56 protein-coding genes and 2 tRNA genes (2 of these 58 running past the window's edge) are annotated in these 56805 nt (G+C 52.8%); 21 read left to right on the forward strand and 37 right to left on the reverse strand.

The features are described 5' to 3' along the window. The 13 genes from AC2FNV_RS01545 to AC2FNV_RS01605 form a co-directional block, all read left to right on the forward strand. Window positions 1–857, forward strand: the 3' portion of a protein-coding gene (locus AC2FNV_RS01545; protein WP_170603918.1) for a tripartite tricarboxylate transporter permease. Its footprint begins 748 nt before the window's first position; only the last 857 of its 1605 coding nucleotides appear in the window; its start codon lies beyond the left edge, outside the window; the stop codon is at window positions 855–857. Further along, a complete protein-coding gene (locus AC2FNV_RS01550) occupies window positions 838–2094 on the forward strand; it encodes a cytochrome P450 (protein WP_170603917.1) in 1257 nt (418 codons plus the stop codon). The genes AC2FNV_RS01545 and AC2FNV_RS01550 overlap by 20 nt, the downstream gene beginning before the upstream one ends. A 7-nt stretch (window positions 2095–2101) precedes the next feature. Next, complete coding sequence (locus AC2FNV_RS01555; protein WP_170603916.1) at window positions 2102–3394, forward strand: type I glutamate--ammonia ligase; 1293 nt, start codon at window positions 2102–2104, stop codon at window positions 3392–3394. A 1-nt stretch (window position 3395) separates the two neighbouring features. Beyond that, window positions 3396–4106, forward strand: coding sequence for a type 1 glutamine amidotransferase (locus AC2FNV_RS01560; RefSeq protein ID WP_170603915.1), 711 nt, complete (start codon window positions 3396–3398; stop codon window positions 4104–4106). Further along, window positions 4107–4922 (forward strand): IclR family transcriptional regulator, encoded by an 816-nt coding sequence (locus AC2FNV_RS01565; protein WP_170476089.1) that lies wholly within the window; start codon window positions 4107–4109, stop codon window positions 4920–4922. Beyond that, window positions 4919–6271: an aminotransferase class III-fold pyridoxal phosphate-dependent enzyme gene (locus tag AC2FNV_RS01570; protein WP_170603914.1), complete on the forward strand. Its 1353-nt coding sequence runs from the start codon at window positions 4919–4921 to the stop codon at window positions 6269–6271. Before AC2FNV_RS01565 ends, AC2FNV_RS01570 begins: the two co-directional genes overlap by 4 nt. Before the next feature lie 179 nt (window positions 6272–6450). Further along, window positions 6451–6840 (forward strand): 5-carboxymethyl-2-hydroxymuconate isomerase, encoded by a 390-nt coding sequence (locus tag AC2FNV_RS01575; RefSeq protein ID WP_170603913.1) that lies wholly within the window; start codon window positions 6451–6453, stop codon window positions 6838–6840. Continuing rightward, window positions 6837–8345 (forward strand): 5-carboxymethyl-2-hydroxymuconate semialdehyde dehydrogenase, encoded by a 1509-nt coding sequence (gene hpaE, locus AC2FNV_RS01580; RefSeq protein WP_170603912.1) that lies wholly within the window; start codon window positions 6837–6839, stop codon window positions 8343–8345. Before AC2FNV_RS01575 ends, hpaE begins: the two co-directional genes overlap by 4 nt. Before the next feature lie 81 nt (window positions 8346–8426). After that, a complete protein-coding gene (gene hpaD, locus AC2FNV_RS01585) occupies window positions 8427–9410 on the forward strand; it encodes a 3,4-dihydroxyphenylacetate 2,3-dioxygenase (protein ID WP_170603911.1) in 984 nt (327 codons plus the stop codon). A 20-nt stretch (window positions 9411–9430) separates the two neighbouring features. Beyond that, window positions 9431–10828, forward strand: coding sequence for a pyridoxal phosphate-dependent decarboxylase family protein (locus AC2FNV_RS01590; protein WP_170603910.1), 1398 nt, complete (start codon window positions 9431–9433; stop codon window positions 10826–10828). Next, the gene (locus AC2FNV_RS01595) at window positions 10825–11679 is read left to right on the forward strand and encodes a fumarylacetoacetate hydrolase family protein (RefSeq protein ID WP_170603909.1); all 855 of its coding nucleotides are present in this window, start codon (window positions 10825–10827) and stop codon (window positions 11677–11679) included. The genes AC2FNV_RS01590 and AC2FNV_RS01595 overlap by 4 nt, the downstream gene beginning before the upstream one ends. Beyond that, entirely contained in the window at window positions 11676–12476 is an 801-nt protein-coding gene (hpaH, locus tag AC2FNV_RS01600) for a 2-oxo-hept-4-ene-1,7-dioate hydratase (protein ID WP_170476075.1), read from the forward strand. The genes AC2FNV_RS01595 and hpaH overlap by 4 nt, the downstream gene beginning before the upstream one ends. Before the next feature lie 11 nt (window positions 12477–12487). After that, complete coding sequence (locus tag AC2FNV_RS01605; RefSeq protein WP_170476073.1) at window positions 12488–13282, forward strand: aldolase/citrate lyase family protein; 795 nt, start codon at window positions 12488–12490, stop codon at window positions 13280–13282. Between the two features lie 124 nt (window positions 13283–13406). On the opposite strand, the gene AC2FNV_RS01610 is transcribed toward AC2FNV_RS01605, so the two are convergent. From AC2FNV_RS01610 to AC2FNV_RS01660, 11 genes are all read right to left on the reverse strand, one after another. Beyond that, complete coding sequence (locus AC2FNV_RS01610; RefSeq protein WP_170603908.1) at window positions 13407–14504, reverse strand: M56 family metallopeptidase; 1098 nt, start codon at window positions 14502–14504, stop codon at window positions 13407–13409. Continuing rightward, window positions 14491–14886, reverse strand: a complete 396-nt coding sequence (locus tag AC2FNV_RS01615; protein ID WP_170476068.1) for a BlaI/MecI/CopY family transcriptional regulator — start codon at window positions 14884–14886, stop codon at window positions 14491–14493. Before AC2FNV_RS01615 ends, AC2FNV_RS01610 begins: the two co-directional genes overlap by 14 nt. Before the next feature lie 68 nt (window positions 14887–14954). Beyond that, on the reverse strand, window positions 14955–15362 hold the full coding sequence (locus AC2FNV_RS01620) for a DUF2160 domain-containing protein (protein WP_170476066.1): 408 nt from the start codon (window positions 15360–15362) through the stop codon (window positions 14955–14957). 8 nt (window positions 15363–15370) lie between these two features. After that, window positions 15371–16168, reverse strand: coding sequence for a carbohydrate ABC transporter permease (locus tag AC2FNV_RS01625; RefSeq protein WP_170476065.1), 798 nt, complete (start codon window positions 16166–16168; stop codon window positions 15371–15373). Continuing rightward, window positions 16165–17028, reverse strand: coding sequence for a carbohydrate ABC transporter permease (locus tag AC2FNV_RS01630; RefSeq protein WP_170476063.1), 864 nt, complete (start codon window positions 17026–17028; stop codon window positions 16165–16167). The genes AC2FNV_RS01625 and AC2FNV_RS01630 overlap by 4 nt, the downstream gene beginning before the upstream one ends. Next, window positions 17025–18101: an ABC transporter ATP-binding protein gene (locus AC2FNV_RS01635; protein WP_170603907.1), complete on the reverse strand. Its 1077-nt coding sequence runs from the start codon at window positions 18099–18101 to the stop codon at window positions 17025–17027. Before AC2FNV_RS01635 ends, AC2FNV_RS01630 begins: the two co-directional genes overlap by 4 nt. Window position 18102: 1 nt before the next feature. Further along, complete coding sequence (locus tag AC2FNV_RS01640; protein WP_496772218.1) at window positions 18103–19152, reverse strand: ABC transporter ATP-binding protein; 1050 nt, start codon at window positions 19150–19152, stop codon at window positions 18103–18105. A gap of 86 nt (window positions 19153–19238) precedes the next feature. After that, entirely contained in the window at window positions 19239–20978 is a 1740-nt protein-coding gene (locus AC2FNV_RS01645) for an ABC transporter substrate-binding protein (protein WP_170603905.1), read from the reverse strand. Between the two features lie 271 nt (window positions 20979–21249). Beyond that, on the reverse strand, window positions 21250–21918 hold the full coding sequence (gene trhA / locus AC2FNV_RS01650) for a PAQR family membrane homeostasis protein TrhA (RefSeq protein WP_170476055.1): 669 nt from the start codon (window positions 21916–21918) through the stop codon (window positions 21250–21252). Window positions 21919–22015: 97 nt separating this feature from the next. After that, the gene (locus tag AC2FNV_RS01655; RefSeq protein WP_170603904.1) at window positions 22016–24394 is read right to left on the reverse strand and encodes a fatty acid cis/trans isomerase; all 2379 of its coding nucleotides are present in this window, start codon (window positions 24392–24394) and stop codon (window positions 22016–22018) included. 120 nt (window positions 24395–24514) lie between these two features. Continuing rightward, on the reverse strand, window positions 24515–25396 hold the full coding sequence (locus AC2FNV_RS01660; RefSeq protein WP_170603903.1) for a LysR family transcriptional regulator: 882 nt from the start codon (window positions 25394–25396) through the stop codon (window positions 24515–24517). Window positions 25397–25498: 102 nt separating this feature from the next. Here AC2FNV_RS01660 and AC2FNV_RS01665 point away from each other — a divergent pair, with 102 nt between their 5' ends. From AC2FNV_RS01665 to AC2FNV_RS01685, 5 genes are read left to right on the forward strand one after another with little or no spacing between them, the layout of a single operon-like run. Beyond that, the gene (locus AC2FNV_RS01665) at window positions 25499–26944 is read left to right on the forward strand and encodes an aldehyde dehydrogenase family protein (protein WP_170603902.1); all 1446 of its coding nucleotides are present in this window, start codon (window positions 25499–25501) and stop codon (window positions 26942–26944) included. Continuing rightward, window positions 26944–27921, forward strand: coding sequence for a membrane dipeptidase (locus AC2FNV_RS01670; RefSeq protein WP_170603901.1), 978 nt, complete (start codon window positions 26944–26946; stop codon window positions 27919–27921). Before AC2FNV_RS01665 ends, AC2FNV_RS01670 begins: the two co-directional genes overlap by 1 nt. Beyond that, the gene (locus AC2FNV_RS01675) at window positions 27918–29603 is read left to right on the forward strand and encodes a hypothetical protein (protein ID WP_496772222.1); all 1686 of its coding nucleotides are present in this window, start codon (window positions 27918–27920) and stop codon (window positions 29601–29603) included. The genes AC2FNV_RS01670 and AC2FNV_RS01675 overlap by 4 nt, the downstream gene beginning before the upstream one ends. Continuing rightward, window positions 29600–30229: a DUF3726 domain-containing protein gene (locus AC2FNV_RS01680; RefSeq protein ID WP_170603899.1), complete on the forward strand. Its 630-nt coding sequence runs from the start codon at window positions 29600–29602 to the stop codon at window positions 30227–30229. Before AC2FNV_RS01675 ends, AC2FNV_RS01680 begins: the two co-directional genes overlap by 4 nt. A gap of 12 nt (window positions 30230–30241) precedes the next feature. Next, a complete protein-coding gene (locus tag AC2FNV_RS01685) occupies window positions 30242–31252 on the forward strand; it encodes an Ldh family oxidoreductase (RefSeq protein ID WP_496772224.1) in 1011 nt (336 codons plus the stop codon). Window positions 31253–31296: 44 nt separating this feature from the next. On the opposite strand, the gene AC2FNV_RS01690 is transcribed toward AC2FNV_RS01685, so the two are convergent. From AC2FNV_RS01690 to AC2FNV_RS01740, 11 genes are all read right to left on the reverse strand, one after another. Next, entirely contained in the window at window positions 31297–32418 is a 1122-nt protein-coding gene (locus AC2FNV_RS01690) for an alpha-hydroxy acid oxidase (protein WP_170603897.1), read from the reverse strand. After that, on the reverse strand, window positions 32418–32972 hold the full coding sequence (comE, locus tag AC2FNV_RS01695) for a sulfopyruvate decarboxylase subunit beta (RefSeq protein ID WP_170476038.1): 555 nt from the start codon (window positions 32970–32972) through the stop codon (window positions 32418–32420). Before comE ends, AC2FNV_RS01690 begins: the two co-directional genes overlap by 1 nt. After that, window positions 32969–33475 carry a sulfopyruvate decarboxylase subunit alpha gene (gene comD, locus AC2FNV_RS01700; protein WP_170476036.1) on the reverse strand — a complete coding sequence of 169 codons (507 nt, stop codon included), beginning with the start codon at window positions 33473–33475 and terminating at the stop codon, window positions 32969–32971. The genes comE and comD overlap by 4 nt, the downstream gene beginning before the upstream one ends. A 48-nt stretch (window positions 33476–33523) precedes the next feature. After that, window positions 33524–33934, reverse strand: coding sequence for a universal stress protein (locus AC2FNV_RS01705; RefSeq protein ID WP_170603896.1), 411 nt, complete (start codon window positions 33932–33934; stop codon window positions 33524–33526). A gap of 23 nt (window positions 33935–33957) precedes the next feature. Further along, entirely contained in the window at window positions 33958–34938 is a 981-nt protein-coding gene (locus AC2FNV_RS01710) for an alcohol dehydrogenase catalytic domain-containing protein (protein ID WP_170603895.1), read from the reverse strand. Beyond that, complete coding sequence (locus AC2FNV_RS01715) at window positions 34935–35696, reverse strand: SDR family NAD(P)-dependent oxidoreductase (RefSeq protein ID WP_170476031.1); 762 nt, start codon at window positions 35694–35696, stop codon at window positions 34935–34937. Before AC2FNV_RS01715 ends, AC2FNV_RS01710 begins: the two co-directional genes overlap by 4 nt. Beyond that, entirely contained in the window at window positions 35689–36996 is a 1308-nt protein-coding gene (gene hisD / locus AC2FNV_RS01720) for a histidinol dehydrogenase (RefSeq protein WP_170603894.1), read from the reverse strand. Before hisD ends, AC2FNV_RS01715 begins: the two co-directional genes overlap by 8 nt. Before the next feature lie 12 nt (window positions 36997–37008). Further along, window positions 37009–38337, reverse strand: a complete 1329-nt coding sequence (locus AC2FNV_RS01725; RefSeq protein ID WP_170603893.1) for a TRAP transporter large permease — start codon at window positions 38335–38337, stop codon at window positions 37009–37011. 11 nt (window positions 38338–38348) lie between these two features. Continuing rightward, window positions 38349–38861, reverse strand: a complete 513-nt coding sequence (locus tag AC2FNV_RS01730; RefSeq protein ID WP_170603892.1) for a TRAP transporter small permease — start codon at window positions 38859–38861, stop codon at window positions 38349–38351. Window positions 38862–38972: 111 nt separating this feature from the next. After that, window positions 38973–40118, reverse strand: a complete 1146-nt coding sequence (locus AC2FNV_RS01735; RefSeq protein ID WP_170603891.1) for a TRAP transporter substrate-binding protein — start codon at window positions 40116–40118, stop codon at window positions 38973–38975. A gap of 23 nt (window positions 40119–40141) precedes the next feature. Continuing rightward, window positions 40142–40327: a hypothetical protein gene (locus AC2FNV_RS01740; RefSeq protein ID WP_170476021.1), complete on the reverse strand. Its 186-nt coding sequence runs from the start codon at window positions 40325–40327 to the stop codon at window positions 40142–40144. A 137-nt stretch (window positions 40328–40464) separates the two neighbouring features. Between AC2FNV_RS01740 and AC2FNV_RS01745 the strand changes: the two genes are divergently transcribed. Further along, window positions 40465–41484 carry a LacI family DNA-binding transcriptional regulator gene (locus tag AC2FNV_RS01745; RefSeq protein ID WP_496772233.1) on the forward strand — a complete coding sequence of 340 codons (1020 nt, stop codon included), beginning with the start codon at window positions 40465–40467 and terminating at the stop codon, window positions 41482–41484. Window positions 41485–41495: 11 nt separating this feature from the next. Here AC2FNV_RS01745 and AC2FNV_RS01750 read toward each other — a convergent pair whose 3' ends face one another. From AC2FNV_RS01750 to AC2FNV_RS01810, 13 genes are all read right to left on the reverse strand, one after another. Beyond that, window positions 41496–43337 carry a V-type ATP synthase subunit A gene (locus AC2FNV_RS01750; RefSeq protein ID WP_170603889.1) on the reverse strand — a complete coding sequence of 614 codons (1842 nt, stop codon included), beginning with the start codon at window positions 43335–43337 and terminating at the stop codon, window positions 41496–41498. After that, the gene (locus AC2FNV_RS01755) at window positions 43334–44017 is read right to left on the reverse strand and encodes a hypothetical protein (RefSeq protein ID WP_170603888.1); all 684 of its coding nucleotides are present in this window, start codon (window positions 44015–44017) and stop codon (window positions 43334–43336) included. The genes AC2FNV_RS01750 and AC2FNV_RS01755 overlap by 4 nt, the downstream gene beginning before the upstream one ends. Window position 44018: 1 nt before the next feature. Further along, a complete protein-coding gene (locus AC2FNV_RS01760) occupies window positions 44019–44696 on the reverse strand; it encodes a hypothetical protein (RefSeq protein WP_170476014.1) in 678 nt (225 codons plus the stop codon). After that, window positions 44696–45139, reverse strand: coding sequence for an ATP synthase subunit C (locus AC2FNV_RS01765; protein WP_170476012.1), 444 nt, complete (start codon window positions 45137–45139; stop codon window positions 44696–44698). The genes AC2FNV_RS01760 and AC2FNV_RS01765 overlap by 1 nt, the downstream gene beginning before the upstream one ends. Then, a complete protein-coding gene (locus tag AC2FNV_RS01770; protein ID WP_170603887.1) occupies window positions 45136–46932 on the reverse strand; it encodes a V-type ATP synthase subunit I in 1797 nt (598 codons plus the stop codon). The genes AC2FNV_RS01765 and AC2FNV_RS01770 overlap by 4 nt, the downstream gene beginning before the upstream one ends. After that, window positions 46929–47534, reverse strand: a complete 606-nt coding sequence (locus tag AC2FNV_RS01775) for a V-type ATP synthase subunit D (protein ID WP_170603886.1) — start codon at window positions 47532–47534, stop codon at window positions 46929–46931. The genes AC2FNV_RS01770 and AC2FNV_RS01775 overlap by 4 nt, the downstream gene beginning before the upstream one ends. After that, on the reverse strand, window positions 47512–48873 hold the full coding sequence (locus AC2FNV_RS01780; RefSeq protein ID WP_170603885.1) for a V-type ATP synthase subunit B: 1362 nt from the start codon (window positions 48871–48873) through the stop codon (window positions 47512–47514). The genes AC2FNV_RS01775 and AC2FNV_RS01780 overlap by 23 nt, the downstream gene beginning before the upstream one ends. A gap of 379 nt (window positions 48874–49252) precedes the next feature. After that, window positions 49253–49327 (reverse strand) — tRNA-Glu (locus AC2FNV_RS01785). Between the two features lie 24 nt (window positions 49328–49351). After that, window positions 49352–49426, reverse strand: a tRNA-Glu gene (locus AC2FNV_RS01790). 109 nt (window positions 49427–49535) lie between these two features. Next, entirely contained in the window at window positions 49536–51278 is a 1743-nt protein-coding gene (gene recJ / locus AC2FNV_RS01795) for a single-stranded-DNA-specific exonuclease RecJ (RefSeq protein WP_170603884.1), read from the reverse strand. A gap of 92 nt (window positions 51279–51370) precedes the next feature. Then, a complete protein-coding gene (gene glpX / locus AC2FNV_RS01800) occupies window positions 51371–52354 on the reverse strand; it encodes a class II fructose-bisphosphatase (protein WP_170604315.1) in 984 nt (327 codons plus the stop codon). A 71-nt stretch (window positions 52355–52425) separates the two neighbouring features. Further along, on the reverse strand, window positions 52426–53712 hold the full coding sequence (locus tag AC2FNV_RS01805) for a homoserine dehydrogenase (protein WP_170603883.1): 1287 nt from the start codon (window positions 53710–53712) through the stop codon (window positions 52426–52428). A 130-nt stretch (window positions 53713–53842) separates the two neighbouring features. Continuing rightward, window positions 53843–54091 carry a hypothetical protein gene (locus tag AC2FNV_RS01810; protein WP_170603882.1) on the reverse strand — a complete coding sequence of 83 codons (249 nt, stop codon included), beginning with the start codon at window positions 54089–54091 and terminating at the stop codon, window positions 53843–53845. Between the two features lie 99 nt (window positions 54092–54190). Between AC2FNV_RS01810 and AC2FNV_RS01815 the strand changes: the two genes are divergently transcribed. Further along, the gene (locus AC2FNV_RS01815; protein WP_170603881.1) at window positions 54191–54778 is read left to right on the forward strand and encodes a TetR/AcrR family transcriptional regulator; all 588 of its coding nucleotides are present in this window, start codon (window positions 54191–54193) and stop codon (window positions 54776–54778) included. A gap of 34 nt (window positions 54779–54812) precedes the next feature. On the opposite strand, the gene AC2FNV_RS01820 is transcribed toward AC2FNV_RS01815, so the two are convergent. Then, window positions 54813–55724 (reverse strand): pirin family protein, encoded by a 912-nt coding sequence (locus AC2FNV_RS01820; RefSeq protein ID WP_170603880.1) that lies wholly within the window; start codon window positions 55722–55724, stop codon window positions 54813–54815. 160 nt (window positions 55725–55884) lie between these two features. On the opposite strand from AC2FNV_RS01820, the gene AC2FNV_RS01825 reads away from it, so the two are divergent. Continuing rightward, on the forward strand, window positions 55885–56364 hold the full coding sequence (locus tag AC2FNV_RS01825; RefSeq protein ID WP_170603879.1) for a hypothetical protein: 480 nt from the start codon (window positions 55885–55887) through the stop codon (window positions 56362–56364). Here AC2FNV_RS01825 and AC2FNV_RS01830 read toward each other — a convergent pair. Next, window positions 56361–56805, reverse strand: the 3' portion of a protein-coding gene (locus AC2FNV_RS01830; protein WP_170610318.1) for a TadE/TadG family type IV pilus assembly protein. The gene runs 119 nt beyond the window's last position; only the last 445 of its 564 coding nucleotides appear in the window; its start codon lies beyond the right edge, outside the window — the gene reads right to left on this strand; it ends in the stop codon at window positions 56361–56363. The genes AC2FNV_RS01825 and AC2FNV_RS01830 overlap by 4 nt on opposite strands.

A 56805-nucleotide genomic window follows, 5' to 3' on the forward strand; every position in this document is an offset into this window, starting at 1 on the left:
CGGGTATTGCTGCCAGTTTTGGCGTAGTCATGGGTATGATCCCAGGAGTAGGGGAGTTTACCGCCCAGTTCATGTCATACACCTCGGCCCGCAAGCTTTCCAAGAACCCAAAAGCGTTTGGGCATGGCTCTTCCGAGGGTTTGATCGCATCCGAGACCGCCAATAATGCAGTTCCTGCCGCGGCGATGATACCCTTGTTGGCGTTGGGTATCCCCGGCGAGGCGCTGACCGCCATGATGCTGTCAGTTTTTTATGTCCACAATGTCGTTCCGGGACCGGGCCTTTTTCAGAACGACATGGATTTCGTCGTCGCGTTGTACATTGCGCTTTTGGTTTTGAACGTAATTGTTGTCGGCTTCCTGTTGGTCTCAACTGGATGGCTCGTCCACCTTACGCGAATACCCAACCGGTTTCTGGGAATGTGTATTCTGCTGCTAAGTTTTGTGGGTGTTTACTCGATCCGCAATTCTGCAATGGACTGCATTATAGCGGCAGTGTTCGGGTTGCTGGGCTTTGTACTTAAGCGTCTGAACATGCCGATTGTCCCGATCATACTGGGCATGGTTCTTGGGGGCATTATGGAGGTCAAACTGCGCGCTTCGTTGGCGCGGGTAAAGACGCCTCTGGATTTCATCGACCGACCAATCGCTTTCCTGCTGTTCTGTGTGATCCTTGTCATTATCGGTTCGACCATCTGGCGGCTGCGCCGAGAGTGGCGGCCAATCGACCGGCGCTCGCTGCAGAAAAAGGCATCGAATACATTTTCAAAGCGCATTTCTGGCCGTTCGCACCGGCATTTCGAAAATCGAAAAAAACAACAAAGACGGAGGCGTTTCTATGACCATGTGGGTTCCTGAAGATGACGGATTCGCCGATCTCGGCTCGCATGACAGCTTCGCCAAAGGAGCGCCATACAACACCTTTGCACGTTTGCGACGCGAAGCGCCCTGCCACTGGTCTGACTTTGATGGGGGTAAGGGATATTGGTCTATCACTCGTCACGAGGATATCGACAAGATGGTGCGTGATGTCGAAACCTTCTCGTCGGCGCAAGGTATTCGGATGGAGGATCAAACCTACGAAGAGTACATGGCCCGCCGTACGTTTCAGGAAACTGACGGCGCCGAGCATCGAAAGGTGCGGATGAAGGTCGCCAAAGCATTTTCGCCCCGGGTCGTAGCGGGTTTCGAAGACCAGATTCGCGATTTATGTGGGCCAATTTTGGATCGAGCCTTTGAAAAAGGCAGTTTCGATGCCACGCGCGAAATTGCCAGAGAATTGCCAATGCGGATGCTTGGGCAGATCCTTGGGGTTCCAGACGAAGATTTGCCGTGGCTTGTGGATAAGGGCGACGCCCTGATGGCCAACTCAGATCCGGACTTCACCGACTATGTCGTGGATAAGATAGAAACGGACCAGTTCCGTTTGATGCCCTTCAACTCTCCTGCTGGCGCCGAACTTTACGAATATTCGCGTACGCTAATGGATGGAAAAAATGCGATAGGAGACACCAGCGGAATCCTGCATTTGATCCTTCAGCCAGACGAAAATGGTGAGACAATTTCAGAAACCGAGTTCCGGAATTTCTTTTGTCTGCTCGTGGCCGCTGGAAACGATACGACGCGATACTCCATAGCAGCCGGCATTCAGGCGATCGCTCGGCAGGAGGGGCTTTTGCAAGAATTGCAGTCAGGCGATGTCTGGGGGACTGCCGCTGACGAAATCGTGCGATGGGCTTCGCCTGCCACTTATTTCCGACGAACTGCGATGAAGGATGTCGAGGTTCATGGTCAGAACATAAGAAAAGGCGACAAAGTACTCTATTGGTTCATTTCGGCCAACCGGGACGAGACCATGTTCGAGAGTCCGTATCGCCTGGATTTGTCTCGTAAACCCAATCGGCAACTTGGCTGGGGGCAGGGCGGCCCACACGTGTGTCTGGGTATGCATCTTGCCAGGCTCGAAGTGCGCGTTCTGTTTGAGGAGCTGGTCAAACGGGTCAAAACGATTGAACCCGATGGGCCTGAAGCTTTCGTCCGTTCAAATTTTGTGAACGGCATCAAACGGATGCCCGTCAGCGTCACATTGCAATAGGATCACCATGTCGAACCGTTTACGCGCCTTGTTTATTGACCACCTGTCGATCCCACGGGGCAAGTACATGCCGGCCAGCAAGATCGGCGATGCGTCAACCCGATTTGCCCGAGCCACGTTCGGTGTGCATTACGACAGAGACCTGTTGCTGGATGCGCCACATGCCAAGGTGCGCGAAGGAGCGCCGGATATGGAGCTTCGGTGGCGGGGTGACGATATCCGAAAAGGATGGGAGCCGGAAACTGCAATCGTCGTTGGTGATCTTTTCGATGCGGATGGAACGCCTTTGTCCCTGTGTCCGCGAGGCGCCTTGAAACGTGCCATAGGGGATTGGGAGAAACACGGGCTTAAACCAATGCTTGGCATCGAGCTTGAGGCTTATGCCTTGCAAGGGGGCGAGGACGGGCGGTTGCGCCCATATGACGCTCCTGGCGGGACAGTCTATGGCACTGGACCATTTTCCGATCCAATACGGATAAATGACGTCATCTGGAACAAAGCCTTGGAATTGGGGTTCCGGCTGGACCTGATAACCGCAGAATATGACAGTCCGCAATTTGAATACACATTGACTTTCGACGACGCGTTGAAAGCCGTGGATGACATAGTTTTGTTCCGACAAATGGCCCGAGAAGTCGCTTTGGATCACGGGATTGTACTGACTTTCCTACCCAAGCCTTTGTCTGAACTGGGTGGATCCGGCATGCATATCAATTTCTCGTTCCAGAATGCCGAAGGCGGTAACGCGTTGGCCACAGGAGATCTCGGTGGTCCGGATCATTTGAACGACCTTTCGCGAGGGTGCCTGGCAGGATTGGTTCACCATCACGAAGGTTTGGCTGGGCTAATTGCGCCTACCGCTGGGTCGTACCGTCGATTGCAGCCTTCGACTCTGTCCGGTTACTGGAAAAACTGGGGGGGTGATCACCGCGGCGTAACCACACGGGTGTCTGGGGAAGGCGGAGCAAAAGCGCGGTTAGAGCATCGTATGGCCGACGCCAGCGCGAACCCTTATACGGCCGCAGCCGCGGTTCTGCAGGCAGCTCGTCTTGGATTCGAAAGCAAGCTAACCCTGCCACCAATCGAGACAGGCGATGGATTTGACACTGTTGATGCCCGGGTCGGAACGGCACCGAACCTGCGCAAAGCTATTCAGGACCTACAAGCTGATACCGCGTTGGTCGATGCAGTAGGACGCGAACTGGTAGAAAATCATGCTTTCATGAAGGAGCGGGAATTCCGCAAAACGCGCGAACTGGAACCCGACGCTCTGTTGGACTTCTATGTGTGGTTTGTCTGAGATGAAAATAGCTACCCTTGTAACAAATACCGATTTCAGTGCCTTTGCGTTGGCTCGCCCGATGGATGACACCGCATTTGCAAATCTGATCAATGAAGTGAGACCGGATTGGGATGTAACTGCATTTTGGGTCTGTAAGGGCGAATTCCCGGCAGACATTTCAAAATTCGATGGTGTGATGATCACGGGTAGCCCGTCCTCTGTCACTGAAAATGAGCCCTGGATGCTCCGGTTGGAGACCTTGATCCGACAGATAATAGCTCGGAAAACTCCTCTGTTTGGTGCCTGTTTCGGGCATCAGATAATCGCCAAAGCACTGAGGGCTCCGATTGTGCGAAACCCCGACGGTTGGGCGCACGGACGGATCGAAATGCATCGCGTGGCTAAGACGAACTGGTCTGGCGAGAACGAAACTATTTATCTTTACGGTTCTCACATCGAACAGGTGGGTGCGCTTCCGGACGGTGCACAGTGTATCTTCGAAGGCGCGGGTTGCCCGATTGCCGGATTTGCCATCGGCAATCACGTTTTCACTGTTCAACATCATCCTGAGATGACCCATGAGTTCGTGACCGACCTTGTCGAAGAATACGCTTCTTATCTTGGCGAAGATGTCACGAACAAGGCGCGTCTGTCATTGCAAGCCGGTTCCGCAGATAGACTGGTCTTTGCAAACGAAATAGCAGCCTTTTTTGAGAACGGGATGCGCTAGATGGGTACAATAACAAAAGCACTTGAGTTGCTTGGGCTTTTCGACCGCGACAGAGCCGAGATCGGACTTGGTGAGTTTGTGCGCATCACTGGACGCGACAAAGCGACCCTGCATCGCCACCTGACTGAACTTGCAGAAAACGGATATCTGGAACAGCATCCAATGACCCGCGCGTACCGGTTGGGTCCGGCTTTGCTACGTTTGTCGGCGCTGCGTGAAACTTTGTTTCCAGTTCGCAAGTTGTTGCAACCAATCGTCTTTGAGTTGTCAGAAAAGGTCGGAGAACTGGCCCATGCCAGCCTTCTGCAGGGCGAGGCCTTATCTCCGGTGGCGCATGCGGACCCGTGTTTACATGGGGTTCAGGTGAATTTCGACATTGCGGAAATGTTGCCACTGCACGCCACGTCTTCGGGAATCGCGGTATTGGCGTTTTGCCCGGATGACTTGCGGACGAAGGTCATGGCCAGACCGCTGTCAAAGTACACAGACCAGACAATTTCTGATCCCGCTGTGCTTAGGGACAAAATAGGGATGGTGCGCCAATACGGCGTTTGCACCGTTACAGGCACATTCGATGAAGGGGTAAGTTCAGTGGGCGTCCCGCTTTTCGGCGATGGGGGAAGAGTTGTCGGATCTCTGGCGGTCGCAGTGCCAAGCGCTCGCATCAGCCCTCTCAAACTTCGCGATATTGCCCTGATGCTTTTACAAGAAGCAGACCGAGCCTCCACCGCGTTGGGCGGTGTTTTCCCAAAAATTTTTCAGAGTCTGCCGTCAGGATGGGGCGAAGAAACCACTGCTAAACAGGTGATGTTATGAAGGACAGTAATTTCCTTAAAGAAAACAACGCACGCCACCTGTGGCATCCTATGGCGCATCCGGCGGACAGCTTAGCAAATCCGCCTGAAATCATTGTTGGGGGTGAGGGCGTCACCATCACGGACGTTGACGGTCGTACTGTCATTGATGGTGTTGGGGGTTTATGGAACGTGAATCTTGGCTATTCCTGCCAACCGATAAAAGACGCCATCACCGAACAGCTTGATCGACTGCCCTATTATTCGATTTTTCGCGGCACCACTAATGATCTGGTGATTGAACTCAGTTGGATGCTTCGTGAATTTTTTGCCCCTGACGGCCTTTCCCGCGCGTTTTTCACTTCGGGAGGATCAGATGGCGTGGAAATCGCGTTACGCCTTGCCCGACAGTACCACAAAGTTCGGGGCGAGAGTGGCCGTGTTAAATTTTTGAGTCTGAAAAAGGGGTATCACGGAACGCACACTTTGGGCGCATCGGTTAACGGAAACCCGAATTTCCGCATTCAGTATGAGCCGCTGATGCCGGGTTGCCACCACATTCCTTCGCCTTACACATATCGCAACCCGTTTGGGGAAACGGACTCGTACAAGCTGGCGCAGTTGTGTCTGGCGGCATTGGAAGACGAAATCAAGTTTCAGGATTCGTCGACGATTGCTGCCATGATAGTTGAGCCTGTCCTTGGCGCAGGTGGCGTGATTCCGCCGCATGAAAGCTTTCTTCCCGGAGTGCGCGAAATATGTGCAAAGTACGGAATTCTGCTGGTCGCGGATGAGGTGATCACGGCCTACGGCCGTACTGGAGCGTGGAGTGGTTCACGCCGTTTTGGTGTTCAGCCTGACTTGGCAGTTACCGCAAAGGCCATTACCAACGGATATTTTCCATTTGGAGCGGTGATGATCAGCGATTCAGTCTCTGATGTCTTTGAGAGTGACGCATCGGGCAAGGCAACCATTGGTTCGGGATACACCTATTCCGGGCATCCGGTCGGGGCAGCTGCAGCGATCGCGTGTCTGAAAGAAACACAAAGGCTCAATGTTAAAGACAACGCTGCAGCCCGCGGAGATCAGTTGTTCAAAGGGCTAAAAAGGCTTGCGCAAAAACACGATGCGGTCGGTGATGTCCGTGGCGGATACGGATTAATGTGTGCGCTTGAACTTGTATCAGATCGTACAAGCAAAGCGCCTATCGGTAAGTCTGTGATCGGTAAGGTTCAGGAAACAGCGTACGATGCTGGCGCCATGGTGCGCGTATCCGGGAATAATATCATTCTTTCACCACCACTGATCCTTAGCGAAGAAGACGTTAATACCATCCTTTCAGCGTTGGATTGCGGTTTGAACGCAGTTTGAATTCTTGCGGTGCCTGATCCGTTTGCTCAACGCTGACAGCGGCATTGCGCCTTGTAAGCGCTAATGGTCTTTGGTTCATCGAGAAAGTACAACACATGTTAAGTATTTTGTTTGACTCAGTTGAACAAACTCCGTTACTTTCCAAAATGATTAACATGTAAAATAAACAGGGTTGTGTCATGCCGCATATCCAAATCGACTATTCTGGCAACCTTGAGCCAGATGTTGACATTGGCGCATTGTGCGAAGCTGTTAGGAGTTCAGCTAGTCAAATCGACGCTCTGCCTATACCGGGAATACGCGTGCGCGCCATAAAGGTGGATCATTATGCAATCGCGGACGGCGACCCCAAACACGGTTTCGTAGACATATCAGTTCGTCTGCGTGAGGGGCGTACTGCTCGGGTCAAGCAACAGGTGATAGAACGGATTTTCGAGTCGGCTCGGGCTTTTCTATCACCGGCGATGAACATCCGGTCAATCGCGCTGTCAGCTGAGTTGCGAGAAATCGATGCCAACCTTGCCCCAAAATGTGGCACTATCCGTGATCATCTAGAGGAGCAACAATGAGCACTTTAGAGCAAAACGTCAAAAAATTGTATCGGCATTTGGACAGGTTCCAATCAAACGGAGTGCTGAACCGGATTGCAGGTCAGGATCGTGCGGGTTCATTGGGGGATTTCGAAAATTTTTCTCCTGTCGACCGAAGCACGATTTGCCAAGTTGCGAGGGGTAACACTAATGACATCGATGCCGCAGCGACAGCGGCGGCGGACGCGTTTGTTGATTGGCGCGATATGGCTGCGAAGGAAAGGCAAACGATACTGATACGCATCGCCGAAGCTATTGAAGCGCGAGCGGAAGAAATTGCTTTGTGCGAATGCTGGGATACGGGGCAGGCGCTAAAGTTCATGTCCAAGGCAGCGCTGCGCGGGGCAGAGAATTTTCGCTATTTTGCGGATCAGGTGGTGCAAGCGCGGGATGGTCAGCACCTGAAGTCTCCAACGCTTATGAACATTACAACACGCGTGCCGATCGGCCCGGTAGGTGTCATTACTCCTTGGAATACGCCTTTCATGCTTTCCACGTGGAAGATTGCGCCGGCACTGGCTGCAGGTTGTACAGTCGTACACAAGCCAGCTGAGGCCAGCCCATTGACGGCGCGGTTGTTGGTTGAAATCGCAGAAGAGGCCGGCTTGCCCAAAGGCGTACTCAATACCGTGAATGGTTATGGTGAGGAGGTGGGTAAAGCTCTGTGCGAACATCCAAAAATACGCGCAATCGCGTTTGTAGGTGAGAGTCGCACAGGTAGCCTGATTACCAAACAAGGGGCAGATACGCTGAAGCGTAATCATCTTGAACTTGGGGGCAAAAATCCGGTTATCGTGTTTGAAGACGCCGATTTGGACCGCGCGTTGGACGCAGTAATCTTCATGATCTATTCGATCAATGGCGAACGATGCACCTCGTCTTCGCGCCTTTTGGTTCAGGAAACGATCCGCGAGGAATTTGAGGCCAAGCTGATCGAACGGGTCAATAACATCCGCGTTGGCCACCCGCTAGACCCAGAAACCGAAGTTGGGCCGCTGATAAGCGAAGAGCATTTTAATAAGGTCACCTCGTACTTCGAAGTAGCCAAACAGGACGGCGCAAAAATCGCCGCTGGTGGTGAGGTTTTGGATGACGAGGGCTACTTTGTCCGGCCCACTTTGTTTACGAACGCCACCAACCAGATGCGCATCGCGCGAGAAGAGATATTCGGACCTGTTCTGACCTCAATCTCTTTTTCAACCGAGGAAGAAGCTCTTCAGTTGGCCAACGATACACCTTATGGTTTGACCGGTTATCTTTGGACGAACGATCTGACGCGCGCGCTACGATTTACCGACGGGCTCGAGGCGGGGATGATCTGGGTGAACTCAGAAAATGTACGCCATTTGCCGACCCCTTTTGGCGGCTTGAAAGCATCTGGAATTGGGCGTGACGGCGGGGATTGGTCTTTCGAGTTTTATATGGAGCAAAAGCACATCGGTTTTGCCACCGGTCAACACAGAATTACCCGTCTTGGAGTGTGACCCGACCGGGCTGATAAAAACGCGCGCACCAACACCAATTGTCAAGGCAGCCAGACGCTTTGGAAGCCATGGGAGTTTAAAATGCCAGTACCCGCACCGAACCTTTACCCGGATTTCAATACAATCCGACTGAGCCATGTTTGTCTGAATGTCAAAGATTTGGCGGTTTCGCGTAAGTTCTATGTGGACATGTTTGGCCTTCAGGTGACCAACGAAACTGACAGTCACATCTATTTGCGCGCGCTAGAGGAGCGGGGACACCACAGCATTGTTCTGCAGGCATCAGACGCCCCGGGCACTGTTGAAGTCATGGGCTTCAAGCTGTTTGACGAAACAGACTTGGACCGGGCAAACAAATGGTTTCAAACAAAGGGTCGACCAACCAAGTGGATTGAAAGACCGCATCAAGGCCGGACGCTTTTGACATCTGACAACAATGGCGTTCCTTTGGAATTTTATCACAAGATGGACCGTTTGCCGACGATCCATCAGCAATACGCGCGCTATCACGGTGTGCGCCCTCTGCGGATCGACCACTTTAACTGCTTCAGCCCCAATGTGGATGACAGCGTCACTTTTTACAGTGAAATGGGTTTTCGAGTGACCGAATACACCGAGGATGAGGAAAGTAAACGCCTTTGGGCCGCGTGGCTGCACCGAAAAGGCGGTGTGCATGATATGGCCTTTACAAACGGTACTGGCCCTCGGTTGCACCACGTGGCGTTTTGGGTAGCCAATCCGTTGCACATCATCGACTTACTGGATGTAATGTCGACGACCGGATACGTAGAGAATATAGAGCGGGGACCGGGTCGGCATGGTATTTCAAATGCGTTCTTCTTGTATATTCTTGATCCGGATGGTCACCGGATCGAAATCTATAGCTCGGATTATCAAACCGTAGATCCCGACCACGAACCTTTGAAATGGGATTTGAAAGACCCGCAACGCCAAACTCTTTGGGGGGCTCCGGCACCGCGCAGCTGGTTCGAACATGGAACGCAGTTTACTGATGTCGCAGTTAAAGAAGCCGAGTTGAATGCTACCCCGATTATCGCACCATAAAATTTACTACGGAGTTGTGAATGAACTGGGATGAGTTCAGCCATTGGGGCAAACATATTTCTGACTGGGCTGCGGATTATCACAAGGGTCTTCCTGAACTCCCAGTAAGGGCGCAGACGGCTCCGGGTGAAATTGCCGCTCAATTGCCGGAAATTCCACCTGATGAATCCGAGACCATGGAAGACATCATGGCCGATTTCGAACGGATCGTAATGCCTGGAATGACCCATTGGCAGCATCCCCGATTTTTCGCATATTTTCCAGCTAACGCAGCACCTCCTTCAATGCTGGCGGACATGCTGATCACGACTGTCGCAGCGCAATGCATGTTGTGGCAGACTTCGCCTGCAGCAACCGAGCTTGAAGGTGTTATGGTTGACTGGTTACGACAGGCGCTTGATCTACCGCCTGAATATACTGGGGTTATTCAGGACAGCGCCTCTTCCGCAACACTTTCGGCGGTTTTGACCATGCGCGAACGGGCAACTGGCTTCACCGGCAATCGCGACGGGCTGAACGCAAAGGGTGACTTGCGCATCTATTGTTCCGACCAAGTCCATTCTTCCATCGATAGGGCATGTTGGGTTGCGGGGATCGGTCAAAACAACCTGATCAAGATTCCCACAAATGGTCCGCGCCATTCGATGGATGTTGCGGCACTGCGCCAAGCCATTTCCAGTGATCGCGATGCTGGCCGCGAACCAGCGGGCATTATCGCTGCAACCGGTGGCACCGGTATTGGTGCCAGCGATCGTTTGGGCGAGGTCTTGAAGGTTGCAATTGAACAGGATTTGTACACGCATCTTGATGCGGCTTGGGCTGGGTCCGCAATGATTTGCCCGGAGTTCAGAGGCGATTTTTGGGCGGGGGTTGAGGGTTTCGACAGCATTGTTTTCAACCCACATAAGTGGCTCGGTGCGCAGTTCGATTGCTCGGTACAATTCCTGCGTGATCCGACACCTCAACTCAACACTCTGAAGATTGAACCGGAATACCTAAAAACCACCGGTGCTGAGGTAACAAATTACTCCGAATGGACCATCCCGCTGGGACGTCGGTTTCGTGCGCTTAAGATCTGGTTCCTCATCCGCTCCTACGGTTTGGAGGGGCTGCGTGAACGTATTCGTAACCACGTAGCTTGGGCGCACGAAGTGTGCGATGAAATCCGCGCAACCGAAGGGTTTGAGATTGTTACCGAACCGATTTTAAGCCTTTTTTCATTTCGCTGCCCAGGTGATGACGCTGCGCAACAGCGCTTAGTCGATGCATTGAATGATGATGGGCGCATTTACCTGACTCAGGGCATGTTCGAAGGTCGCAAGGTGATTAGGTTTCAGGTTGGTCAATTCGACACCACACGCGAACAGGTCATGATGGCGCCTGTTGTGATCACGGATGTTTGGAGGGCGTTGCAATGAGATTTGCGAGCTTTTCCGTCGGAGGTCACTTTCATTACGGGGCAGTAACCGAAGATGGCATGATCGCGTTGGATGATAGTTTCCCTCAATGGCCGACCTTGCTGGACGTTGTAAAAAACAACGCGCTGGGCGAACTTGAACAAGCGGCGAAGAGTAGGCCGACTTCGCACAAGGTCTTCCAATACGAGATGGTTCTGCCCAATGCATCCAGAATTCTATGTGTTGGTGTAAATTTTCCTGACCGTAATGCTGAGTACAAAGATGGTAGTGTGCAACCGGAATACATGTCGTTGTTTCCCCGTTTTGCCAGCGGATTTACCGGGCATGAACGCCCATTGATCCGGCCTCCGGAAAGCCACAAGTTGGATTATGAAGGTGAAGTGGCCATTGTGATCGGAAAAGGTGGCCGCAGGATCGCTCAGGCAGACGCATACGACCACATCGCCGCTTTGACCTTATGTAATGAGGGCACGATCCGTGACTGGGTGCGCCATGCAAAGTTTAATGTAACGCAAGGCAAGAACTGGGATCGATCAGGTGCACTTGGGCCTTGGCTGGTACCGTTTAGCAATGCCGCGCAACTTGACGAAGCAAGAATACAAACGCACGTGAACGGTGAGCTTCGTCAGGATGACACTCTGAACCGAATGATTTTTCCCATCCGCCGCGAGATCGAATACATCTCGACCTTTATGACCCTCCAACCCGGTGATATAATCGTGACGGGCACGCCAACTGGTGCCGGAGCCCGGTTCGACCCGCCAAGGTTTTTGAAACCTGGCGATGTTGTGGAGGTTTCGGTTAATGGTATCGGAACACTTCGCAATACGGTTGAGGACGAAGCGCTATGACGCCAGATGATCACTTCCGTGCTGCTGCAGACCTGCTCATGGCCGAACGTACTCGTAAGCAGGTAGGCCTTTTGTCGCTGCGCTATCCCGAGATGGATATGAGTGACGCCTACGAAGTTCAAAAGGAAATTCACCGTCAGAAACTGGCCCAAGGCCGAAAGGTGATAGGTTGGAAAATCGGACTCACTTCAAAAGCGATGCAATATGCGCTGAACATCGACGTTCCGGACAGCGGTATACTATTTGACAACATGCTTTTCGAAAGCGGTGATACCGTTCCAAAGGGACGCTTCATTCAACCGCGTGTCGAAGCCGAAATCGCGTTTGTGATGAAATCGTCTGTTGGTGGAAAGGACGTGACCCGCGGCGACGTAATTGCAGCGACGGACTATGTCGCGCCATCCCTTGAAATCCTAGACACAAGGATCCACCGCGTTGATCCACAGACTGGAACTGCACGCAATGTCTTAGATACAATCAGTGACAACGCGGCGAACGCTGGGGTCGTACTGGGGACTGACCGGCATGATTTGGATGCTTTCGACCTTAGATGGGTCGGCGCCATAACCTTTCGCAACGATCAGATCGAAGAGACAGGGCTTGGAGCTGGTGTCTTAAACGACCCGATTGAAAGTGTCGTATGGCTGGCGCGTCGTATGGCGCAGTACGGCCAGAGCATTGAACCCGGTCATGTGATATTATCAGGTAGTTTCATTCGACCTATAGAGTGCCCGCCAAATACCAGAATTCATGCTGATTTCGGCTCGTTTGGGTCGGTCGATGTTCGCTTTGCCTAAAGGAGCGCCAAGTGTCTGCGCCAACCAACACCTTCAAAGCCGCTCTGAAAGCCGGAGAACCTCAGCTAGGATGCTGGTTGGCGCTGGCTGATGCCTATGCCGCCGAAGTCGTTTCAACAGCCGGGTTTGACTGGTTGTTGGTCGACGGGGAACATGCTCCAAACGATCTTCGTTCGACACTCGAGCAAATTCGTGTGGTTGAGGCCTCAGACAGCCACCCAGTCGCCCGTTTGCCGATCGGTGAGACGTGGATGATCAAGCAATATCTTGATGCAGGAGTGCAAAGCATACTTGTACCTATGGTTGAAAGCGGCCAACAAGCAGAAGACCTTGTCAGAGCCGTTCGCTATCCGCCAGCTGGCGTGCGTGGAGTTGGCTCTTCCTTGGCTCGTGTTTCCCGTTTTGGGGCGATCCCGAATTATCTAACAACGGCAGACGAACAAATCTGTTTGCTTGTACAAGTGGAAAACCGTCTAGGACTTGAAGCGCTGGGCGATATTCTGGAAACCGATATCGACGGTGTTTTTATTGGACCTGCAGATCTGGCTGCGGATCTTGGCCACCTTGGGAACGCTGATCATCCGCTTGTTGTGTCCGCAATCATGGACGCACTTGCCCGGATCGTGGACGCGGGCAAGGCCGCGGGCATTTTGACGTTAGATCCGGAAATGCAAAAAAAATGCGTTGACCAAGGGGCCACGTTTCTAGCTACAGATATCGACGTGACGCTGCTTGCCAAAGCTTCACGATCCGCTGCGAAATCCGGCGCTGCGATACTTTCCAACGCTTCGAATCAAGCGTCCTGACGAAGTTTTGGGGCCAGTGGCCGCCTCTAACGCCCAGGCCCTTTCATCGAGTTTAAAGGGTCGGGATAAAGCGCGAACTAGTCTTTGGGTCGGAGCCTTCTCATAAGAGATTACCTTGGTGGGCTCAGTTTCCCTGATTACGAGCTTGCAATCGCTCAAGGTTCACGACCGTTGACAGCATCAATCTGTCGTGGCTCCAATCCTGAGTTTGTTGCATGCCGGCTGATCCAACCGCCAGCAAGACAGCGAACATCAGCGAAAGACCTAGAAAAGCCATCGGCACAGCAGATTGAATTGTTGGAGCGTCTGCCAATGCGATGACGCGTTGACGCAATACGCGCTTAGCTTTTCCCTCGGAAACCAAGGCGACATTCAAAACCTTAGGATGGTTTCGCGCCACAGTCCGGGCACAGTAATCGAGTAAACACGACGTATAATCGCGCGCATCGATACCTTTTCGAGTTACAACAGATTGATCGCACGCAAGTTCGCGCAGGCGGTTGAATTGGTATTTCAGGACCAGATAAGCCGGATTCCAGAACAACAGTGGGCGCAAAAGTTCTAATCCCAATTCCCATTCAACGTCGTGAGAGCGCACGTGCTGGAGTTCATGTGCCAGGGCGAAGCGTAGTTCCCGCGGCGTGTCCAGTAAGTGGCTTGGCAAAACTATATGGCATCGGCGTAATCCTCGAACTGCAAAGGGTACGGAAACGCGATCTGACAAGCGGATGTCGACTTTGTTCGAACTCCGCCACAAAAAACTGTTGTGAACCGTTTCACGAATGACCAGCGCGTCGCGGAACACGCGAAACGCCAAAAGCGCAGAGGTCGCGGCCAACAGGTAGAAAATGCCGGTCAACGCTGAGTTTTCGCCTGACATCAAGAGCTCGACCAAATGCTGGCGGGTGTTTAGCAGTGCTTCGAATTGAATTGCCGGAATTGCGATGTCGCCACGTAAATATGCCGCAACTGCAATGTCTCCGAAGGCCACAGTTTGGCCCGGCCAAAGCTGGGCGGCTATTGACGTGGCACCCAAAGCCAGTAAGGGGCTAAGAATTACGCATACGCACAGCGCCTTAAGCGCCTGTAATTGAACGACATAGCTGTGGCCCAGACGGGTTCGTGACAACAACGCTCTAGATGCCAGCCAAACAATCGCCGACAAAGCCAATACAAGATTCAATTCGAGATACGCATCGAGAACCGGTTTAACCGCTGTCATTTTGCAGTCTCCTCTCTACCAGTGCCCGAATTTCCTCGAGATCCGCTTCGCTCAGCCCCGCATCGTCGACTAAACGCGCAACCAGAGATGCGGGCGTGTCGTCGAATAGTGTGCGGGACAGGTTCTGAAGCGAGCGCGCCTGATACCTGTCTTTCTCCAGAAGCGGCCTGTAGATCAGCGTCTTGCCGTCCTTGTGACTTTCGACAAAACCTTTTTCATCGAGAATTCGCAGGATCGTTGCGCCGGAAGTGTAGGCCAGGTTTCGCTCTGGCGGAAGGCGGTCCAGGACATCACGCACCGAGCCTTGCCCAAGGCCCCAGAGTTCGTTCATGAACTCAAGTTCAACCTCGGTCAGAAGATTTCCCGTCTTTCTTTTTCGCATAGATCTCGGTGTCACCATTTTACCTAGTGTGCTTGTAAAACAAGCATCCTTTTGCCGTTACGCAAAGCCTAAACTTTCCAAAAGACGAAAAAGCCCCAGCCAATTGAAATGAAAAGCGGGGTCCAGACCGGTTGCCCCACTAGCCCGAGCCATGCCAGAAAAATGTAGGCAGAACCCAATAAAGTGATGAACAGACGATCACCCAGTGTGGTTGTAAGACCCAGAACACCGCGCCGTTCAATGCCGTCTCGAAACTTAAAAATCTCAAGGACGCCGATGATCGCAATTGCCGAGAAGATGCCAACAAATACGGCCAGAGTCGCGGGCGTCCATGCCATCCAGAAATCAGGCCACAGCGGGGCGGTCCAAGAGAATCCCGCTTCTTCCTGCTGGCCCACATTACCCCAACCGGCCTTAGCTTGTGCTAATGCCGAGGAAGGCAGAAGAGCAATGAGTGCTGTGAGAAGTTTTTGCATATCGAACCTCAAACTCGACCCATCGCGAAGCCGCGCGCGATGTAGTTTCGGACAAACCAGATGACGATGGCGCCGGGGATGATTGTCAGCGTTCCCGCCGCCGCCAATAACCCCAACTCGTACCCAGCGCTGGATGCCGTTCGGGTCATCACCGCCGCTATGGGTTTTGCCTCAACTGCAGTAAGCGTCTTGGCCAGAAGCATTTCCACCCATGAAAACATAAAGCAAAAGAAAGCGGCGACCCCAACCCCGGCTTTGATGTTGGGGAGGAAGATTTTCACAAAGAATCTAGGGAAGGAATAGCCATCCACATAGGCGGTTTCGTCCAACTCTTTTGGGATGCCTCGCATGAATCCCTCCAGGATCCAGACCGCCAGCGGCACGTTGAACAAGGTGTGTGCCAGCGCTACGGCCAGGTAGGTGTCGAAAAGATGAATTGACGAATAAAGCTGAAAGAATGGCAGCGCAAAGACAGCAGCGGGCGCCATCCGGTTGGTCAGCAGCCAAAAGAACAGCTGCTTGTCGCCAAGAAACCTGTAACGTGAGAATGCGTAGGCCGCGGGCAATGCAACACAAACAGAAAGCACCGTGTTGATCGTTACGTAAATGATCGAGTTGATATAACCCCAATACCACGTTGGATCGGTGAAGATCGTTATGTAGTTATCCAACGTAAATGTCTGTGGAAAAAGCGAAAAACCAGAGAGAATTTCGTTGGTGGTTTTGAACGACATCGCTACGAGCCAATAGATTGGCAGCATCAGGAATGCGATATAGAGGATGGGTATCAGGGAACGCTTTCTCATTCGGCGTCGTCCTTTGTCATCAGAGTGTAGAAGACCCAGCTGACCAACAGCGTGATGGCGAAATAAATCAAGCTCATTGCCGCTGCGGGGCCAAGATCGAACTGCCCTAAAGCGATCTTCACAAGGTCAATCGACAGCAACGTGGTCGAGTTTCCGGGACCACCGCCGGTCAACACGAAGGGCTCTGTGTATATGTTAAAACTGTCCATAAAGCGCAACAGGATCGCGATCGTCAGAACAGTTTTCATTTTGGGCAACTGGATGTAGCGAAAGACCGACCAGTTGGATGCACCGTCAATCTTTGCAGCTTGATAATAGGCGTCTGGTATCGAAACCAGCCCGGCATAACAAAGCAACACTACCAGCGAAGTCCAATGCCAGACATCCATTACGATAACGGTAATCCAGGCCGAGATTGGTTGTTGGGTCATGTCATAGTTGATGCCAAGGACATCATTCAGGAAATAGCCCAACAATCCAATCTTGGGCAGGGTGAAGATGTTCCACATCGATCCCACCACATTCCAAGGGATCAACATTGGTAAAGCCATCAAAACCAAACACACCGGCACCCAAATCCCTTTACGCGGCATCGAAAGGGCCACGATTATACCCAAAGGTACTTCGATCATAAGGATCAGGGCAGTAAACAGAAATTGGCGCCCCAGTGCTGCTTGGAACCGATCCGAGCGGAGGATTTGCTCGAACCATCCCAACCCCTCCCAGAAGAATTGGTTGTTCCCAAATGTTTCTTGCACCGAATAATTGACAACTGTCATCATCGGCACCAATGCGTTGAATGCGACCAGCGCCAGGACTGGAAGCACAAAGAACCACGCCCTTTGGTTTTCTGTTCTCATGTGCCGCGCTCCTCGGTTGCGATCCAGCCGTCGCGATAAACACGGGATTGTTCAGGTTTGAACTGCAGGAATACTTGTGATCCAGGTTCCGGTGCGCTGTGTTCTGACACTACTTTCAAAGCGGTGTCGCCAACAATTGCGCTTACTACATAGTGACGGCCGATATCAGAAACTTTGGTCACATGCGCAGGGATGCCCGTCTCGCCAAAACCCACATATTCGGGGCGAATGCCCAGATTGGTGTTACCTCCGGTCCCTTGTACAGGTCCTTCCAAATGGACTTCGTGGCCTTCGAAGATTGCACGATCGCCTTTGGCCTCGCAGGGTAGGACATTCATTCCGGGTGAGCCGATGAAGTGACCGACAAAAGTGTGTTGAGGTCTCTCGAACAAATCTACGGGTGTACCGATCTGCACCACTTCGCCTTCTTGCATCACAACGACCTCATCGGCGAATGTCAGTGCCTCGGTCTGGTCGTGAGTGACGTAGATCATCGTGGCTTTCACTTGTTGATGCAGTTCCTTCAGTTTCGAGCGCAGCTTCCATTTAAGGTGCGGATCAATAACCGTCAGGGGTTCGTCGAACATGACGGCATTCACGTCGTCGCGTACCAGCCCCCGGCCCATCGAAATTTTTTGCTTGTTGTCCGGGCTGAGCCCAGAGGCTCGGGTGTCAAGCATGTCCGTGACGTCCAGCATCTTGGCGATTTCATCGACGCGCTGGTTGATTGTCGCTGCATCCACACCCCGGTTTTTGAGAGGGAACGCCAAGTTTTCGCCAACGGTCATAGTGTCGTAAATAACGGGAAATTGGAAAACCTGCGCTATATTGCGCTGGTCTGGGGGCAGGGCGGTTACATCACGCCCGTCGAACAGAATCTGCCCCTCGGATGGGGTCAAAAGACCTGAAATTATGTTCAGCAATGTGGATTTACCGCAACCGGAAGGACCAAGCAGAGCGTATGCCCCGCCATCACGCCAAGTCACGTCGATTTCCTTAAGGGCATAGTCTTCTGGGCCCAGGGGCGACGGCAAATAACTGTGTTTGAGGTTGGAAAGCTTGATCTGCGCCATGTCAGGCCACCCTTTTGCCGTTTTGGCCGAAATAACGGCAATGAGCCGGGTTCATATAGAAAATGTGATCCTCACCCACTTCATAAGGGTGAACTCCAGCCGCCAGTGAAACCCACGCTTCATCCCCATGTTGGAAATGAGCGCTGGAATCGGATCCAGATAATTCAGTCACAATCACACGGCCGGTCAGCTCAACATCTGCTTCCGAAGTGCGGAAAGGTGTCACGCGATGTGGACGTACGGTGACCACATAGTTTCCGTCAGCCATTTCTGGCACGGCCCAGTCACCACCGCCCGCCAGTCGAGCCGTTGAGTCCGACACATTTATTGGTGCAACGTTAATCGGGGGGTCCGAGAACACGCGCGCTGCAGCGAGGTTTTCGGGGTTTCGGTAAATATCTGCTGTTGATCCGAACTGGGTCACGTGCCCGTCTTCCATTAGGGCTGTCCGGCCACCCAGCAGCAAAGCCTCTTCGGGTTCCGAGGTGGCATAGACAACGACCGCGCCACGACCAGCGAACAAATCGGGTAGTTGCTCTCGTAGTTCCTCGCGCAGTTTGTAGTCCAGGTTGGCCAACGGCTCGTCCAGAAAAACGGCGCGGCTTTCCTTTGCTATCGCGCGGGCTAGGGCGGTGCGTTGTTGTTGCCCACCTGACAACTCGTGCGGACGACGTTGCAGCATCGGGCGCAGCTGCAGTAGATCGGCGGCCTCTTCCACACGTCCGTCGATTTCGGATTGGGCCATACCTGCCACGCGAAGCGGCGAGGCTATGTTCTCAAACACCGTCATGTGTGGGTAATTCACAAAGAACTGGTGCACGAGGCTGATCTTGCGTTTCTGAGTGTTCAACCGCGTAACGTCTTGCCCGTCCATCAGGACGCTGCCAGAAGCGATCGGATCCAACCCGGCCATCATCTTGATCAGAGAGGTTTTTCCCGAGCCAGTTGCACCCAACAATACGTTAAAATGGCCTGTTTGCAGCGTCAGGTTCGTTGGCTTGATATGGATGACGTTGCCGACCCGTTTTGTCGCGTCTTGTAGTTCAATCATGTCCGTGGATTCCGATCCCGCAGCAAATTTCGCTGCCTTGGTCTTGGGTGGGGATGCCTGAAACGGCACCCCCGGGTTTCAACGCTTTACTGGGACTGCCAGCGCTGAACCAGTTCGTCATAGTTGACGGTCTGGCCCTCTGGCTTTTCGTTTTCCAGCTTAGCCTTGGGAGAACCCTCTTTCTCTAGCCAGAAGGCGGGATCCTGTGGCTCGTTCAAACGTGGGCCACAGCCGCCGTAGACACCGGCACCTTCATCCGCGGCTTGCATGCGGGCCATGGTGATGTCCATTTCTTCAGCCAGACGGTCCATTGCCTCTTGCGGAGTGAATGCACCAGAGTTCACGTCTCCAATTTGCTGCCACCAAATCTGGGCCAGCTTCGGATAGTCCGGAACGTTGATGCCGGTCGGCGACCATGCGACGCGGTCAGGCGAGCGGTAAAACTCGACAAGACCGCCCAGCTTGGGTGCGCGTTCGGTGAACGATTCGTGGTTGACCGAGCTGTCGCGGATGAAGGTCAAACCAACGTGGGACTTCTTCACATCGACAGTTTTGGAGGTCACGAATTGAGCGTACAGCCAAGCAGCCTGTGCGCGATCCTCAGGAGTTGATTTCAGGAACGTCCAAGAACCCACGTCCTGATAGCCAACTTTCTGTCCATCTTCCCAATAAGGGCCGTGTGGGCTGGGAGCCATCCGCCAAAGCGGTGTGCCTTCGTCGTCCACAGTATTGTTGCCTTCGGACTTCGGCTTCACCATGTCGGCTGTAAAGGCTGTGTACCAGAAAATCTGCTGAGCCACGTTGCCTTGGCTGAGTGCCGGAAGCGACTGATAGAAGTCATAGGACGCAGCACCCGGAGGAGCATAGTTCCGCAGCCACTCATCCCACTTACGGATCGCATAAACCGCTGCTGGGCCGTTTGCTGCACCACCACGAGACACCGATGCACCAACCGGATTACAGGTGCCCGCTTCCATACGGATTCCCCATTCGTCGACGGGAATGCCGTTCGGCTCGCCTTTGTCGCCCGCGCCAGCCATCGACAGCCAAGCGTCGGTCATGCGCCAACCTAGGTCTGGTGCGCGTTTGCCGTAGTCCATGTGGCCATAGATCGCCACTCCGTCGACTTCCTTTACGTCGTTAGTAAAGAACTCGGCGATGTCCTCATATGCTGACCAGTTGACCGGTACTCCAAGATCATAACCGTACTTTTCTTTGAAAGCGGCTTTGTTGTTTTCGTCATCAAACCAGTCCTTACGGAACCAATAGAGGTTCGCGAATTGCTGGTCAGGCAGCTGATACAGTTTGCCATCAGGTCCGGTCGTGAACTGAATGCCCATAAAGTCATCCAAGTCCAACGTAGGTGAAGTTGTAGCCGCCCAATTGCCGCCCATCATGTCGGTTAGCGGATAAGCAAGCTGCAAACGTGAATGAGTGCCGATCAAGTCACTATCGTTTACATAACCGTCGTACAGATTCCGTCCGGTCTGCATCTGGGTTTGGACCGCCTGAACCACTTCGCCTTCGCCAAGTATCTGATGGTTGACCTTAATTCCCGTGATTTCCTCGAACGCTTTGGTCAAGACCTCGGATTCGTAGGAGTGTGTCGGGATGCCTTCGGAAAGGACGTTGATTTCCATGCCAGCATAAGGCTGTGCGGCTTCGATGAACCATTGCATTTCCGCCATCTGTTCGTCTTTCGACAGTGTCGATGGCTGGAATTCGTCGTCGATCCAGCGTTGTGCTGCGGCTTCGTCGGCCCACACGGGACCGTGCCCCGCAATGACGGCAGCCGCCGCCACTGCGGAAAGTAGATGTCTCCGCATCTGTTTCCTCCCAAAAATTATGGCTCTCCGGTCTAGACCGGATGAGGGACAGCATCAGCGATTTTTCGCCATGCTGTCAAACTAAAAATTTAGTATTTAGATTACAAATTGATTTTAAACACTTTTTACGTCTCTGATGTGATGGGAGACCAGGCCATATCGCAAATGTAATTTCAGATTGAATGCGATCTACCGCAAGTGAAGTAAAAACCACGCAAAGCCGGAAAACGCCGAGATATGGGTAACGAGGGGTGGGGTTTCTCACCGACGTTCAGAGTTGAATTTGTGGAACCAGTGCAATGCGCACCGCCACAGCAATGAAAAACAAAACACTGCCTGTAAGGACGAATACGTGCCAGATCGTGTTATGAAACGGCAGCCACTCCATAAGGTAAAAAATAATCCCCAAGGTATAGACAACACCGCCCGCAATCATCAACGCCAAGACGGTAGGTGAAAGTTCCATCAAAAGAGATTCTCCGGCCCAGACTATAGCCCATCCCATCCCCACATACAGGGTAAGGCCAAACCACCTGAACCGATTTGGGTCGACAAGTTTTAATGCAGAACCCAAGGTTGCAGAAGACCAGAGGCCAATGAGCAACCCCGGAGCTTGAACGCCAGATAGCAGTAAGAACGGCGTATAAGTTCCTGCAATCTTTACGTAAATTCCAGAGTGGTCAAGACGGCGTAAAAGCCCCGACCATCTTTCGCTGTCAATCATGTTGTAAAGGGCGGAAAGCGTCAGCATCAAAATTAGAGTGATCCCATATACCGAAGCACCCAATACTGCGTCAGGATCGGAACGATGATGCGCGGTCAAGGTTATCAGTGTCGGAACCGCCACTATCGCCGCTGCCAGACCTGCAATGTGCACAACACCGTCGCTTATTCGCTCTGCCTTGCTGTAAGCAGGCCGGATATCGGCAAAAGACCACATAATATTAAACTAGGCGCCGATCCCCTAGCCGACAAGTCGCTTTGGCGGGGTTATTGTCCAACTAATCTAGACTGCGAATTTAGTTGTTTTTGTGGTGTCAGGTTGGATCGTCTTCTTTTTTTGGATCTGTGTAGCGGTTGAGATCCAGTATGCCGGCCTCAATCGGACTCTGATCCAAAAAGTAAGTATTCAGGAAATCACTGGATTCCCAAAAATCGGGGCTTGTTCTGCGCACACCGTATTCGGCCACTAACTCCATCCATTCATCTTGAGACTGAACAGCTTTTGTTTCTTTAATGAAATCACCCAATTTTTCTTGGCGAACATTGAAGAAAAAGTTCGGATAGCTGGCAAATAGCCCCGGGATAACCGTCAGTACATCGCTTTGCGGTTCTCTGCGTGCTTCTTCGTCGAAGAGGAACGCGACATTGGTATGTGCTTTGTCATGTGCAAGAGAAAAGATTCTTGATGAGCCATCCTCTGTCTCGACAATAAGAATTGATAGATCTGGCAGATATTGCACCCAAGGGCCGCGTTGATTTGCAAGGCCTCGTACGGTCTGATCAATTGGATCTTGCAAGTGCTGTAGGCAATCACCAGGTGAACATCTGTTAATTGCATCAGAAACAGGCCATAAACCCTTGCCATTACGCAATAATTCCACAAGGAATTCTTTCTTAGGGTTGGGGGTTGTAAACTCAATTCCAGACGGGAAATCGTTGTCGACGTGACGGCGATGCCAATATGTATGCAGTTCTGCGAGGGTGCCTTTGTACCAGCCATTGTGCATTTCTTGCCGCACGTCTTCAGGCATGAAAGAGAGGAACAGATCTTCGCTCTCCATTCTCAGCTCGTCCATGTAAAGGCGTGTGGAAAGTTGATGTTCCACCCTCCCGAACACATCGTACCCAGCCACCAAGTCATAATAGATGCGTTCGAATATCGGAAAGTCGATTATCCAGGCGGTTTCTGGAACAGCACCGTGATAACCAGTCATCGCTGAAGCATTGTCGAAATGCCTGAAAACAGTAATGCGCGCATCAGGATTAGCGCCGTCGCCGTCCCAGATCGAGCTATAGTCAAATCCCGTCGTGAAAATCGAACTGTTACGGTACTGGCTGTCGCGATATTCGATGTAGCGCACCTGGTTTTTATGCGAAAATGCCTGCAAATCTCCCAGCGCACCGTCATTCATATCCGAAACTGGTAGTTCGAGATATTGAGCCCCGTTTTCAAGAAAGTCGGGGTCTGTAACAGATAGGTCTGCGTCCGGATCGAGAAAGCTAACCCAAAATCGGTCTTCGATCACGTCTACCGCAGTTTCGCCATGACAAACCGGGCCGCGAATAAAACTGCGGACGAAAAACAATGCGTCATCCAGCAGGAATTGATATCGACTTCGGGCTGGGATTGCCGAAAAAGTACTAAATGGGTTACCCCCTTCGGCTGTGCCATAAGGTGGCAATTCGAACAAATTCCAGTCAGTGTCCAGAAATAGCTCCTTAAATCGGGACATCCGGTCTGGGCCAAGCGTGTACACGAGGTGTTCCTTGTGCACGATGCTCTCATCAATAACCTGCAAACGGTAGTGGACCTGTTCGATACCGGGGTTGTCAAAGGGTCTCCGGGTTGCGACGACGTCAATCGCCTTACCCGGAGGCGTGATAGACCGAACAAGCTTAAAGAATCTTCGTGAATCGTCATTGTCAAAATGAAGACGCGCAAGAAAAAGGTGTTCGTAAAGATAACGGCTCATCAATCGATTTCGCAGATCAGAACCATTTAGAAATGCTTCCCAAGCGTCGATCTGGCTTTGAATTTCTGCGGGCATCTCCGCAAGGGAAGACGAAATCGGTGCACCTCTGCGCACCCAATTCGTAAGTACATGAAAATCGTTTTCTGATAGTGGCGCCGCTGCATAAGGCATGCCGGCTAAGGGATGTGAATTGCGAAAATCGCCGAATTCCGATGATGTAGGGCAGACAAGCGGTCGATCGATTGCTAGGCCCAATTCGTCAGGTACGGGATTATTTGCTGACAGCGGATATTCAAGACCAAGGTTAAGGTACTTTTCCAGTAAAGTGCTGTCTTCCTTAGATTGCTCTTCAGTATGTAAGATCGGAAAAAAACCAAGCCTTACCCATTCGGGCACTGTCTGTGCATCAATGCCAAGACGCGTGGGCTGTGCATCCTTCAGACGTTCGGTGTGATAGACGGCTTCTTTGCTAGCCCCGCGCAAGAGACCTTGGGGCGAGGTCAACTTTAGCTGGCAAGGCGCGTCGTAACAGCTGTGGCAAACGACACAGCGTCGATCAAGGATCGTTTTGACCTCCGCCCAGTTCTGCTGGGGTTGTGACACAACGCCTGCAGTTTTTGTATCGGCCAACGCAATATTTGTTGGGCTAAGCACTATGACGAGAACGACTGCGGCGAAGACGATTTTTGCCCAAGTTCCAAACTGTCGGACAATTGGCATACTTCTCCTCCCACCCGGCAAAAGCTTTTTACTCGCTCCAATTTTGCCCGCTCTTGATGCAAAGTCGAGTCCGGTGAGCGAGCCTCGGTTCCAGCGCCCGAAGGAGAAAAAGAAATTCGTTTAACAGTATGACGCAAGACGTTGATCTAGAATGAACTCTCTGCACTCGTCGGTTATGTACTTAAAGCGTGCTCTTTCCCTTACATAGAGGTAAACTTGCCGCGTGTCTGGCAAGTCGGATATGGTGCGAAACGCCGTGGTTTCTGGAATGAAGTTCGCGACCATCCGAGGAAGAACAGTGACCCAAGCGCCAGTTCTTACCATGGTTATCAGCGAATGTGTGTTTTGTATGGTGACGTCGGCTTGTTCGATTGCGCGCTGAAAGCTTGGTGTCTGAATGAGGTCACACAGGGCATTGCGTATGAACGGCGCTGAAACAACGTCTTCGACTGTAGGCGGTTCGTCCCTGGTAATAAGCGGGTGGTCAGAAGCGCATACAAGTCCAAATTGATCCTGGAAGAGCGGTACAGCATTGAAGCCATTCATTGGATGATATCCCGAAGCTATACCCAAGTCGGCTTTGCCCTCGACCAGTGCATCCAGCACCTGTTGTGTATCGGTGTCCCGCAGTTCGATTTTCAATCCGGTAAACTTTTTAGTCATATGGTCGAGAACAGCGGGGAAAATTAGTGCTGCAACTGACGGAACAGAAACGATGCGCAGCAGTCCACGTTCGGCGTCTGCCGCTGCTTGGATGGATTGAACCGTCTGATCGAATTGACGCACTTGTTTAAGTGAAATTTCAAAAACCTGCTGACCCAATGGTGAAAGTCGGTTTTTCCGTTCTCCTTCGAACAACTTTTTGCCCAGATGATCTTCAAACTGTTTCAGGGTCATAGAAACAGCGGATTGAGTGCGCCCCAAACGCTCTGCGGCTTCGACAAGGTTACCGGACAGCGCCACCGAACAAAAACATCGAAGCATTTCGATTTTGATCGCCATATTTCAGAATTCCTGAAGCTTCGTTAAATAACTCGAATTTGACTGATGTTGGCTCAAGCGTCCATCATATTGCAGAACGAATATTAGGAATTGGTGCGCAACGTGACTGAACTGAACCTGATTGCCGGCGAATGGCTGGCGGGCGAAAGCGAGATCGAAAACCGCAATCCTTCTGACCTCAGCGATCTCATTGGCATGTATGCTCAGGCCAATCTTGATCAACTTGAGGCAACACTGGTTCAGGCACGAGTAGCGCAAACCGAATGGGCAGCCTACGGCATTGAACGCAAGCAAGCGGTTTTGATGAGTATCGGCGATGAGCTAATGGCGCGCGCCGAAGAGCTAGGTAGGTTGTTGTCGCGGGAAGAAGGCAAGCCATTGGCAGAGGGCAGGGGTGAGGTCTATCGGGCAGGGCAATTTTTTACCTACTACGCTGCAGAATGTCTTCGTCAGATCGGTGAAAACGCTGACAGCGTTCGGCCAGATATCGAAATCGATGTTCGTCGTGAGGCCGTAGGCGTTGTCGCGGTCATAAGCCCGTGGAACTTTCCTACTGCCACTGCTTCTTGGAAAATTGCCCCTGCATTGTGCTATGGGAACGCCGTTGTATGGAAACCCGCCAATTTGACTCCGGCCTCTGCCGTAGCCCTTACCAAAATCATTGAACGACAAGATATTCCAAAAGGTCTGTTTTCTTTGGTGATGGGATCGGGTCGCCGAATTGGTCAGCACCTGGTCGAGAGCCCAAAGGTCGATGCAATTTCCTTTACTGGGTCAGTACCCGTCGGCAAAGGTATCGCGACGGCCGCGGTTCAGAACCTGACAAAGGTTCAAATGGAAATGGGTTCAAAAAACGCATTAGCAGTCATGGATGACGCAGACTTAGACTTGGCCGTGACGTTGGCGCTGGGTGGTGCCTTTGGCGGCACCGGTCAGAAATGTACTGCTTCGTCACGGCTAGTTGTCCATGCCGCAGTGCATGACGCGTTTGTGGAAAAGCTGGTTGCTGGCGCAAAGGCGATGAAGGTTGGTCACGCTTTGGAAGAAGGTACTCAAATGGGCCCAGTCGTCAGCGAACAGCAGTTGTGCGAAAACCTTGCCTATGTAGAACTCGGGCGCTCCGAAGGTGCCGAGCTGATTTGTGGCGGTCAAAGGTTGGACCTGCCATATAACGGATATTACATGTCACCAGGTGTATTTATTAACACTACCAATGACATGCGCATTAACCGGGAAGAGATGTTCGCGCCGCTCACTAGTGTCATCAAAGTTGACAGCTATGAGCAGGCACTTTCGACCGTAAACGACACAAGTTTCGGCCTTACGTCGGGTATTGTGACCACAAGCTTGGCCCGCGCGACGCATTTCCGCAAAAACGCCCGGACCGGTGTAGTGACCGTGAACCTGCCCACTGCTGGCACCGACTATCATGTCCCCTTTGGCGGACGCGGCGACAGCTCTTATGGCCCGCGGGAGCAAGGCAAGGCAGCAGCCGAATTCTACACCACGGTCAAGACTGCGTATATCAGCGCCGGGAATCCTGCCTGATGCTCATCGACGGATTGCAATATGCAAACTGGTCCGAAAAGGTATTTCGTCAGTTGCGAGAGGGTGGCGTCGACGCGATTCACGTCACAATTTCCTATCACGAGAATTTCCGGGAAACGGTTCTGAATTTTGAAAAATGGAACCGTTGGTTCGAGCAGTTTCCGGACCTTATCGTCAAAGGTCAGTGGGCCAGCGACATTGACAAGGCCAAGGAAACTGATCGAACTGCTGTCTTTTTTGGGTTTCAGAACCCAGCCCCTATTGAGGACGATATTGGTTTGGTTGAGATTGTGCACACCCTGGGTGCGCGATTTATGCAATTGACGTACAACAACCAGTCGCTTTTAGCGACTGGGTGCTACGAGGCCGAAGACACCGGCATCACCCGTATGGGGCGGCAGGTTATCAAAGAAATGAACCGTGTTGGCCTAGTCATCGACATGAGCCATTCGGCAGATCGGTCAACAATAGAGGCGGCCGAACTATCCGAAAGGCCGATAGCTATTACGCACGCCAACCCACATGACTGGTCGCCAGCATTACGCAATAAACGCGATGCAGTGATCCGGGCAGTCACGGAAAACGGCGGGATGTTTGGATTTTCGATTTACCCGCATCATCTTAAAGATAAATCGGACTGCACATTACAGAGTTTCTGCGAAATGATCGCCCGCACTGCTGATAGATACGGCGTACAGAATCTGGGAATTGGTTCAGACCTTTGTCAGGACCAACCGGACAGTGTCGTGGAATGGATGCGGGTTGGGCGATGGACCAAGGGAATCGATTATGGTGAAGGGTCGGCCAGCAATCCGGGCTTTCCTCTGATGCCAGATTGGTTCCGCGACAATCGCGATTTTGGTAACATTGAAACAGGATTGCGTGCCGTTGGTATGAACGAAGAAGAAGTTGCGGGCATAATGGGCGGCAACTGGTATCGCTTTTTTGCGGATAACTTCGGACCGATGGCCATATGACTTTGCAAGGCAGACATATTACCCGCAGGGAACCTGCCAAAGTCATGCGCCTCAGCCGGCTTGGGTCTATGCACCAATGCCGCCTGAGTTTCATGAGGGTATTGACCCGCAGAATGGCCAGCGAAGGTTGGCAGTTCACACGACCGGTCTTTGATGTTGACGACCGAGGCGTTGGCAGCGCTGTTTATACCGCACAAGGCCCACATCGCGCCTATTCACTTGTGGCCTTCGCGCATGATTTGCCCGACGAAAAACGTTCTGACCGGGTGATTGCAGAAGCTTGGGACGCTACGTTCGCTTTATTTGACGGTGTCCCATCCAAAGAGGACATCGATCGCTTGTCAAAAAACGTACCGTTGCAAGAAGCCGGACGTGTTTCTGAAAGTGAATTGTCGCTATCGCGAGCAAACCGTTCGGTTCGGCTGTGGGCACACGTGGTCGACAGCCTTGCAGCCGGAAAGCAACCAAACCCCAAGCGCATTGATGAAGTGGGCTACCTGATGCGCACAACAGCCGTCTACGGGTCGGGCAAATTTGGCGCAGCGGATCGCGATGTCATTGCTGAACGGGACGAAGCTCAAGCACCGTTCCAGATCGAGATGCTGTCTGTTTATCTTACCCGCACATTCGTCCGCGATTTGGTGCAACACATGGCGGTTGCGCAAGGTGGAAATCGGGCTGTGCCGCTTCGACCAGACATTGCGAGGCGATTGGGCATCGGAAATTCAACGGGCCTTGGAATGGCGCCTTTCATCATTAATCACCCGATCTTGTTCAATAATTGGATCATGGCCCGCGAAGAGGCTGTTGCCTGTGTCCGCTGTATTCAGTCTGCAACGAAGGATGAAACTAACACCTTTCAAGAATTGGTCGGGCGAAGTGTGCTTTCAGTAGAAAACTGGCGGTCCGAACATCCGATACAAGTGAAGAAACTTGGGGCGCTAAACAAGGACTTGCAGACGCTGGTCGCTTACCTGGCAGGGGACGTTCTGAAACAAATTCATCCGTGGGACCGTCTAGTAACTTGGTCAGAGAGTGCGCTTAGTGAAGAAGGGCAAGAGCTCGTGGCTTCGTTGATTTTAGAGCCATACGGGCATCTGGTGGATGGGCTATCCAACTGCATGTCGGACAGCAATACGGATGCGTTTCGAATTGATGGCGCGATGCCAGTGGCCGCGGTCCGCGATCTGATACAAGACAATTTCGATTGGGCGCTTAGCTTGGACTGGACGGCAAGGGAACACTGCGCCAGGGCATGGTATGTGTCCGAAGAAAAGTTGGAGCCTCGCCTAGGCGAACGGTTCGAAGAACCCATTGAGGAATATGAGCAACCCCTCGCCCCGGCGCGTGACGCTGTCGCCGCATTTGCGGCATTGGAAAAGTGGGAGGCAGATCAACCCATCGCGGCGTTTTTGCTAAGTCATCCGGAACACCGCCACACCGTTCGTCGTGCTCAGATGAGCCGCCTTGCGCCTTATAGTGAGATTCAGGACAACACCATTGGCGCGAAAACTCTGCCGATCGATATGCTGCGGGCGAAACTGTCCTTTTTCGGTGCAACTCACTTTGATCCGCGATCCGACCGCTGGGTGAGAATTTGCATGTATGCAGGGGCGCCATATCCCGAGGAATTGACGCAGAATAATGCTGACCTTTGGGTGTATCCGGAGGATGATACGTGAACTTGTCTCTCAATGAGGTCGAGGCGACAGCAAAAAGAGCGGCTCGCGGGGCTGGATACAGTTGGGGGCTTGCAGAAGAGGCAGGTAAAGCGTCGCGCTGGTTATGTACCAATGGTTTGGACGGTGTCTCGGCTCTGACTCGACTGTTGGAGTTGGGCCTTGCGCCTTCTGCATCAGAACACGCTCCAACAAGACAGCAAGAACGGTGGTCTTGCGAGAGTATACTTTGTCCCCTGGTCACAGGGGCGCTGCTGTCGGACAGCGCCAGTCGTTTGTTAGACGGCCAGATTGATACTAGCCCGATCGCAATTCCCGAGATTCTGTTGCCGTTTGCGGCTAATGCTTCCCTCGTAGTTTCTAACTGTGTTTCGGTAGACATCGACGGAGAGATCGCGATCACTGACGGAAAACAACTACTTTCTGTAGAAAGCTACCCTGATGTCGCGGCGCGCGTAACCATTCAGTTGGGGGGCGATCTGAACAGGCCAACGTGCAGCCAAACACGAGCCACGCCTGACCGGGCAATCTGGAACAGGTTGAACCAATTCGCCCAACGCACTTACGCCCCGGCAACCGAAGAATCCCGTCAATTGGGCGCGGGTGCAGGACTAACTGATAATGATTAAAGTGGCGCAAAGATGACTGATACAAAAACACTTTCTATTGCTGAAATCGAAGATCTTGCATTTCGCGCATTGGTGGCCGCTGGTACAAGCGCAGAGAACGCCAGACCGTTGGCCGTGGCAACTGCGGCCACCGAGGCTGATGGCGTGGCCAGTCACGGTCTCGCCTATATTCCAATCTACTGTGAGCATGTGCAATGCGGAAAGGTTGATGGTCAAGCGGAACCCACGTTGGCGCGACCAAGGCCGGGGGTTGTGACTGTCGACGCGGCCACGGGCTTTGCCCATTCTGCCATCGAACTGGGCTTCGCAGAATTGGTGCCAGCAGCGCGGGAACAGGGCGTGGCGGCGCTTTCAATCAGAAACAGTTATAATTGCGGCGTGTTAGGGTATCACACCCATCGATTGGCGCAGGCTGGGCTTGTTGGGTTGGGCTTTACGAACGCGCCGGCTTCGATTGCGCCGTCAGGCGGTTCGATACCAGTCGTTGGCACCAATCCGTTTTCTCTTGCCGTTCCGGGAGCAGGTGGTCAGCCCGCTTTGCTGATCGATCAAAGCGCAAGTACCATCGCTAGAAGCGAAGTTATGAAACACGCACGCGAAGGCAAACCAATTCCGATTGGCTGGGCCCTGGACCCCGATGGCAATGCTACTAACGACCCAGCAGTGGGCCTGAAGGGGTCAATGGCCCCTTCCGGCGGGTACAAGGGTGTTGGGATCGCGCTCCTAACCGAGGTTATGGCCGCGGCACTCACTGGGGCTACGCTGGGAATCCACGCTTCGCCTTTTTCGGGAACGGCGGGCGGCCCGCCGAAGACCGGTCAGTTTTTCATTGCTATAGATCCGAGCGCCACCTCTGACGACTTGTTCTCGACGGGGATTGCCGGGCTAGTCGATGCAATCCGGACGCAAAAAGGCGCGCGTCTGCCCGGCGATGGACGCGGGGCAAAGCGTTTGCGCGCCCAAGCGGATGGGGTTGCGGTAAATATTGCGACTTTGGAGAAGATTGAAGCCATTATGAATTGAACATGCAGCGTGTACCTCCGGTCCGCTGTCGGTTTTTTCCAAAGCTATTGCGCCGGAGCATTTTTTTTGGATCGCAGTTGATTGACCTCGGTGATCCCAAGCTGCGCCATCGCGATGTCCACTTCGTCGGTCAGGATAGACCACAGCTGATGAAGGCCATTTTCTCCTTCCGCTGCGATTGCAAATTGCATGATCCGACCGAAAAAAACGAAGTCCGCACCAGACACAAGTGCTTTCAGAACATCCTCTCCAGATCGCAGACCGCTATCATAGAAAAGGGGATAATCTTCACCAACCGCTGCGCGGATTTCAGGCAGCATCAAAAATGGTGATGGGGCACTTTCCAGCTGTCGGGCGCCGTGGCTCGACACCTGAATAGCGTCGACCCCAGCATCCTTGAGCGCTACCGCGTCTTCGACGTCCAATACGCCTTTGACGACCAGATTGCCGGACCAGCGTTCCCTGAGGCGCGCCAATGTTTGCCAATCTGCCTTTGCGCGGCTTTCGGTTCGGTCGAATTCATAGCCTTCCATCTGAAAGTTTGCCATCTGGGGCTTACCCCGCATCAATGTGGTCAGGGACCAGCGTGGGTGAAGTGCGAAATCCAGAACTTGCTTGGGACCCATCCGAAACGGCATCCGGAAGCCATGGCGCAATTCGCGCGGACGTCGACCCACTTCGGGAACGTCCACGGTTAGTACAAGAGTTTCGTATCCAGCCTCCTTTGCCCGGTCCACCAGTTTAAAAGTCCCGGTGCCATCGCCGCTGAAATATAATTGAAACCACGCATTTCCTTCTGCCGCGAGGATTATCTCTTCCATTGATGTCGAAGCGACAGTTGAAACCCCAAGTGGAACTGAATACTTCGCCGCCAGCCGGGCCAGCATCATATCTGCACCCGGAGCCGAAAGGTTGCACATACCCATTGGTGCGATACCAAACGGCGCTTTCGCTGCTTTGCCAAAAACTGAACTTGCTACGGACCTCTCGCTGACATCTCGAAGGATTCGAGGGCGCAGGGTCATTGCGTCCATTGCTGCGCGGTTTCGTACGGCCCCAGTTTCGCCACCTGCCGACCCGTCGATATAGTCAAATACCATCCACGGCAGACGCCGCCGCGCTAGGCGGCGGGCGTCTTCTGAACAGTGAATGGCGCTTTGCGGCATTATGCCTGTACGGCTTTCATGAACCTGTCACGGATAACGACCGGGTCCATTGTGATAACTGGCATCTTGGCGTTACCACTTTCACATTTGCTGACGATGATCGTCATTTTCTTGGCATCAAGCGCTTCTTGCAGCGCGCGACCAGTATCTTCGGCCGTACATTCTATGACGCGTTCGCATCCAGCAGCCTCAGCCATTTTCGTAAGAGAGGTTTTTTGTCCTGCATAGGTAGGCTGATCACCCGTTGAACCGTAAGATCCATTGTCGATGATCAACAGAATGTAATTGTCGCTCACGTTGTTGGCGATTGTCGGCAAGGTGCCAAGATTAGTCAGGATTGACCCGTCACCATCGATCACGATCACCGGCTTCGGCTGAGAAAGGGCCAAACCCAAACCTATGCTCGACGCCAAACCCATGGTGCCCAGCATATAGAAATTGGTCGGCTGGTCATCGATAGCGTGCAGCTCCTGGCTTGGAATGCCGATGTTGCAGACAACCAGTTGATCGCGCAGGATCGGAGCTATTTCTTTTAGGATTTCAGAACGGATCATTGGTCGCCATAGCCTCCCCAAAAGTTGGCATCGGTCAGGATTGCGACCGGTTTGTTGCACATGAACGTGTACTTGAGGATCATGTCCAATTCCTCGACATCCTTCTGATGGTGAAAATGATAGGTCGGGATGTTCATTTGTGCCAACAGCGCTTTAGTATGAACCGCCATTTCCACCTGACAAGCAACAGGTTCACGTAATTCCCCGCGATAAGAAATAAGCATCGGCAGAGGCATGCGGTAATACTGGATCAGTGTAGCAAGAGTGTTGATCGTCACACCGATGGCTGTGTTTTGCATTATGATTGCAGGACGCTTTCCACCCATCCAGGCGCCAGCGCACAGACCCATCCCTTCGTCCTCTTTATTCGAGGGGATGTGAAAAATTTCATCATGTGCATCGATTTCCTCGATTACTCCGGCCAATTGCTTGCATGGCACGGTGGTAACAAACGAAATATTGTTTGCCACAAGATCGTCGGTGATCTTTTTGTCTATGTTCATTTCCGGTCTGTCTGTCCTTTGTGAGGCGCAAGAGGCGCGATTAACGGTTCAAGGATTGCGGTGAACATGCACGGCACAGGGCGCATGTCGGACGACCCGCGATGCGGTCGACCCAAGAAAATAGTCGCTTATTCCGGGCTTGTGTGAGCCGATTACAATGCAATCGACTTTATTCTCAGTGGCATAATCTATGATTGTACGCGCTGTATGGCCCTTGGTGATTTCGGCTGTAACACCTTCAAGATTGGCAGTTTTTTCCAGCAAAAGCTGGCGTGCACGCCGATAGGATTCTTCGACCAAGGAGTTGTCCAGATAGGTGCTGACCGAGCCCTGCGGTAACTCGTAAACGTGAAGCGCCACGATCTGTGCCCCTTCACCCGACAGTGCACGGGCTATTTCGAGCGTATTTTGCGAAATGTCATGGTCCAGCGCCATTGGGACAAGAATTTTCTTATACATGTGTGCCTCCGGTTGTTTCGGGTCTATGCCCATGGGGACAGAATAATCTTTGGTGCAGCGACCGTACCAGAACGGATGTCTTGAAAAGCGCGCGCGCCATCAGACAAGGCGCGCTCTTCCGTCCAATCAAGTGTTCCAAGTCGCCCATCAAAGATCGCTTGTGCCGTTTGACGAAAATCTTCGACAGTATAGGTATACGTCCCGATAAAGGTAATTTCCTGCAAGGTCATGCGCCGCACGTCCAACCCGCCGGCATCTTCGCCTAGACCAACATGCGCGATTACTCCGCCTGGCGCGGCGCAGGCAGAGGCGGTCGCGCGAGTGGCTGCATAACCGACGGCATCGATGACAATTGAGTAAGTCCCATCAGGTTCAGCACAGACTTCGAGTCCGCCCAAATCCACAAGAAATTCCCGGCGCACATTGTTTGGCTCTGAAATCACCGTGTCCGCAACTCCCATCGCCTTAAGGGCTAACGCTGCAGCCAGACCGATGGCTCCGCCGCCAATAACGAGGGCGCGTTGCTCCATCGCAGGGTTCAACGCCTCGAGCGCCAACCTGACAGCATGCCAACTTACAGCCAAAGGCTCTGCCAGAGCTGCTTTGACCATTGGAACGTGGTCAGGAACCTGAACAAGATTTGCCTCTGGCATGGCGACGAATTGTGCAAAGGCACCTTCGCGCGGTGGCATCGATATTATTTGACGGTCCGGGCAGAGGTTTTCACGACCAGACGTACAAGCCGGGCAATTGCCGCAAGACACCAATGGGTTGATAGTCACGCGCTTTCCGTCTTTTGGTCCGCCCACAATAACTCCGGCCGCCTCGTGGCCAAGGATCAGCGGGGCAGGGCGCCGGGCATCGTGCCCAAGATATGCATGCATGTCTGAGCCACAAATCCCAACGGCCTCGACTCGGATCAGATGCTCATTGGTATTGGGAGCAGCATCCGGCACATCTTCGAAAGTTAATCGTTCTACACCTTGATAAACCAGAGCTTTCATTTTGCTGTAAATCCCCCGTCCACCATAAGGATTTGTCCAGTCACATAATCCGAAGCCTTAGAGCACAAAAACAGTATTGGACCGTCGATATCCTCCATTTGACCATTTCGTCGTATGCAGGTTTGCGCAGCGTTACGTGCAGCACGCTCAGGGTCGTCAAACACTGCTTGGGTCAGTTCTGTAGGGAAAAACCCTGGTCCGATGGCATTCGCGTTAATGCCGTGGGGCGACCACGCTTCGGCCATAGCCCGGGTCAATTGTCCTATTCCGCCCTTTGTGGCGCCATATGCAACGCCACCTGGAAAAGCTCGACTGGTTTGCAGAGAGGCAAAATTAACAATCCGTCCCCATCCGCGTTCCTTCATGGCGGGAACCATCGCTTGGCTTAGAAAGAATGGAGCACTCAAATTCAGTGCCAAAGTGGTATCCCACCCTTCCGGAGTCACGTCGTCCGCAGCTTCACGTGTGTTAATGCCTGCAGCATGGACCAGAATGTCCGGTGCACCGAATTTTGATGAGACTTCCTTCGCCAGCGATGCAACACCTGATCGATCCGCAACATCGCCAACGACAGCTGCGGCACGCTCCCCGATCTCGTCACACATTTGTGCCAGCGCTTCGGTGCGTCTTGCCAAACCGACGACACAGGCGCCAGCATCAGCCAACGTTTTCGCGGCTTGCCGGCCAAGGCCCGAGCTGGCGCCAGTGACGCAAGCCACCCGTCCAGACAGGTCAAACAACGTTCGTGGATCAGCCATCGGCGGTCAGGTCGAACTTTTCGTCGGGAAAATACTTCGCAAGACGCACATCTGCCGCCCGGGCGTGTCCTTCCATACCTTCAAGGCGGGAAATACGCGCAGTCGCTTCGGCGATCGATTTTGAACCCTCTCGCGTTGCTCGCTGCCATGTCACGATTTTCATGTATTTGTGCACGCTCAGTCCGCCAGTGTAGCTGGCGGCACCGGATGTCGGTAGAACGTGGTTCGTCCCTGTCGCCTTGTCTCCGTAAGACACAGTTGTTTCCTCGCCTAGGAACAGCGAACCATAACAGGTCAGTCGGTTCAGCCACCAATCCAGATCTTCGGCCTGAACAGTTAAATGCTCGGGGGCATATTCGTCCGAGCAGGCGGCCATCTCTTCGCGGCCAGAGCAAACGATCACTTCGGCATAGTCACGCCACGCAGCAAAGGCATTCTCGCGGTTCAGCTCTGGGAGGTCGTCGATAAGGGTAGGGACCAAATCCATAACCTTCTGTGCAAGTTCGCGGTCGTCCGTGACTAACCAGACTGGAGAGTTGTAGCCATGTTCGGCTTGGCTGACCAAATCGGTTGCAACCACATGCGCGTCGGATGTGGAATCCGCAAGGATCAGACTGTCGGTTGGGCCAGCGATCATGTCGATGCCAACTTTGCCATACAAAATACGTTTTGCCTCGGCCACGAACTGGTTGCCAGGGCCCACAAGAATGTTAGCTCTTGGTAGGCCAAACAAGCCGTATGTCATTGCGGCCACACCCTGAACGCCTCCCATGGCCAGAATACTGTTGGCCCCGCAGATGTGTGCGGCGTAAACAATCGCAGGTGCCACGCCTTCGCCTGGACGCGGCGGTGAACAGGCGGTGATGTGACGGCAGCCAGCAACTTTGGCAGTTGTAACGGTCATGATTGCGCTGGCGATGTGGCTGTATCGTCCACCTGGCACATAACACCCTGCGGCGTCGACGGGGATCGCTTTTTGACCTGCAATGAAACCGGGTACAATTTCCATCTGTACATCCGACACAGTAGCTTTTTGCGTTTCCGCAAATCTGCGAACGTTGTCGTGTGCAAAACGGATATCAGCCTTAAGTTTTTCAGGCACCAGCGCGCATGCAGCGTCGATTTCCTCTTGGCTCAGCAACACGTTGCCTTCGTACTTGTCGAACTTGGCTGCATATTCCAGCGCCTTTGCGTCGCCGCCCGCCTCAATGTCGGCGAGGATGGTTTTGACGGTGTCATGCACTTCTGAGGCATGCGATTGCGCCGTCAGGGTAGCCTTTTTCAGATAGTCACGAGGCATATTAAGCTGGTCCTATTGGTAGATTGCAGGAAGCAAAGTTGTAGATACGGATGGAACATATGCGATCAGGAGAACAACGATCAGCATAGTTAATACAAAAGGAACCGCGCGCGCCGCAATCTTCAGAATCGACTCACCTGTAATGCCAGATACGACGAACAGGTTCAGGCCCAGTGGCGGGGTGATAAAACCAACACCAAGCGCGGTTATCATCATGATGCAAAACTGAATCTCGTTCATGCCGATGTTGTCGGCCAAAGGCTTTAGAATGGGCGCAAGGATCACGATGTTTGGTGTCGTTTCCATAACACAGCCGGCAGCGATCAGTATGCCAATCATTAGAAGGATCAGCAGGTAGGGATCGTCTGTAAGAGAGGTGATCGAGGCGACGAAGCCCTGAGGAACGCCCATGATGGCCAGCGCTTCGGCAAGCGGAGCGGAAAAGGCGATAATCGGGAGAATGACGCCGTTTACCTTAGCAGAGCTCACCAGCATCGAAGGGAAATCAGCCAGTGTAAGCGTACGCAGGATGAAGCCCATGATAATTGTGACGACGACCGCGGTCGCGCCCGCCTCGGTTGGTGTCAATCGGCCAGAGAAGATACCGTAAAAAATGATGCCCGGCACAATGAATGCATACCAACCTGATTTCAGGGCTTTGCCCAGATTGGCCAGCCATTCGCCAAAGGTCATCATGCCGCCGCCTTCGTAACCGTAAATACGGTTAACGACGATATTGGTAATCAGGATTGATACGAGAATTGCCAGGCCGGGTATCAGCGCCGCCAGAAACAAAGTTGACGCGGATATTCCTAACACCAGACCAATAATGATATATGCAATTGAAGGCGGAATGAGAATGCCGGTGCAAGCACCCGCAGCTACCAAGGCGCAGGCATAGGGACGTGGATAGCCGCTTTCGACAAGTCGGTTAATTGTCATACGGCCGACAGCGGCTGCGCCTGCGGCGTCTGAGCCGGAGATGGCCGCAAACATACCGCAGACCAAAACGGTGGCCGAACCAAAACCGCCCTTTGCGAAGCACGTAAGCGCCTCGGCAACGTCCAGAAATTTCCGCGAAAGGCCGGTGCGAACAAGCACGTCGCCTGTCAAGATGAACAGCGGCACAGCGGTGAGTGCAAAAGCGTCAATTCCGGTAAAGAGGCTCTCACCAACCAGGCTAAGCGGCAAGTCGCCCGACATGATCAGCATAACAATCGCTGCGGTGCCGATGGCGGCCCAAACCGGAACCGCTAGGGCGATTAGGCCAACAAAAAGAATGACCGGAAGATAAAAATCCCAGCCGAGTTCGACCGTTTGGTTGAGGGAATTCCAGAGCATTCTTGATCTCCTCAGTCAAACAGTTTGTCGCCTTCGAAGACGGGAGTGCCGTCGCGAAGGGATTTCAGATCACGTAACAGGGATTGGATTAAGCGCCAGATCATAAGCGCGAAACCTGTCGGCACAGCCATCAAGAACCACACTTTTGAGACCCGAAGCCCGTCAGTGACCGATCCAAACTTGGCCGAGACATGCACGGCCTCGTATGACCAGTAGAGAGCAATTATCGCCACGGCGAACATCACCAGATCACCAAAAATATAAAGAACTGCCTTAGGCCGGGGGCCGAGGTAGTGCATTATCACATCGATGCGAATATGCGCGCGCTCCTTGATTGCAGCGGCGGCCCCGATCCACGCGAGATAGATAAATGAATAGCGGACTATTTCTTCTCCCCAGATGGAAGAGTACGCGAATATTTCGCGCCGAAGGACCTCGATGGCCATAGTTATGACCAACATCACGTAGAACACCAGCAACAGCCAGCGTTCGGCGTTTCGATCTATTTTTTGAAGTGCGGTCATCGTTCCCCTCGGCAATAGAACAGCCAGGCTGGAACCTTTTGGTTCGGGCCCTTTGAGGCATGGCTGACAGATTAGGTGGCGGACGCAGAAATAGCGTCCGCCTGACTTATTTTACGCATCGTGGACGTAATATTTTCCTTGAGTTCCAGCTGCTTCGACCAACTTCTCAAAGTTATCCATCGATCCGGCTAGCTCGGTCTTGAACGGATCCCATTCAGACCGCTGATAACCGCCGGCATCCTGCCATTCAGCCAATTGATCTTCGCTGAGGGAGTGGAATTCAACCCCCGCTTTAGTTAGTTCAGACATCGCGTAAGCGCGCGCCGAAGGCACCTTGGACAGGTTCTGATGACCCGTCATTTCCGCGCCCCACATGATGCCTTCCTGGACATCGGCGGGTACCGAATTGAACCATTCAAGGTTGCAGGAGTAAACCTGACTGTCCGGAACGGCCTGAGTGAAAGTCACGTGGCTAAGGATGTCTTTAAACCCGAATACATAAAGCGCTCCAACCGATGGATCGAGAGCGTCAGCAACACCTTGCTTGATCGCTGACGGAGTTTCGCCCCAAGCAACCGGCGTTGGGTTTGCACCAACCATGCGATAGTATTGCTGCAACATTTTTGAGCCGGGAACGCGGAACTTGATACCGCTCATGTCACCGGGCGTTATCACTGCGTTGCCGCCCTGACGGACCGCGACGACACGTGGATCAATTACCACGTAAAACAGTGCCTTAAAGCCGGCAGCCTCAACCTTGGGGTGGACCTCGCTTTTCCAGGTGTCAGAGTGAACCAAGTTGGTGAATCTTTGGTTTGAGCCACACAGGTAGGGCATATTGATCAGGTCAACCGTCGATGCAAAGGGAGCAAAATTCGACAGTGAATGTTGCGCAGCTTGAATCGTTCCGCCCTGAACTTTCTGCACAAGTGAACCGCCAGCACCCAGCTGTCCACCCGGTGCCAGTTTAACATAGACCTTACCATTGGTCGCGTTCTGGATATTTTCTTTCAGATCCAGCTGCATGATCGGGTAACTGCGCGATGCGCCGAGCACATAAGCGGTCGCGATGGTCATGACGTGGTCGGCGGCCTTTTCCCGTTCACTTTCTTCTTTTGCGGTCTGCGCTGCGGCTTCAGATGACCACAGTATTCCGCCAGCACCGGCAACCAGTGCGGCAGTGAAGGCGCCACTGGCACTCAGCTTCAGGAAATTACGGCGCTCTGCCGATGCAATTTCATTTCTATCGTCGTTCATTTATTGCCCTCCCAAGCAAAAATTCAGCTGCCATCACTGGCATCGCGGTCAGCTTCTTTTTTAAGAATTGCGACAACGAACAAGATCGATGCCGCGAAAAGAACCAACATCTCTTGCACATCCCCAAGAAAGGCGTCGCCTGCAAATGCGCCCAAAGCCACGTTCGTGAAATAGATGACAAACACGATGATGGATGCAGCAAGAAACATTTTTCCGGGACTCCTTATAGAATCGGTCCATTTATACTTGTAAGCGCTTACATTGCAAATGCAAGCGCTTACATATTTACTTTCATCTCCGCTTGGATGTGTTAAGAATTAGGAAAACGCAAAGCTCAGGTTCAGAAATGTCAAAACTCCGGTCAGTTCCGACCTTGGATGATGTAGCCAAAAGGGCAGGAGTTTCGACCGCGACTGTGTCGAGATGTCTGAATGATCCCAAGCGCGTGGTCGCGGCGACGCGTGAACGTGTGATGTCCGCTGTTGAGGCATTGGGCTATACCCCAAATTTCGCGGCGCGAGTGATGGCAGCCAAACGATCATTCACGATTGGGGCGATCATTCCCACAATGGAAAACGCAATTTTTGCGAGAGGTCTGCAAGCTTTCCAGGAAGAAATTCACAAGCGTGGATATACGCTTTTGGTCTCCAGTTCCGCGTACAAGCCAGAAGTCGAAGAGGAGCAAATAAGGACGTTGGTGGCGCGTGGCGCCGATGGATTATTGCTGATTGGACATGACCGACAAGCGCGCATTTATGATTATCTCGAACAGCAAAAAGTTCCTGTAATGGTCGCATGGTCGTTCATACCGGGGAAACGGACCCCTTCGATTGGGTTCGATAACCGACAGGCTATGATGGCTCTGGCCGATGAGGTCATCAAGCTGGGCCATCAAAGTTTGGCGATGATTTCGGGGATGAGTCAGGGAAACGACAGAGCACGGTTAAGGATTCAGGGCGTTAAAGACGCGATGCAAATGCACGGACTGTCCCCAGAGACACTGTCTATTGTCGAAACTCCCTATGAAATTGAAAATGGAGCGGAGGCGTTTGAACATTTGATTGCAGAGGACAATCGACCAACTGCGATTTTGTGCGGCAACGACGTTTTAGCAGTCGGAGCAGTGAGGCAGGCTGAAAAAATGGGGCTTAGCGTACCGGACGATATATCAATTACGGGATTTGACGATATCGAACTGGCGCGCATTGTACAGCCAGGATTGACGACCATTCATGTTCCGCACAGAGAAATGGGTCGCAAGGCGGCATCTGAGTTAATCGAGATGATAGAACATTCAAAACCGGGGCAATCCATTCGTCTGGATACCAAAATAGTGTCGAGACATTCGCTGACGTGTCCGCGCTAGGTGCGCCCTGGTCAAAGGCCGAATTTTTCGTGGCACAAGTTGCTAATCTGCCCCCAGATGGACTTGAATTCCGGTGTGTTTTCAGCGGCATAGTGGAAGTTCTTCATTAAGCCAGTCAGTTGCGTAAACACCTGACGAGCCTCAGCTTTGTCGGCAAAAGGCGGATTGGATCGGGCGATATCGTAAACCTGCTTAAATGTCATCTTTTGACGTTCCAGTGGCACTGTGGCGTCCACTTTGTCAAATGCGTCTTGCTGTAGGTAGACCATATCGACAAACAGTGCTTTTTGCTGGGTTACAAAGTCGTCGATTGTCACGCCTTCTTCGCCGGTTACCTGCATCATTTGGTCGACTTGTTCTCCTTTTTCGATCAGCTCCAGCAGGTTCTTGACTTTATGTGTCCATCCGGGCTCGGCGTTTTTGTCATACCAATCGGAAAGTTGATCCAGATACCGCGACCAACTCAGCATGGGGTCAACTGCCGGATAGAAACGCTTGTAAGCGCGCTCTGAAGAAAGGCCTAGAAAACACTTGACCGTCGAAAGCGTCGACTGCGTGACAGGTTCATCAAAGTTGCCACCTGCAGGAGAGACGGTACCGATTAGTGTCAAGCTTCCGGTGTCACCGTCATTGGTTCGCAGCGCTCCGGCACGTTCGTACAAACCCTTGATCGAACTTTCCAGATAGGCTGGAAATCCTTCCTCTCCGGGAATTTCTTCGAGTTTGCCTGATGTTTCACGCATTGCCTGCGCCCATCGACTTGTACTGTCTGCGATCAGCAAAACTTCGAACCCCATTTGCCGGTAATACTCGCCCAGTGTGATCCCAGTGAAAATCGATGCCTCGCGCGCGGCCACTGGCATGGACGAAGTGTTGGCGATGATAATTGTGCGATCCATCAGGCTGCCGCCTGATGTGGGATCAGTCATTTTTGGAAATTCAGTTATAGTTTCAACAACTTCTCCGGCACGCTCACCGCAAGCCACCACGATAACGATATCGACCTTGGCATTTCGGGCGATCAAGTTTTGCAGCACGGTTTTACCTGCACCAAATGGGCCGGGAATACATGCAGTTCCACCGCGGGCAATCGGAAAAAAGGTATCAATCAATCGCTGCGATGTCAGAACAGGTTCTGTGGGGTATAACCGCTCGCAAAGTGCTCGCTTCAGAATGCTTTCCGGCAAAGCCCGCCTTACAGGCCATTTTTGTGACAGGGCGAGAGTATGTTCTCCGCCTTGTTCGTCTTCAAGGCGTGCAACGATATCCTGGATCGTTGCGGCACCCTTTTGAACCCAAACGACTTTGTACCGGCCAGTCCAATTGAATGGCACCATGATTTTGTGGGTAAAACGACCCTCGGGGACTGACCCGATGCTGTCGCCCGCCGTGACCATATCACCGACTTTGACAATTGGTGTGAACGACCATTTAGCTAGGGTATCCAATGCCGGTACTTCGGCGCCACGGGGAAGAAAAGTGCCAAATTCAGCCGCCACCTTGGGCAAGGGTGCCTGAAGTCCGTCATAGACCTGCCCCAATAACCCAGGCCCCAATTCGACCGAAAGCAATTGCCCACTTTGTTCAACTGGGTCACCGACGGCAACACCATCCGTATTCTCATAAACCTGAACATCGGCAGTGTCGCCGCGTACGCGCAACACTTCGGCTTTCAGCCGTTCTTGTCGCATATTCTCGACCAAGCGCGAGGGCAGGATATAGACAACTTCGTTTTTGACCAACTGTCCGGGTCGCCCCGTTGCGTCTGGAATAGCCTGAATTTCAACCAGCCCTTCCTGAACTGAAACGACTCTTGCAGTCACTGTGTCAGAAGATGTGGATCGGGCTGTCATGCGCTTATTCCCTGATATTCAATATCGGCCATTGCCTGTTGCGCCAAATTCTCGAAACGTGTCGCCGCTTCTTGCGCGTTGCTTTGTGCCCAGCGGTCAAAAATATTCCAGATTAATACGTAGATCGCGACGGCCTCGAAATCGAACATGTGACGAGCAGCGTGCCGCTTTAGCTGTGTATGGCTCACAGACAAAAGTAGTCGTTCAAGTCCCAGCGGATCGTCGTTATCCAGCAGTTGGTTCGCTTGTGATGCCCATGGCACCTGGGTCTCAAGTCTAAAGGTCGGGTCGTTCCAATTGGCAGGGATATGTCGGCTCCAACGGCTGAAACCGAAAGGCCCAGAAGGAGGTTCAACGCCGTGTTTTCGCAACCGCATTGCGGCAACAATGGTGCGCATATCCATACGCTCATTGAACAGAGTGCGCAGTGACGCGTGTGGGATATTCTTCAACGTCCGTTTACACCGTTCAACCGCCTGCGCGTCGGTGACATCCATGTCATAGGCGCTCCAACTCAGCGTGTTCTCAATGGAGTTTAGGATCTTAGCATCTTTGGCCGACAAAGCCTTCAGGCGGCGATCTAGCCTAAGCCGTGATAGAGGCGGCTGTTTGGCGACAAACAAACGCTCGGATCCGGGAAGGCTGCTGATCAGCGCGATATAGGCGTCAGCGACTGACATCTTACCGGATTACCCCCTCGAGAATGGCACGGAAACGCGGTTGAAGATGTTCCATAAGCAAGGCCGCCACCGCCTTATCGCTTAGGTCCAGAACAACACCCTCATCCTCAGCCCGGACCCTAATCCCACCCTGATTATCGTCCGCGGCGTGTAACTCGACATTCTCGCGAAGCATTTTGGCCGTCAGGCCCAGCACATATTTCGTAAGTTTTCCGGACTGAATGTCGTCCGCGTTCTGTTTGATATCTTCTTGGGTTGCGACTTTTGCCGGCAGTATAACCTGTACCTTTCCTTCGAGCTTTGCCTCGTCAGCCGCGCGCCCCACGACCTCTAGTATCATCTGCTTTAATAGTTTGGGGTCAGCCAATTCTTTTGTCACAAGTCGTTGGACGTCTTCTGCAAATCTATCGGTCAGCCCGGCCTTCATTGTCAGAACTGCGTCCCGCATAGCAGTGTTAAGCGCCTCTTCTCCTGCTGAACGATAATTATCGGCCTCTGTACGAGCTTTTTTTTGGTACTCATCTGCTTCACGTTTTGCGTCCGACAAAATTTGCGCTGCCTCGGATTTTGCCTCGGTGCGTAATTTTTCACCATCGGCTTGGCCGGCTGTGACCCCTTCGCTGCGCAGCCTTTCGATCAACTCATCTACGCCATGTGAAATCGTACCATTCTGTCCCATCAACTAATCCCCGCGCTGATTACTAGTGCGAACACAAATGCAAAGACGCCGAAACCTTCGATAATCGCGGCTGGCGCCAGCGCTAATCCAAATATCTCTGGTTTTTCCTTGGTGGCATTGATTGCGGCGGCGCAAGCCCGACCTTGCCAGATGCCGCAATACATAAGGGCAATCCCGGATAGAATTCCGATACCGAATAAGCCGCCGGCATTTTCCGGCGTCACGTCGCGGTTCAACGTGAACATTATAACGATACCGTAAATGACCATGGTGGAGGGAAAGGCAGAGACGCCGACAAAGCGGCCATATCCGCCATCAGTTTCGGTCATCGCCCCGATGCTGGCTTGACCCGCGATCGCGCAGCCAATTGCACTGGCCGCGGCACCCAACGCCATTGGAGCGTAGATACCAAGCCAACCCAATGTTAGAACAAGCTCATTCATTCCTGAACCTCCTTGCGGGCAAACGGGCGAAAGACAATCCCTTCATCCGGAAGACCCCATTTAAAGAATTCGATATAGTTGAGGCGCAATCCATGAACGACGCCGCTCATCATCGCGAGGGCGAAATTCAGAATGTGGCCAATGATCAGGATAAGTAGACCGAACAGGATCCCAGGCCCTTTTAGCGCCTGCATTACAGATACCGCCAGATCGTTGAATGTGATTGCGAGCGAGGCCGAGGCTAGTCCAAGCGCAAACAAGCGCATGTAACTTAGTACATCCCCGAACGCGCCCATAGCACCAGCAAGGCTTTGCAGCCCTTCGACAAGGCGCCACAACCAGTCGGTCGGTTTATTGATAACCCGTTCACTTGAAAATAGGATGATGACCAACACACCGACTGCTAAGATTGATGCACCGGGTAGGGGTGCATTACCTTTCATGTAACTGAGCCACAAAACAAACCCACCGATCAGCGCAGCGATCCATCCAAGGTTAGCAACAGCTTTGCGCTGACCCCATGCTGCACGCGCGGCCAATGCGTTGGCCAGCACAAGATGGAAAACGCCGACAACAATGGACACCATCATCATCGCGCTGAAGTTGTTCAAATCGAGAATCTTCAGCTTTGCCCATAGCGATCCATCGGGTGGCGAAGCGCCAAAATAACTTCCGACAAGAATGCCGTATAAGACTGTCGCACCCGCAACTATTAAGCCATATCTGCGCCATGACCGTTCGGATACCGTTCGATCCATTCGGCGCCAGAACAGAAGCATGCCAAACAGGATTACGGCGCCATAGCCCGCATCTGCCACGATCATCGCGAAAAAAATTGCGAAAGAAACAGAGACAATGACGCTTGGGTCCCAGTCTCTGTAACCGGGCACCTGATAGAATAATGCCAGATCGACGGCGGCACTACGATTATCGGGCTGTTCCAACAGGGTCGGAGGGGTTTCGTCTGGCCCTGGCTCTTCGATAAGAACAGCCGCATCTTGGGTTTTCGCCATTTCTAGAACTGCGTCTACCTGTTCTTCCGGTACCCAACCCTGTACGGCGAACATCTGTTCTTCATCTCGAACTTTTTGGATTGCGTGTGCCAACTCCGCTGCACTTTCTGCTAAGGACAGATTCTGACGCATCAGTGTTAGGTATCTGGTCTGTGCAACGCGCTCCGCATCCAGAGATTCCAGAGCGATTTCAGCGTCTTCCAGCTGCGCCTCAAGCTTGTGGATTGGTAGTGAACCGACATGAGTGCGGGGCACAGGTAGAATATCATTCTCGGGTTCGTCGGCTGAGATCAAAACCGCGTAAAGGTATCTGTGATCCTGTTCCAGCACTGCCCAGGGCAATCTTATACCGTCCAAAGATGCGCGGTGCTTGATCGGCAATTGATAGAACCAAAGTCGATTGCCCGCCAAAGCATCCGAAGGAGGAAAATCTAAATCCCCCCACGGACGCACTTGAGAAATTCGATGCTCCAGAAAGTCCCGACGGTCAATTGTATCGCGAGTGCGCTGCATCAGATTACGTATATCTTTGACAAAGCGATCCATATCAAAATTGTTGTCGCGCTGAATCTGGCGTCGCGGGTTTGGAACTTCGGTAAGAAAACGCAATGCTTTATAGGCTTCACGCGCCCCGCGTTCACTGATCTTTTCTGGCTCGCTTGGGATTTCCGCCAACGGCAACACATGCATGCAACCCAAATCTTGCAGAGCTTCTAACGTGGCTGGCTTTTGTGAGGCCATTCCAACCACTGAAAGCTTTTTGAGCCGAGCGACCGTCATAACGTGACCTCATTTGCGTGTTTGCGTTTCGAGATTTTCGAACGCACAACAGCCTGCATTTGCTCATCACTCAAATATATGCGGATTTTCTTGATATTTGCCTTTGCTCTAGGGATAAGCACTTTTTCGAACAGGTTGACCCGTTGCGTGATGGTGGCGACAGACTTATCGAAAATCTTGACGCGCTCCTTGGCGATTTTGACGCGCAGCCTTGCTTCGATCATGTCATGCAGCAGCCGCGCCGCAGCGTCGACCCAATGCGGCTTGGCCAGCGTCGAATATGATCGAACCGCAACTTCAATTCGGTCAAGATCGGGCATTTTCACCCCAACCACGTTGACCTCTTTGACCTTGTAATCCCTCAGTTCGACCAATCCGTCCAAATTAATGCCCCGCTGGGACAGCATTGGCAGTTTTTCCCCAACTTGCTGCGCAAGCTCATTTACCTGATCCTGCAAACGGTCCACTTCTGCGCGTGCTTTTACACGCTCCGCCATCAACTGTTGCCGCTTTAGGTCCAATGACGGCAGAAACCGTTCGAAGCTTTCTAATTGCTTTTGCTCGCGAGCTAGCGAGGACTTATTCAGCTGCAACCGCGCCATTGGTTTCCTTTGGGAAGTACTTGTCGATCAGGGATTGCTTCATTAGCAACTGTTCTGGCGCAAAACACTCGGCCAGTGTTTTCCAGCCCAAATCCAGCGCCTCTTCCAACGGGATCGATACGTTGATGTCCATGAAACGAGTACGAAACAGGTCACCGAATTTCAGTAATTGATGATCGTATTCCGATAAGTCAAAAGCCATCGCTTGCTTCTGCGATGCGTCGCGGCTTTCTGAATATAACCGGATCATTGTGTTCATGATCTGCCCGTGATCCTCACGCGTGGTTTTGCCAATCACATTTTGCTTGAGCCGCGAAAGGCTGCCGAACGGATCAATCACGCCGGAATGCAGATAAAACTGTCCCTCGGTGATGTACCCCGTATTGTCCGGCACCGGATGTGTCACATCGTTACCAGGCATTGTTGTCACGGTCAGAACCGTCACAGAGCCACCCTTGGCGTAGTCGCAAGCTTTCTCATACCGCCGCGCCAATTGGGAATAGAGGTCGCCCATGTATCCGCGCTGAGATGGTACACGTTCTTGGCTGATCCCGACCTCTTTCATGGCGTCAGCATAGGCGGTCATGTCGGTCAAAAGGACCAAAACCCTCTTGCCTTCCTCCAGTGCGAACTTCTCTGCTACGGCCAGTGCCATGTCTGGAACAAGCAGGCGTTCTACCAGCGGGTCCATGGCTTGATTGACGAACATCACGGTCCGAGAGAAGACACCTGCATCTTCAAAGGCGGTTCGGAAAGTATGGTAGTCATCAAATATCAACCCCAGCCCACCGAAGACAACAATATCTGCGTCTGCCTGGATGCCTATTCGACTCAGAAAGGGGTTAAATGGCTCTCCGGAAACCGAAAAAATTGGAATCTTTTGGCTTTCAACCAATGTGTTGAATACGTCGATCATTGGTACATCGGTACGGATCATCTTGTTGGGGACAGCCCGTTCTGCCGGGTTAACCGAGGGCCCTCCAATATCGATCCGTGGCTCTGCCGAAAGGTCTGGTCCACCATCGATAGGAACACCCGCTCCGTCAAATACACGTCCTAAAATATTGGACGAATACGGAGTCCGCATTGGATGCCCCAGAAACGTAGCAGTTGCCTCGGTCGAAATGCCTTTGGTTCCAGAAAAGACCTGCAGGGTTACAACGTCCCGATCAATAAAAATCGCTTGAGCCAGCGTTTTTTGCCCGTCTACGGTTTCTATCATCGCTAAGTCGTTGAATCTAATGTTTAGATCCGTCGTGTTTTGCGGCGGAACCCGAACCTTGATCGTGTCTCCAACAATTTCCAGCACACGTGTATATTTCAGAAGGGTCTGAGACATGGGCTATCCTCACGCGGGACGAGCAACTTTAAACTTCGCCGTTGATATTCATAAATATCATTTAGTTAGTGCGACCACCTTACAATGAATCCGGCAATTCTCAAGCACTGGCAGTACTATTCAGCCCGGAGCGGCATGCGACGTGCGGACGTTTCCGACCTTACGTGGGCGACTATTGTGCAGCCGGAATTCAGCGGCTGACATCTTGGGAAAATCGATTGCCACACTCGGTTCGGTCAGCAAAAATTTCGACACTCTGATGGCAAAATCAGGTCGTTGTGACAACGGTTCTAGCGAGGACATCAGAAGAGAAGTTATCTTGCCTCTCAAAACGAGCGTTATTCGACTAGTACTTAGCGATTTCAGGACTTCAACGTAATGGTAGCCCGTAGGGGAATCGAACCCCTCTTTCCAGGTTGAAAACCTGGCGTCCTAACCGATAGACGAACGGGCCGCAAGCTCTCTGGCCAAGTACAAGTGGTAGCCCGTAGGGGAATCGAACCCCTCTTTCCAGGTTGAAAACCTGGCGTCCTAACCGATAGACGAACGGGCCACGCTGGCTTGTGGAGGGCCTTTTACGGATTACCTAGCACCCCCGCAAGCCGAAAAACGCAAGGCTTTGCAACTTTTTTAAAGACTTTCAAAGACGGTCGTTTGCGACTTCAATTCGCTTCGGCCGCGTCTTCGAGCCTCAACTGCACGTTCTGACGTCCACCCCACGAATTTATCTCTAGCCTGCCCGCGAAATGAAATCGGGCGCCGCCGTGGTTCACAAGTCGATCTCCCATCGGTCCGTCAAAGGCACCAAAAGCAATGGCGTCCAGCCCACCGCTCATGCCGTCGGACAATGACAGCTTTAGGTGAGTTTCCCCGACGCGCTTTGCAAAACGTACCTGCAAATCTGGCAACGCGTAACGTGGGGCAGGGGCGGCGGCACCGAATGGTCCTGCCTTTTCAATATGTTCAATAAGGTCAACGGTTGCAGCACCTGGCATCAGGGCACCGTCAAGTTTCAGGTCACTTGGTCCACTATTTTCCGCGCCCTGCTTGGCCAAAAGCTCGCTCAATCGCTTCATCGCAGGTTCCAGATTGGCGCGCATAACCGTCAGGCCTGCCGCCATTTTGTGACCGCCACCTTTGACCAACAATCCCTCGGCAGCAAGCCTCTGTATTGATGCGCCCAAATCAATTCCCGCGACTGATCGACCCGAACCTTTGCCCTCGTCACCTTCAAAGCCGATTACAATCGCGGGACGGTTCGCTGTTTCCTTTAGTCGTGATGCCACGATTCCTACGACGCCCGGGTGCCAGCCTTCGCCTGCTGCCCAAACCAAAGGTGCGTCCAAACCTCGTTCCTCGGCCTGAGCCATCGCGGCAGCGCGAACCGAATTCTCGATCTCGCGTCGCTCAGAGTTCAGCGCATCCAGTCGCTTTGACAGGGCTTCTGCTTCGGTTGCCGAGTCCGTGCTCAGTAATCTTGCGCCTAAATCAGCTTGTCCGATCCTACCTCCGGCGTTTACACGCGGTCCTAACAGGAAACCAAGATGGTAGCTGTTTGGCGCAGTGTCCATCCGAGCCACATCCGACAGCGCAACGAGGCCCGGCCTTTGACGTGCTGCCATAACCTTAAGCCCTTGGCGCACCAATGCCCGGTTGGCCTGTATCAGGGGGGCGACATCTGCCACGGTGGCCAGAGCCACCAAATCCAACAAGGCCATTAGGTCCGGCCCCTTTGCGCCCTCGGCTCGCAATTGTCGACCGGCTTCAACAAGCATTAGGAAAACTACTGCGGCAGCACATAGGTATCCCAAATCACCGCTTTCATCCTGTCGATTTGGATTCACCACAGCCAGACAATCTGGCAGCGTTTCACCGCCAAGATGGTGATCAAGAACTAAGACATCCGCTTCTTTTGCTGCAGCGATAGGTTCGTGGCTAAGCGTACCGCAGTCGACGCATACGATAAGATCATGGGATGCTGCCAGTTCAGTCATGGCTGGCACATTTGGCCCATAACCTTCGTCAATTCGATCAGGAACGTACAGGGTTGCCTGCAACCCCATCTGCCTGAGCCAGACAATTAGCAAAGCCGCGGAACTGCCGCCGTCAACATCGTAATCCGCGAAAACCGCGATTCTTTGCCGGTTGCGTACAGCAGATAGAAATCGCGTTGCCGCAGTCTCCATGTCCTTGATCGCACGTGGATCAGGCAATAATTCTCGGAGTTTGGGTTCGAGAAAGCCTTCGGCCTCTATTGCGGGGACACCCATACGTGCCAATACCTGACACAGAGCGCGTGGCAGGTCGGTTTGTTGCGCCATCATTTCCGAGGCGCGCTCGACGTTCGGCGCTGGTCCAAGCCAGCGCCTACCGGTCATAGACTGTTCCACCCCAAGAAAACTCATCCTGGCACCTGTTGAGAGCAAGGCCGGATCCTAACGGATTCGTCCTATTTCTAACTTTTCGAAAACTCCCGAAAAAACTTCGGTTTGGGTTTCTAGACGTTGTCGTGCGGCCAGGTCGGTGTACGATATGACATACGGCGAACCGATCCGGTCTTGGATCGCATAAGCAAAGTCGTCGTCTCTACCCACCCGGGTTCGCGTTTGATGCGCGGCAATAGCGAGCCGCCAGTCACACCAGTCGCGGCAAAGATCACATCTGATGTAACCATTTCGTCGCGAGAATATACGCGATCCAAATCTGTGATACCGGCTTTGGCTGCACGTCCGCGTTCGTCGTCGTTTCGAAACAGCAAACGGCCAAAAATTTGCCCACCCATACATTTCAGGGCCGCCGCAGCAAGAACTCCCTCGGGCGCTCCCCCTTGGCCCATATACATATCAATACCTGTAACTTCGCTTTCTGCGCAATGCATTACACCAGCGACATCGCCGTCGGTAATCAAGCGGATCGATGCACCAGTTTCGCGAACTTCAGCAATCATCGCCTCGTGGCGCGGGCGCTCAAGAATGCAAACAGTTATGTCACTGGCACTGCATCCCCTTGCTTTGGCCAAAGCGTTGACTCTTTCCTTGGGACTCATGTCCAAGTTTACCACTCCAGCTTCGTATCCCGGGCCAATTGCCAACTTGTCCATGTAGACGTCCGGCGCATGCAACATTGATCCGCGCGGGCCCATTGCAATTACGGTCAAAGCGTTGGGCATATCCTTGGCCGTCAAGGTCGTGCCTTCCAGCGGGTCCAAAGCAATATCCACCCCGGGTCCATTACCGGTGCCGACTTCTTCGCCGATGTAGAGCATTGGCGCTTCGTCGCGTTCACCCTCTCCGATGACGACAACCCCCGCGATATCCAGCATATTCAGCTGTTCACGCATGGCGTTCACCGCTGCTTGGTCGGCGGCCTTTTCGTCACCTCGACCAACCAGTGATGCCGAGGCAAGCGCGGCCTGTTCCGCTACTCGCGCAAGGCCAAGCGAAAGCAGGCGATCGTTGAAATCGGTCTTGGCAGCGTTCATGTTCGGTATTCCTTTGGTCGGATCGGACGTTGCTTCTGGCATAGCCTGCGACTGCTGCAGGCTGCAAGGGGTCAAACTTGTTCGATTCTCAGCGCTACAGGCTCTTCGGCAACGGCTTCTGTATCGCGCAGCCCATTCAGGGCGTAGTCGAGCGTCGATCGTGTGGTTTTATGCGTCACAATCAAAACAGGTGCAGTACTTTCGGAATGGGCGTATTGCCTCATCCTGTCAATGGATACTCCCGCATCGCCCAGAATTGCGGCCACCTTGGCCAAGGCACCAGGTTTGTCTAGTAAAGCCAGCCGTAGGTAATAAGGAGCAGGCGTACCGGTTTGGGCGGGTTGTGCCTCTTCCAAAGACGTCGCCGCACGGCCAAAAGTCGGAATTCGTAATCCCCTGGCCAGATCACAAACATCGCCCATGACTGCGCTTGCGGTCGGGCCTTCTCCGGCGCCGGGACCACGCAGCACAATTTGGTCAACAGCGTCACCTTCTATGACCACCATGTTGGTCCCGCCTTCCAACTGCCCAATCGGTGAGTCGCTGGGAACAAGGCACGGCTGCATACGCTGCTCAAGCCCGCGCGGAGTTCGTTGCGCCACGCCTAACAATTTAATGCGATAACCCATGTCAGCGGCCTGATGTATATCGTCGAGGCTGATATGTTGAATGCCTTCAATCTGGATTCCGTCGAAGTTGGGCTTGGTGCCAAATGCAATCGAAGACAAAAGCGCCAGTTTGTGCGCAGCGTCAATGCCTCCCACGTCCAGATTGGGATCGGCTTCGAGGTACCCTAGCTTTGCGCATTCCTCAAAAAGTGCGTTGTAACCCAATTCCTGAGACTGCATTCGCGTAAGAATATAGTTGCAGGTGCCGTTCATTACGCCCATGACGCGCGAGATTTGGTTGCCGGCAAGTCCCTCTGTCAGGGATTTGATGACCGGAATGCCACCTGCAACAGCGGCTTCAAACCTAATCGCGCGGCCCGCTGCTTCGGCCTGTTCAGCCAATTCCTGACCGTGGATGGCCAGTAGAGCTTTGTTCGCGGTAACGACATCCTTGCCGCTGGCAAGAGCCGCTTCTACTGATGTCTTTGCCGGGCCATTTTCACCCCCCATTAGTTCTATAAAGACGTCAATGTCATCGCGTTTTGCCAGCGCGACCGGATCGGTTTCCCACATATAGCTTGACAAGTTCACGCCACGGTCTTTGTTCGGATCCCGTGCTGAAACGGCCACAATTTCAATGGATTGACCTGTTCGAGCGGTCAATAGCTCGGCGTGGCGGCGAATGATCTTTACAACCCCAACGCCAACGGTTCCCAAACCCGCAATTCCAAGCCTCAGCGCCTGTGCCATTCCTTTGGGTCCTTTCCGCTCGAATGTGCCGGTTAGGGCATGTTCCCTTTGTCGGCTGCCTTACCGGGTTCATCGGAAGGGTGCAATCCATCTCCGGCGGATCAGGCTGATTTTGAACGCATATGTCCGCTTAGTCGGTATTAGCTTCTTGCAGGGCTTTTGCTTTTGCAGCCAATGCTTCACTGCGCTCGGTTAGCTCCTCCTCGACTTCCTCTGCCTCGCTCACTGGATCTGCCGGAGGCCCCAGGCTTTCGGAAATTGGAATTAGTCGCGGATAAGAGGTTTTGCGCAATTCTGGCCCTTCGCTGCCTTCAAGCTCGGGAATATCGGCGCAGGCTGCGCAAACAAGCAAAGAGATAATCAGCGGCAGAGGTTTCATAAAGGACCTTTGGATTGCGGCTTCGGTTGGTCATGCACCTTTTAGCGTCGCGGTTCAAGCGGGGTTCTATTTGAACGATTGTTCAGATAAGTTGGCCAAATGGCACGTACGCAAGGTTCTCATTCCGATATAACCGGCCCGCGCATCCGAAAGGCTGCGCTGAGACTGTTTTCAAGACGTGGCTACGCCGCGGTATCCATGCGGCAGATCGCTGCCGAAGTCGGTGTGCAAGCCGGTGCGCTTTACAACTACACTCCAGATAAGCAAAGTCTGCTGTTTCGACTTATGCAAGAGCACATGCAAGAGCTTTTGAATGCCGCCGCCGAATTGCCTGCGACTGAAAACGCCATCGAAGCATTGAAGCAGTTTGTAGGTTTTCATATCCGGTTTCATCTTCAACGCCCTGACGAGGTGTTTATTGCCTATATGGAACTTCGCAATCTCACCCCCGAAAATTTCGCTGAAATTGAAGCACTGCGCCGAAATTACGAGGACACGCTCGAAGGAATTTTCAAGCAAGGACAAGTCGAAGGTTTATTTACAGTCACCGACAGCAAGATAGCAACGTTGGCGGTGATTGCGATGTTGAATGGTGTTATGACTTGGTACCGGACAGAGGGTAGGCTGACTCTCGATGCCGTCGAGCAAATCTATTGGGATATGGTGCGCAGATCCGTAACGCGCTGATCCGCCTTGCCGGAATTCGGCAAGGCGGGTTCCGTTATTGTGCCGGACGAATGAATGTGCCGTTGCGAAGTTCGCGAAAGGCCTGTTCCAGCTCAGATTGTGTGTTCATCACGATCGGGCCGTGCCACGCAACCGGCTCATTGATGGGCGCGCCGGAAATCAACAAAAAACGAACCCCTTCAGGACCGGCCTGCACCGTGATTTCGTCGCCCGTGCCAAAGCGTACCAACGTGCGGTTCCCTGACATGTCGCGGATATTGACCTCTTGCCCGGCGATTTCTTTTTCCAACAGTACTCCAGTGGGTTGAGACGCATCGGCAAACGCGGCTTGGCCTTGAAAGACATAGGCAAATGCGCGTCTGTAGGTGTCCACTTTAAACGTCTTTTTCACTCCTGCAGGGATTGAGACGTCCAAATACTGCGGATCGGCCGCGATCCCGTCGACGGGCCCTGTCTTTCCCCAAAAGTCACCCACGATGATGCGCACAGTGGTTCCATCGTCATCGATGACTTCTGGAATTTCAGCGTTACTTACATCCTGATACCTTGGCGCAGTCATTTTTTGGTCAGCAGGAAGATTGCCCCAAAGTTGAAACCCGTGCATCTGTCCGCGCGAGTTACCCTTAGGCATCTCCTGATGTAAAATTCCGGAACCGGCGGTCATCCATTGCACGTCCCCGGCACCCAAAGTTCCGCTGTTGCCAAGCGAGTCACTGTGATCGACATTGCCTGACAGAACATAGGTAATTGTTTCTATTCCCCGGTGGGGGTGCCAAGGAAAACCAGCCTGATAGTCCTGCGGGTTTTCATTTCTGAAATCGTCAAACAAAAGGAATGGGTCCAATTCGGATGGATCCTGAAATCCGAACGCGCGATGCAGTTTCACGCCGGCGCCTTCCATGGCTGGGGTAGCTTTTCGTGTTTCTAATGTAGGTCTGAGGGACATTGCATCCTCCTGATTGCTCAATCTGCAATGTAAATCCTGATGCGAGGCAATCAATTGGCACAGAAACACTGATAATGTGCAATGATGCTCAGATTTTTCGGGGTCTCTGTCCTTCTGCCGCCAAAGGCGCTAAGGCAAAGGCGAATATTGGGAGACGCACATGCAACAGGACGTATTAGCCACTGTACAGGCCTCATCGCCAAGGCGTTGGATCGGGGTAGGGATGCTGGGCATTGTCGCACTGTTGGTGATTTACGTTGCACTTGCATCGCCGCCGGAAACAGGGTGGCAGGTATTTCTGTTGGTGGTTGGCTTTGCTTCACTGTGGTTGGCACAGCGCATGTGGGTATCGACTAAGGACGCAATTGAATTGACTAAATCGCAACTAAGGACCCGGTCTGGACGACCCATTTGCGAGATTGCTGATATCGTGTCAGTGGATCGGGGTGTGTTCGCATTTAAACCATCCAACGGGTTTCTGGTGTTGACCCGTGCAAGGACAAAAAATGCTTGGGAACCAGGCCTATGGTGGAGAATTGGCCGTCGGATAGGTGTCGGTGGCATGACTTCTGCCGCCGAAACAAAGTTTATGTCGGAAATGCTATCCGCTCTGCTGATGGAGCGGGCGGAGAGCAGTTAGCAGGGGGTCGATGCAACAATGTTGTCGAAAACGCGTGGGTGCGTGAAGACGAAATTGCCCATCGAAAAATCATCAAACCCAAAACCGATGTTGAACGGCGCGCGATATGTGTTGTTGGTTTCAACAACAATCATTTTGCCGTTGTCCGGCATCGTCGGCAGAAGCGGTTTCATCAGCTTGGCATCTCCGTCGTTCAGCGAGTTGTAAACGCCCCCCCGGACACACGACCACAACACTGTGTGGCTGTCTGTCGGTTCTTCGTAAAGCAGGAACGAAATGCGCATAGATACCGGAGCCCGAGTAGACACCATGGTTTCAAGCAAACTATGCATCGTATTGATGTAGGTTGCGTTGATCATGTTGCGTTCACGCGAAATGATATCGGCAACGGTATAAGCAGCTTTGATGTTGCGGGCGCTTTGACGATAGCTGTCGTAGTAG

The organism is Ruegeria sp. BHSA163, assembly GCF_059613365.1.

Bases quoted from the DNA above. Each gene is read 5' to 3' on its own strand.
- AC2FNV_RS01655 (WP_170603904.1), bottom strand. From the start codon at position 24,394: ATGCCAATTGTCCGACAGTTTGGAACTTGGGCAAAAATCGTCTTCGCC.
- AC2FNV_RS01820 (WP_170603880.1), bottom strand. From the start codon at position 55,724: ATGTCCCTCAGACCTACATTAGAAACACGAAAAGCTACCCCAGCCATG.
- AC2FNV_RS01555 (WP_170603916.1), top strand. From the start codon at position 2,102: ATGTCGAACCGTTTACGCGCCTTGTTTATTGACCACCTGTCGATCCCA.
- AC2FNV_RS01620 (WP_170476066.1), bottom strand. From the start codon at position 15,362: ATGCAAAAACTTCTCACAGCACTCATTGCTCTTCTGCCTTCCTCGGCA.
- AC2FNV_RS01670 (WP_170603901.1), top strand. From the start codon at position 26,944: ATGCTCATCGACGGATTGCAATATGCAAACTGGTCCGAAAAGGTATTT.
- AC2FNV_RS01690 (WP_170603897.1), bottom strand. From the start codon at position 32,418: ATGCCGCAAAGCGCCATTCACTGTTCAGAAGACGCCCGCCGCCTAGCG.
- AC2FNV_RS01755 (WP_170603888.1), bottom strand. From the start codon at position 44,017: ATGTCAGTCGCTGACGCCTATATCGCGCTGATCAGCAGCCTTCCCGGA.
- AC2FNV_RS01760 (WP_170476014.1), bottom strand. From the start codon at position 44,696: ATGGGACAGAATGGTACGATTTCACATGGCGTAGATGAGTTGATCGAA.
- hpaE (WP_170603912.1), top strand. From the start codon at position 6,837: ATGAGCACTTTAGAGCAAAACGTCAAAAAATTGTATCGGCATTTGGAC.
- AC2FNV_RS01565 (WP_170476089.1), top strand. From the start codon at position 4,107: ATGGGTACAATAACAAAAGCACTTGAGTTGCTTGGGCTTTTCGACCGC.
- hisD (WP_170603894.1), bottom strand. From the start codon at position 36,996: ATGCCTCGTGACTATCTGAAAAAGGCTACCCTGACGGCGCAATCGCAT.
- comE (WP_170476038.1), bottom strand. From the start codon at position 32,972: ATGATCCGTTCTGAAATCCTAAAAGAAATAGCTCCGATCCTGCGCGAT.
- AC2FNV_RS01635 (WP_170603907.1), bottom strand. From the start codon at position 18,101: ATGGCGCAGATCAAGCTTTCCAACCTCAAACACAGTTATTTGCCGTCG.
- AC2FNV_RS01725 (WP_170603893.1), bottom strand. From the start codon at position 38,337: ATGCTCTGGAATTCCCTCAACCAAACGGTCGAACTCGGCTGGGATTTT.
- AC2FNV_RS01810 (WP_170603882.1), bottom strand. From the start codon at position 54,091: ATGAAACCTCTGCCGCTGATTATCTCTTTGCTTGTTTGCGCAGCCTGC.
- recJ (WP_170603884.1), bottom strand. From the start codon at position 51,278: ATGAGTTTTCTTGGGGTGGAACAGTCTATGACCGGTAGGCGCTGGCTT.
- AC2FNV_RS01660 (WP_170603903.1), bottom strand. From the start codon at position 25,396: ATGGCGATCAAAATCGAAATGCTTCGATGTTTTTGTTCGGTGGCGCTG.
- AC2FNV_RS01825 (WP_170603879.1), top strand. From the start codon at position 55,885: ATGCAACAGGACGTATTAGCCACTGTACAGGCCTCATCGCCAAGGCGT.
- trhA (WP_170476055.1), bottom strand. From the start codon at position 21,918: ATGTGGTCTTTTGCCGATATCCGGCCTGCTTACAGCAAGGCAGAGCGA.
- AC2FNV_RS01615 (WP_170476068.1), bottom strand. From the start codon at position 14,886: ATGCGAAAAAGAAAGACGGGAAATCTTCTGACCGAGGTTGAACTTGAG.
- AC2FNV_RS01750 (WP_170603889.1), bottom strand. From the start codon at position 43,337: ATGACAGCCCGATCCACATCTTCTGACACAGTGACTGCAAGAGTCGTT.
- AC2FNV_RS01685 (WP_496772224.1), top strand. From the start codon at position 30,242: ATGACTGATACAAAAACACTTTCTATTGCTGAAATCGAAGATCTTGCA.
- AC2FNV_RS01645 (WP_170603905.1), bottom strand. From the start codon at position 20,978: ATGCGGAGACATCTACTTTCCGCAGTGGCGGCGGCTGCCGTCATTGCG.
- AC2FNV_RS01570 (WP_170603914.1), top strand. From the start codon at position 4,919: ATGAAGGACAGTAATTTCCTTAAAGAAAACAACGCACGCCACCTGTGG.
- AC2FNV_RS01575 (WP_170603913.1), top strand. From the start codon at position 6,451: ATGCCGCATATCCAAATCGACTATTCTGGCAACCTTGAGCCAGATGTT.
- AC2FNV_RS01735 (WP_170603891.1), bottom strand. From the start codon at position 40,118: ATGAACGACGATAGAAATGAAATTGCATCGGCAGAGCGCCGTAATTTC.
- AC2FNV_RS01595 (WP_170603909.1), top strand. From the start codon at position 10,825: ATGAGATTTGCGAGCTTTTCCGTCGGAGGTCACTTTCATTACGGGGCA.
- comD (WP_170476036.1), bottom strand. From the start codon at position 33,475: ATGAACATAGACAAAAAGATCACCGACGATCTTGTGGCAAACAATATT.
- AC2FNV_RS01610 (WP_170603908.1), bottom strand. From the start codon at position 14,504: ATGACAGCGGTTAAACCGGTTCTCGATGCGTATCTCGAATTGAATCTT.
- hpaH (WP_170476075.1), top strand. From the start codon at position 11,676: ATGACGCCAGATGATCACTTCCGTGCTGCTGCAGACCTGCTCATGGCC.
- AC2FNV_RS01775 (WP_170603886.1), bottom strand. From the start codon at position 47,534: ATGGCGCGGTTGCAGCTGAATAAGTCCTCGCTAGCTCGCGAGCAAAAG.
- AC2FNV_RS01730 (WP_170603892.1), bottom strand. From the start codon at position 38,861: ATGACCGCACTTCAAAAAATAGATCGAAACGCCGAACGCTGGCTGTTG.
- hpaD (WP_170603911.1), top strand. From the start codon at position 8,427: ATGCCAGTACCCGCACCGAACCTTTACCCGGATTTCAATACAATCCGA.
- AC2FNV_RS01815 (WP_170603881.1), top strand. From the start codon at position 54,191: ATGGCACGTACGCAAGGTTCTCATTCCGATATAACCGGCCCGCGCATC.
- AC2FNV_RS01625 (WP_170476065.1), bottom strand. From the start codon at position 16,168: ATGAGAAAGCGTTCCCTGATACCCATCCTCTATATCGCATTCCTGATG.
- AC2FNV_RS01710 (WP_170603895.1), bottom strand. From the start codon at position 34,938: ATGAAAGCTCTGGTTTATCAAGGTGTAGAACGATTAACTTTCGAAGAT.
- AC2FNV_RS01740 (WP_170476021.1), bottom strand. From the start codon at position 40,327: ATGTTTCTTGCTGCATCCATCATCGTGTTTGTCATCTATTTCACGAAC.
- AC2FNV_RS01675 (WP_496772222.1), top strand. From the start codon at position 27,918: ATGACTTTGCAAGGCAGACATATTACCCGCAGGGAACCTGCCAAAGTC.
- AC2FNV_RS01715 (WP_170476031.1), bottom strand. From the start codon at position 35,696: ATGGCTGATCCACGAACGTTGTTTGACCTGTCTGGACGGGTGGCTTGC.
- AC2FNV_RS01765 (WP_170476012.1), bottom strand. From the start codon at position 45,139: ATGAATGAGCTTGTTCTAACATTGGGTTGGCTTGGTATCTACGCTCCA.
- AC2FNV_RS01780 (WP_170603885.1), bottom strand. From the start codon at position 48,873: ATGTCTCAGACCCTTCTGAAATATACACGTGTGCTGGAAATTGTTGGA.
- AC2FNV_RS01640 (WP_496772218.1), bottom strand. From the start codon at position 19,152: ATGATTGAACTACAAGACGCGACAAAACGGGTCGGCAACGTCATCCAT.
- AC2FNV_RS01560 (WP_170603915.1), top strand. From the start codon at position 3,396: ATGAAAATAGCTACCCTTGTAACAAATACCGATTTCAGTGCCTTTGCG.
- AC2FNV_RS01630 (WP_170476063.1), bottom strand. From the start codon at position 17,028: ATGAGAACAGAAAACCAAAGGGCGTGGTTCTTTGTGCTTCCAGTCCTG.
- AC2FNV_RS01745 (WP_496772233.1), top strand. From the start codon at position 40,465: ATGTCAAAACTCCGGTCAGTTCCGACCTTGGATGATGTAGCCAAAAGG.
- AC2FNV_RS01550 (WP_170603917.1), top strand. From the start codon at position 838: ATGACCATGTGGGTTCCTGAAGATGACGGATTCGCCGATCTCGGCTCG.
- AC2FNV_RS01805 (WP_170603883.1), bottom strand. From the start codon at position 53,712: ATGGCACAGGCGCTGAGGCTTGGAATTGCGGGTTTGGGAACCGTTGGC.
- glpX (WP_170604315.1), bottom strand. From the start codon at position 52,354: ATGAACGCTGCCAAGACCGATTTCAACGATCGCCTGCTTTCGCTTGGC.
- AC2FNV_RS01590 (WP_170603910.1), top strand. From the start codon at position 9,431: ATGAACTGGGATGAGTTCAGCCATTGGGGCAAACATATTTCTGACTGG.
- AC2FNV_RS01770 (WP_170603887.1), bottom strand. From the start codon at position 46,932: ATGACGGTCGCTCGGCTCAAAAAGCTTTCAGTGGTTGGAATGGCCTCA.
- AC2FNV_RS01705 (WP_170603896.1), bottom strand. From the start codon at position 33,934: ATGTATAAGAAAATTCTTGTCCCAATGGCGCTGGACCATGACATTTCG.